Raw genomic sequence first — 46,000 nt, forward strand, 5'->3', positions numbered from 1 at the left:
AGAAGTTTTATCCCTCTGTGGTTGGGACTATATCCTTGAAGCTATATTAAGTGCAACTTCATAGTAAATTGGTATAAGTTAGATAAAAACAGAATTTCCATCCTAGTTCAAAAATCCAAATACAGGCTGACAGAATTTCCATCCTAGTTCAAAAATCCAAATACAGGCTGACTGTATACGATAGCAAAAAGCCAGTAAAATCTTATCCTGTAGTATTTGGGGGCAATCCCGCAGGTGATAAATTAAAAGCAGGGGATTTGCGGACGCCGGAAGGTGTTTTTAGTATTAAAGATATGTACCCTCATGAAAGTTGGTCAAAGTTTCTGTGGCTGGATTATCCAACCAAACAATCTTGGCGCAAACATATAAAAGCTAAGCAAGATGGTACAATTGGGTGGCGCGACAGTGTAGGCAGCGAAGTCGGGATTCACGGCGTTCCTCCTAATTGGGATAATATTATAAAATATCGATCGAACTGGACTTTGGGCTGCGTTTCGCTGGAAAATAAGGATGTTGAGGAGTTGTATCGGTTTGTGCAGAAGGGAACGGCAGTAGAAATTATGAAATAATTTAAAGAGATTTTGTCGTTGGGTGGGGGCGGGTTTAAAAAACCTCGAAGCACTTCTTAAGGCTATTGGCGAACGAGCCCCTACGGGTTTATTGCAAATTCTGCAACAGGTGAGAATAAATCGCTAAAAATGAACAGTGATGGGTTTTTACCGGAAGTTTCGGTAGTAGTGCCAATTTACAATGGCGAGGCAGATTTGCCGGAGTTGATCGAGTGCCTGCGATCGCAAACTTATCCGATCGACAGTGTAGAATATCTCTTAGTAGACAACAACAGTCGCGATCGCACTTCAACCATTATCCAAACAGCAGCCTCTAACCCCCCCTCAGTCCCCCCCTTGGTAAGGGGGGGAAGCAATTTCAATCGAATAACCATTTGCCACCTCACCGAAAATCAGATTCAAAGTTCCTACGCCGCCCGCAATCAAGGAATTCGCGCATCCACAGGCGAAATCATTGCATTTACCGATGCAGACTGTCGCCCGGAATCTGACTGGCTGGAAAATTTAGTTAAGCCATTCGTTGACTTAGAAGTAGGAATTAGTGCTGGGGAAATACTCGCATTGGCCGGTAAAACTATTTTAGAAAAACACAGCGCCCGCGAAAATACTTTATCTCAAAAACATACTCTCGCTCACCCTTTTTGTCCCTACGGTCAAACCGCGAATTTAGCTGTACGCAAGCAAGTTTTAGAAACAGTCGGTTTGTTTCGCCCCCATCTCACCAGCGGCGGGGATGCTGACTTATGCTGGCGGATTTTGCGAGAAACATCCTATAAATTGTATTTTGCTGAAAATGCGATCGTCCGACACCGCCACCGTTCTACAATAAAACAGTTGCAAAGTCAATGGTATCGGTACGGCGAATCTAATAAATATTTGCACGAACTTTACGGCGTCGATTTGATGCGAGAATTCACAACAGGGGAATATTTTTACCGGCTGGCTAGATGGCTTTTTAAGGAATTTCCAGTTGCTGCTGCCAAAAGTGCGATCGCCCGAGCCGATCTGGTAGATTTGTTTAATACGCCGATCGGTCTTTTGAATGTTAGGGCAAGGGCGATCGGACAGCGCCAAGCCAAACTCCCAGAATCAGCTTGGGACATTGAGCTTTTATAAAATTTCGTCCCTTCCGCTTAAATTTGTTGCAGTCGAGACTCGGATTATTTCCAGATATCTAGTACTGTTCTAATGAATTTAAGAGTTGTTTCCGCTTAGCTCTCTGGTCTAATGCTGTTTGATAAAGTTCTAGGTCTTCGCGATTGAGAGTTATTAGCTCATTCATAATATCGCTGTCTTTCAGGATACTTTTTGCCACATAATTATAGCCCTCATACTTGTTTTTATTCTCATAAGTTATTTTTATTTCTGGCCAATTTAACATCTGGGCAAGGTCTGTTAAATCATCATTAAAAAATTCTTGGATGCCAACAAAGTAAAAATTATTTAGATTTCGTCCCCCAATGTAGATAGACATTTCATTGCGGATCTCCGGAATCTTGGCAAATTCCACAATATCTAATTTTTTTTCTTGAATATAATTATGCCAACTACCATCTTCAGTACGAGGGATAGTTTTCCAAAAAAAATACAATGAAATTAAACGCAGCATTGGATGTCTCAACCAGATTATTTCTTTTACATTAACCGGGAGGAAATACTTTCTCGAAGGAACATGACCGTGTATTACTTTTATTCTTGGCGGTTCAACACCATCACTTAATACTACCGATTCCTCTAAATAACTAGCGATTTTATCTAAACCGTAAACCTGTGTTAAAGCTATGAAAAAAGTTGTGCCTGCCGTTTTTGGTATATGGTATGACATGATTTCCAAAGCCGGCAATCCTAAAATAGTTTTTTCCCATTTAACTACCCAATTAAATTCCGGTGAGTGCAAAAATGAGGTGAGGAGTTCGAGCCGTGTCAGCTCGCCGTTTTGCAGTTTATGAAGATAGAAGCTTTTACCATTAGCGTCGGCATCGCGTTTCAAATAAGTGCGGTAAATATATTCCAAAAAAGATTGATTATCAAGTTGCTGAGTTGCTTGCAAAAAAGCTGTTTCGTTCATAGCTAGGTTGTTACAAGTCATCAAATGCCAAAAATAACAATCAATCAATCATAACATAAATTGCGATTGCTTGTATCAAAGCGCGATTAATAATTCACGTTTTTATACCTATTTTTATTGATTAAAGTATCTTATAGAGTATATAAAATACTTAATAAGTATTAATGCACTACTTAATCTAAAATTAAGCATAGGATCTTGATGTGTTTGCTTTGACCAGGACAACTCAGGCTTATCCTCAGATTTTTAAATTTTTGTAACCTTTACAGGTAATGCCAATGGCTCAAATCTTACTCCAGACAGTTTGGTTTATACCTTGCTATCCACTCATCGGCGGAGTTCTGTCAATGCTGTGGTTTCCGGCTGTTACCCGCCGCACGGGTCCAAGACCATCCGGTTACGTGAACGCTATATTAACCTTGTTCGCTTTTTTACACGGCGTCATCGCCCTGACAGCTATTTGGAACCAACCGGCGCAACACCAGTTGATTCCCTGGCTGAACGTAGCAGGTTTAGACTTAACCATTCCCGTAGAAATCTCTGCTGTCACCGTCGGGGCGACTGTTTTGATTACCGGACTGAACTTGCTGGCGCAGATTTATGCTTTCGGTTACATGGAAATGGACTGGGGCTGGGCTAGGTTCTTTTCCCTGATGGGGCTGTTTGAAGCGGGGATGTGCGGCTTGGTGTTGTGCAATTCCCTGTTCTTCAGCTACATGATTTTGGAAGTTCTGACTTTGGGTACTTACCTGCTAGTCGGGCTGTGGTTCAATCAGTCTTTGGTGGTGACAGGAGCCCGCGACGCTTTCTTAACCAAGCGGGTGGGTGACTTATTCCTGCTGATGGGAGTAGTTGCCATTCTGCCGCTGGCTGGAACTTGGAATTTTGACGAGTTGGCTGTTTGGGCCCAGACTGCAAAGCTTGACCCCACTGTAGCGACGTTGCTGACTTTAGCTTTAATTGCCGGCCCGATGGGTAAATGTGCTCAGTTTCCCTTGCACCTGTGGCTGGATGAGGCGATGGAAGGCCCGCTACCGGCGACGATTTTGCGGAACACCGTAGTTGTGGAAACTGGTGCTTGGATATTGATTAAGTTGCAACCGGTGATTGCTTTGTCGCCGATCGGACTGAAGACAACTATTATTGTAGGCGCTGCGACGGCGGTGGGTGCTTCATTAATTGCGATCGCCCAAATTGATATCAAACGCACGCTTTCCTATATAGTCAGCGCCTACATGGGCTTAGTATTTATCGCCGTCGGCACCGGACAAGCCCAGACAGCCCTGACATTGATATTTGCCTACACCTTGGCAATGGGTTTGCTGGTGATGAGCATCGGTTCGGTAGTTTGGAACACCGTCACTCAGGATATCCGAGCTCTCGGCGGTTTGTGGGGAAAGCGGCCAATATCGGCCATATCGTTTATTGTCGGTAGCGCTGGATTGGTGGGACTGCCGCCCTTCGGCTGTTTCTGGGCTTTAGAAGACTTCACATCCGGGCTTTGGGAAACTCACCCTTTCTTGTTAGGAATCGTGCTGTTTGTAAACGGCGTCACTGCTTTTGGCTTGGTGCGCGTCTTCGGTTTAGTTTTTGGCGGCAAACCAAAGCAAATGACCGAACGTTCGCCAGAAGTTCACTGGCCTTTTATCTTGCCCATGACTGTTTTAATGGGCTTTACTTTGCACGTTCCGCACTTGCTGGCCGCGTGGCAGTTATTGCCCGGGGCGAGTTTGAATTATACCGCCAGTGGACTGCTAGTTGTGTCAACGGCGATCGGCATCGGTGCCGGAGCAGTTGTTTACCTGAATGAGAAATGGGAAAAACCGGTACGAATCGGTTCTCAAGCCCTGCAAGACTTTTTTGCCTACGACTTTTACACCGCCCAACTTTACCGGGTGACAGTGATATTTGCCGTCGGTTTAGTTGCTCGAGTCATCTCCTGGGTCGATCGCAATATTGTGGACGGATTCGCAAACTTAATCGGTTTTGCAACGGTTTTTGGCGGGCAAAGCCTCAAATACAACGTTAACGGTCAAACTCAGTTTTACGCCTTGACAATTCTGTTCGGAGTGGCAGTTTTGGGACTGCTCATAAGCTGGCCATTGCTAGTTCGCCTGTCGCTGATTGTGGCCGGGTAAAGAAATATAAGGTTGAAGATTTTAGGTGACCGTTTTAATCTAAAATCTTCAAAACATGAAGTCTTGAACAAAGATTTCCCACTCGTTCAAATAAGGCAGCATAAATGACCTCAAACAACAGACAATTCAATCTTTCCCGGCGCAATTCCTTCAAATTTGTCGCAGGTGCTATTGGTACAGGGATACTCGCAGCAGGAGCAGGCGCTGATTTGGCTGCACCCGAACCGGCAATTGCTCAAAATGACTCGACTCCCGATGCAGCTCTGAAACAGTTAATGGACGGAAACAAAAGGTTTGTTGACAGCAAACGCCAAAATCCCCACCAAGACTTTGGGCGCCTCACCGAAGTTGCCAAAACTCAAAAACCCTTTGCTGCTATTCTGGGCTGTGCAGATTCCCGCTTTCCTTCGGAAATTATCTTCGATCAAGGATTGGGAGATTTATTTGTCTGTCGCGTGGCCGGAAATGTTGTTACCTCAGAAGAAATGGGCAGCCTGGAATTTGGCACGCTGGTACTGGGAGCAAAAGTGCTTGTGGTAGTCGGGCATAAAAGGTGCGGTGCGGTAGAGGCAACCATCAAAGGAGCGCAAGTTCCCGGTCAAATTGGCAGTTTGCTCGACGCTATTAAGCCGGCTGTAGAAAGCTCGAAAGACCAAGCGGGCGATCGTCTAGAAAATGCCGTTAAAGCGAATGTTATTCTGCAAGCTAAGAGGTTGAAAGCCTCTCCAATTATCTCTAAGTTAATTGCGGAGAATAAACTGAAAGTTGTTGGTGGGTATTACGATTTAGACACGGGGAGAGTCACTATTCTTTCTGAGTCGTGATGAAATTATGGATTGATAATTGGGGAAAAGTTTAACATCTAAACTCTCAAATTATCAAAGACAAGAGGCTGCAAAATTGATTGTTCACTCTTCACTTCACACATTATGCTTAGTGCCTTGCTCTGGTTGCCCGCGTTGGGCGCTGCGGTAGTCGGGTTTTTGCCCGGAAACATCAATGGAATGCGTCTGCGTTCAATAGCCTCGGCTTTTGCTGCTGCTGTTTTCCTTTTGAATATTTGGCTGTTGACTCAATTCGATACAGCCAATTCCGGACTGCAATTTCAAGAATATTTGCCTTGGATTCCACAATTAGGTTTGAGCTACAACTTGGGAATTGACGGCTTGTCCTTACCCCTGCTGGTTTTAAGTGCTTTGCTGACGCTATTAGTCATTTACGGTACTGGCGAAGGCATGGCTCGTCCCCAGCTTTACTATGCTTTGATTTTGCTGATCAATGCTGGTATTGCCGGAGCTTTGATGTCTCAAAATTTGCTGCTGTTTGTACTGTTTTACGAAGTAGAATTAATTCCTTTTTACCTGTTGATCGCGATTTGGGGCGGAAAGCAGCGAGAATACGCTGCCATGAAGTTTTTGATTTACACGGCTGTTTCGGGATTTTTAGTTTTAGCGGGATTTTTGGGTGTTGCTTGGCTGAGCGGCTCTTTAAATTTCGATTACACTGCGATTACCACTCAAGAATTGCCCTTGAGAACGCAATTGATCCTGCTAACAATTGTGATAATTGGGTTGGGAATTAAAATTCCTTTAGTGCCGCTGCATACTTGGCTGCCTGATGCTTACGTCGAAGCTTCGCCAGCAACAGCAATTCTGTTGGGAGGGATTTTGGCGAAGTTGGGAACTTACGGTTTAGTGCGGTTCTGCTTGCAGTTGTTTCCCGAAGCTTGGTCAATTGTAGCTCCCGGTTTAGCGATTATCGGGACAGTGAGCGTGATGTACGGTGCTTTGAGCGCGATCGCCCAAAAAGACATCAAGCGCATGGTAGCCTATAGTTCGATCGGACATATGGGCTACATCCTCGTTGCCTGCGCCGCGGGTACGAAACTCGCCTTAATCGGCGCTGTCGGGCAAATGGTAAGCCACGGCTTAATTTTAGCTTTGCTGTTTTATTTGGTAGGCATCATCGAAACCAAAGTAGGCACCCGGGATTTGGACGTGCTCAACGGTTTGATGAACCCGATGCGGGGTTTACCCACTGCCAGTTCCCTGTTAGTTTTGGGCGGCATGGCAAGCGCCGGAATTCCGGGTTTGGTGGGTTTTATTGCCGAATTCTTAGTGTTTCAAGGCAGTTTTTCGATCTTTCCAATTCCAACTTTACTCTGCATTTTAGCTTCTGGCTTAACAGCAGTTTACTTTGTTATTCTGCTCAACCGCACCTGTTTTGGGAAGTTGGACAACGCCACGGCTTACTACCCTCCTGTTACGTTTGGTGAAAATATGCCGGCGCTGGTTTTGGCGGGCATAATATTTGTTTTGGGAATTCAACCTGCTTGGCTGCTCAAGTGGAGCGAATCTACTACAAATGCGATCGTTGCTACTCTGCCTGCGGACAGAAATGCCCAAGTTGCTATTAGCTATCCCCTTGAACATTCGGCGATAAAAATCACGTCTACAGAAACGATATCCGCCGACGCTGACTAAGAGAATCTACTCGTTACCAGGCTCTGCCTGGTAACGCAAATCCGGAGGCTCTGCCTCCAATTTTCCGGTTCTGGCCTGGATATCGGTTCTCATGCACAGCCGGTGAACCAGTTAAACAATTGCAACTTTTTGCAAGAATTCAAAAGATTTAGGTTCAATCAAAGGAAAAAACAATGGTACAAACCCCTAATAAACCAGCAACTAAACTACCTCCTTCCAAGCACGAATTTTCTGAAGTAATTCACAGGCTAGAAGCTGGCGGCGCGATGATTCCAGATACGCCGGAAAATCTGATGCAAATTATCGCTATCTGGAAAGCTTACGCAGTGCCGATGGATTTCTACTGGCGGGATTTGCTTTACATCGCCGAACGTGTATTTTTACACCCGCTTCCTTTCTTTAAATACTTTTTACCTCAAGAGTATTTAGACTTGCAAAATCACTATGCAGGCGACGGTGCAGATTTGCGGATCTGGCGCGGGACTGGAAGTGCTCACCCGGAACTTTTGGAGTTCATGGAAAAGGGAGAAACTGGTAAACTCCCTCGATTTCTGCACCATTTGTGGCACGATCGCATTAACATGGAATTTGCCGAAGAGTGCATGAGGTCAATGCTTTGGCACCGGGGCTTGTACGTGCCGACCAATCAATTCGATCCTTATTTGGACAGTGACGAATATAAGGCTAATGCCGATCGGGCAATTAAAGCTTACTTCAAAAAAGACCCGTTCATGCTGGGACTGCACAAAGCATTTCCAGAAATGTTTTTAGAACAGTGCCGCCAAATGTCTTATTACAGCAATCTCGGTTTATTCTGGGAAGTCATGGCGCCGGTGTTTTTTGAGGTTTCCGACTTGTACGACGAAGGGAAAGTTACGACTGTCCCGCAGGCGATGGATTTCCTAGTAAATGGCATATTTGCGATCGCCGGACGCCCGATTTACCACCACGTTTACATCGACGGCGAGAAGTACGAAATCATCCCCAAATCTAAGGGTTTCACTTGGCTTTACGAAGCTGCGTTACCTTACGTTGAAGCTGTATTTTATCGCACTTCGCCATTCCGAGGCACCAAATCTTACAACGCTCAAGCTAGGGAAGTTCCTGACGATCAAAAAGACTTCCACTACGGAGTTTTGTATGCAGACAAATTCCCGGTAGGTACGGCGGGCATTCCGCCGACTTTGCTAGCACAAGATATGCTGCATTTCCTGCCACCTTATTTGATGGATTTCTACAAACAGCGCTGTCGCGGCGAAGATGATATCCTCAATCAAATTGGGGTGACATTTCAGCGATCGATGTACTGCGTTACTTCGGCGGTGATTCAAGCTTTACGGACTGCTCTTTTGTATCCTTTAGATGACCAAAATCCCAAGCATTTGAAGGCAAATCGGGCTTTCTTTGAGGCTCAGCTCGATCGCTTCTGCCGCCCGGAATACGGCATGAAATATGCAGCGAAGCTCAAGAATATTCAGACTTCGGATTACAGGTAAAGGATGTTTGTGGGAGGCATCTTAGCTGAAAAGTTCGCCAGTCCGTTAGCCAGGGGTTTAAACCCCTGGCTCAAAGCTCAATTCGGTTGAAACCGGGGAAAAATCAGAGTTTTTTTAAGCGGTTGAAAAAGTCCTATAATATTAAGTCAGTTGGCATCGTAATTATTCATCTGTCTCACAGATTTTCCTTTAAGTTCTCTGCGTTCTCTGCGGTTTAATCAATCAGATAACACCGAAAATGATATAACCAATAACAAATAACCAATAACTATGGACAGCAAAGATCTAGCCAAATATATCGAAGCAAAGGACGGCATTTCCAAACCTTGGCTGTTGGTGCAACTGCGGCTGAAAAAATTGCAAGAAAGGCGATCGGAGATTTCTGCTGAAGAGTATATGACAGAACTTACTGACCTTCACAAAGATTTAATGAATCTGGGAGAGTGGTGGCTCGGTATCGAGGATGAAGTGTTTTAAAATTTAATTGAAAGTTCAAGTAGGATTAAGTCGATCGCACTTTAAAATTTTTCCATCAAATGTTTTTCTTGGGCATAGACCTCTCGTAGCTGTTGCAGCGCAGCCCCAGAAATGACCGATTTAACAGTAGCTACCAGTTGGCCCCACTCCAGCAATCTGTCAACTGAAACAGCTTTTTTGAACTTGTACGTGTAGAATTTAGTCCAAAATGCTGGTGCTTGCTTGCTTTTCCAGCGTTTGTACCATCTGCCAAAATCTTGAGGTGCGATCGGCTTTACTGCTAAAGTCGGGGGAAAATCGGCGTAGCTGACAAACCGACTGATGCCTTTGGCGTGAACGTACACCATGTAACGACAGCATTCGATGCGGTAAATCTCGTCTACTGCGATATTGAACAGGAGTGCGACTGTTTCTTCGGTAACGAATCTCGCCAGCGGATGCAGGATTGGCGATTTGTGAATTATTCTCGATTCTGCGATCGTCCGCGATTTTGCCGGAGTTTCTGATATCATGGCTAGTACACCTCTGGATATGGTTAGTAGACTTCTGGATATGGCAAATGCACTTTTTGATAGAAAGAAATAATCTATCCAGATTAGGTTTTACAGACGATCGCCCTTTAGTTTTCCAGGCCGGGGGGCGATCGGCTTTTTAGATGAATTTATTGTAAGGTGTTATAGCACCCATTGTCAAGCATGGGTTTAGTAAGAATTAAAGTCAGAGAACTAGCCGCAGAGAAAGGTTGGACATTCAAGGAAGTTTCAGAACGTTCTGGGGTGGTGTACAACACTGTCAAGCATTATGCCCGCTGTCCCGGGCTGACAACGGTTGACTTTACTTTGCTGCTGAAATTAGCTCGGACTTTTGATGTGATGATTGAGGATTTGGTTGAAGTTTTGGAGGAATAGTCGATCGACATTTCCATGTTTTTACTATAAACTTTTTTGTTTCGTCTTGTCAAGACGCGCTTAAGCATTTTGCAGCGCAGCTAAAAGCTCAGCTTAAAGGTGCTAAGATTTAATCCAAGTTATTAATCTCCCGTTACCTTTGTGACAATCAAGCAATTTGGTTCGGGGCCTCGGATTCATCTGTGGGATCAATCTAAAATCTAAAATCTAAAATCTAAAATTGGATGACTAGAGCCAGTACCGCCATCGGGGTGAGCCCCATCATCAAGGAAATTGTGCAGAAAAAGGCGCTAGCAACCCGACTAACGCTGAAGGAAATTATCTATGTCGGGATGCTGGCGATTGACGATTTGGACGAAAAGCGCTTGCAAGAGTTGGCTGACAAGGTGCATCAGATGCAGGTGAATGGTGAAATTTGAGGGGATGAGGGCGATCTCACTTCGGGTGAAGTAAGGCAAGGGCGCTCCTATGGAATTCGTCTACTGAAACAAATTCTCATTTTTCTACCAATAAATTGGGGTTTTCTTCTCCTCAACAGGAGCGTTCTCCGATCTAGTATTTGTACCCGTTTCGGTGCTCTTAGCCCCGCACAGTCTGCTCAAATCAACTATCGTGCTATCGGAGCGCTGATAAAAACAAAAAGGTCGATCGTTGGATTGAGCATAAGGTGGAGCAAAAATAGCAGGCATGGAAAAGCGCTCAGAAGACTGCCTCGGCATTGGGGATACTGGAACTTTCATCTCGGTGGTTGGCTCTGACGGTTTTGCACTGGCTGCGTCGGCCGTTACCATTCCTGACAGTAGCAGAAATGCCACCGAAAGCAGGAGGAGATTGGAGCGTTTCATATTACTTTTCGACAATCTTGCTTCTGAGACTATTAACAAATGCCAGGACTTCGGATTTCTCTGGTGGATTGACCCCATTTTTATCGAGAGCTTGGGACACATCATTAGCAAAAGCGTTAAATTCATTGTTCGTGAGACCTCCATCCATTCCACTATGGGAAAGCTTCATAGTCCGCCCTGTATAAACACAAGGCCCCCCTGCCGCTTGGCAGAATTGATCCACTAACAACTGACGCAGCCTCTGTTGTGAGTTTGTGCCCAAGCCAATAAAGTATTTACCAATTAGTGCGTCAGCGAATATGAAAGTTGTTGAATCATCAATGACTTTTGCGATCGCGTTGTAGCCTCCCAGCCTAGTGTAGAGAGAATTTCCTCCGGGAACTTGTGCAATCAGATCTGTAGTTACTTTTTCTGCTGATTCTTGTGCTGGCATCACCGGCGTAGAACGAGCGAAACTAGGGCTTAATCTGAAAGTAGTCACAACGATGACTGTCATACAAATTAATGTCAACAACATTGCCAAAGATTTACTGAGTTTCATTGAAAAATCTCCAATTGTGAGGGTAATATGGTTAATTGAATCTTCAGCACTAAGTGATTTACAGATACATAGGCTTAAGAAGCCGACAGCCGAAGTATGAGCCAAACTAAACTTAGTCTTTCGCTCTGTGCGATCGTAAAGAGGCGAGGGTAAAGAGCGATCGCTCTCCACATCAATTGATAACTTTACCATCAAATTATCTTACGGTAGATTTTGTAATATTTCTTAGATAAGTCAGCATTTGCGGATTGATTGACTTCACATTGTGTTGCAACTTGTCAAAACGCGGTTAAACAAGTTGCATCGCAGCTAAAAACTCAGGTTAAAAGTCCTAAGATTTAATCGAAGTGGTTAATCTCCGGTTAGTTGGTGACGAGATCCCCTACCGCCATTGGAGTCAGCCCCATAATTAAGGAACTTGTGCAGAAAAAGGCGCTAGCAACCCGACTAACGCTTAAGGAAATTATCTATGTAGGGATGCTGGCGATTGAGGAGTTAGACGAAAAGCGCCTGCAACAATTGGCCGATCGGGTGCATCAGATGCAGGTGAATGGGGATATTTTAGGGGATAAGGGCGATCGCGCTTTTGGTGAAGTGAGGTGCGGGGCGAGCGCACTTCTCAAAACTTCAAGAAATGGTGAGCTTAGCTTCTTGATTGCTTGTATGCTCTTAGCCAATTTAAGCCGCGCTTAGCACCTAGTTTTTTCTGCATATCTTCCAGAGAGCTGTAAACACGCTTATCGCGGATCAGCTTTGCGTATCCATCTTTAACTCCTGGGATTGAGGTAAGGTCTGATTTGGGATTGTTAATAAAATCCAAGAAATCTGTAATATCTTGAGGCTCAACAACTCTTTCGTTCAGCTTTGACTGCAAAACAGCTTGTTCAATGGCTTTTTCTGCGTCTGCTTGTTTAGCTGCAATTAGAAATACCCAAATTCGCTCAAGCTCTGCTTCAACTGCTGCTTCATAGATTGGTAGCCCAGTTAGCAAGTGGTATTTGTCTTCCTCGTCAGTAATACAAACGATTGGCAGGGCAAAGTTAAATTCCCACCCCTTCAAGCTTTCGGAAACTTTTTTCAAATCAGACTTTGAAGTTCCTGATTTTTCGTGAGAAACCTCTATCTGATTTAAAACGACAAGGCTAGGCTGACTCTGAATCCCTTTATAAAATTTTACCATTTCTACATTCCTACTGAACTTTCAATCTGATTGATTCTTATCACGATCTCTTGGGTTAAGGCTGAGAATTGCTTTGCAACTTCGGCTGCTCCTTTATTTTGTTCAGCAAACAAAGAAATAGGCTGACGTACTTGAGATGCTTGCCCAACAGCAGTAGCTCTCTTTATTTCCGGCAGAATAGTGATTCCCGGAAATCTTTGCTCTACGGACTGCTTAATTGTAGTATGAATTTTCACATTTTTTTCTGTCATCATTGGTACAATTCCCAGAATAGCCCCCCGCTTTCCCATTTCCTCTTGAACTTCTCTAGCTCGTCCGATTGGGGTTCTGATGCCATAGACTGACAGATATTCCATCTGCGATGGGATAACCACATATTGAGCTGCATAGAGTCCATTACTAGCAATTGTAGTAGCGCTTGGCGGTGTATCGATAACTACATAATCGTAGTCATTAGCTATACCGGATTGTCGCAACGCCTTATCTAGTCGCTTTTCACGAATACCGCCCAAGTTGGCTAGAGCAACATCTGTAGTTTTGTAGCTACTGGGTAAAACATCTATTTTCCCAGAACTGCTTGTTTTACGGAAAATTTTATTAATTGGGGAAATTTGTATATATTCTTTGTAGTTAAAACTTTTGGTGTCATAGTCTTTCAAAAACTCTATAACTTCTTTTCTATCCTGAAAAGAATCCAAAACCTTATCAAATTCTTCTAAGGTAGAAGCTTTGTCAAATTCGTCAGCTTTGTTGACTCCCAAGGAGAGACTGGCATGAGCTTGATCGTCTAAGTCAATAACTAAAACTCTGTTACCTATTTTTGCCAGCTCATAGGCAATGTTGACAACTAAAGTAGTTTTACCAACCCCGCCCTTGGATGTATGAATTGCAATTGTACGCATTTTAACTGTATCCAAAAAATTTCTAACGAAATTTGCTACTGGTTGAACTTGTTCGGGGTTTTCTATATTCTGCTTACACTTTAGAGTCGCGAACCCTTGTGTATATTCGTAAATCTCCACTGAAAACGGATCGATCAGTATCCCAAATCTTGTATGAGAGTATTTTAGATACGTTTCTAACTGAATGCGAGCTGCCGCATCAAGTCTAATTTTAGTCGTCTTAATTTCAACCAGAAAGTTAATATACCTACTCAAATCTTCTACTAAGAAATCAACTTCTTTTTGAGTCCAAACTAACTGACTATTAGCAGTCAGTTTAGGTACTTTAACCTTAAACTCTGGAATCCAGTGAGAATAATTACTCTTGCGAGGCAAACCCGCCATCTCCAGCATTGTCTGAACCAGATGCAGAGACACGTAAGCCTCATTATTCCAGTCAGAAGACAGTTGAACCATGTTGAAGACTCAGGATTTTCTCTATTATTACCCAAAATGAGGTTGAGAGGATCGATCGCACTTTTATTCCTACTTAACAGACTCAGCCAACCGCTTCGCATTCTCCCGCCAATGAACATTAATCGGACTGTTGCGAATATCAGCTTCTAGCATCGCGATCAGTTCATCTACTGTTCGAGTCCAAGCTTCAAGCATTCGGTTGGTTTCCCCAAGCATGGCGACAGTTTTCTTAACTTTCTGTGGAGCGGGAATTTGTCTTGGCTCAGTCATACTATGTTCCAATCCATTTTAGCCTCTTGAACACTTGCTGCTGACGCATCAAGCGCAGCTTGTCCTTGCTCAATGCTCCCATACACTAAATCCAGCACAGCAGAGGAGACGATCGCCCGAGTGGTAGAGTGAAAAAGCCGATCGACCCTCAAGTCACTTATGCGATCGAGTTGCCCTCTAAAATGGGTTTACGTGCAACGAATCCTGCATGAGCTTTTGGCAAGTTGTACTCACCGTAACTACCGATGATTTGAACTTGAAAACCTACGCGATCGAGTGCTTCAGCAATATCTTTTGCCTTGTACAACCGCAAACAGTGTATTTCCTCATCTCGCCTGTAGGTTTCCCCTACTTTACGAAGAGTAATGATGCGGCGAATTAAGGTTTGATTCTCTTGATTTTCTTCCTTCTCAACCAGAACAATCCAATCTTTTCCTTCCGTGAATCCTTTGGTTGTGTTTCCTGCTGCAATCTGTCCGGGTTCTGCAATGTCAAAGATGAAAACACCGCCCTCGGTTAAGGCGTGATAAATGCGACGGAAAAATTGCACCAGGTTTTGGCGATCGTTGTCGGCATCAAACAGATAATTCAAACATTCGCCGATCGAGGTGACAGCATTACAGGGTGGGATATCAGTTTTAAACAGCGACTCAACTCGAAACTCGCCATCTGGCACTCTGTTTCGGGCAATTGCAATCAAAGACTCAGAAATATCAACTCCCAGAACACGATAACCAGCCTTTGTGAATTCTAGTGCATAATCCGCTGCCACAACCCAAGTCCACGACTAAACCTTCTTGTAGGTTGTTTTGGGCCAAGATATTCAATATACCAGGGGCAGATTTGAGAGCATAATCGCTATGCCCAACATCATGAATATATGCGAGGTCTTCCTTATACCAGTGTCTCATGACTTCGTTCCAACAGACAACCTCACAAATTTAGTGGCGATCGCACTTTTATTCCTGCTTGACAGACTCAGCCAATCGCTTCGCATTGTCCCGCCGATGAACATTAATCGAACTGCATTTTGCTTCGACCCATCGATCTTATTCCATCCATCCGTTACATCCGTTACACAATCCGTTGCCGAACTTCCTTCTGCTATACAAAAAAATCCCCCGCCAGAAGGCAGGGGATTTCATTTAATTACCTAGAAACCAGAGTTCAGAGTTACCCGAATTTCCCGGCCGTCGAGGCAATTACAAAGGCCGCGTAAGTGAGGACGTTGCCCACAGTAAAGTGAACTAAGCCAACCAAACGACCTTGGACGATCGACAAAGCAACAGGCTTGTCTTTCCAGCGAACCAAGTTAGCCAAAGGAGTGCGCTCGTGAGCCCAAACCAAAGTCTCGATCAATTCTTGCCAGTAACCTCTCCAAGAGATCAGGAACATGAAACCAGTTGCCCAAACGAGGTGTCCGAATAAGAACATCCAGGCCCAGACAGACAAGTTGTTAGTACCGTACGGGTTGTAACCGTTGATCAACTGAGAAGAATACAGCCAGAGGTAATCGCGGAACCAGCCCATCAGGTAGGTAGAAGACTCATTGAACTGAGCCACGTTACCTTGCCAGATGCCCAGGTGCTTCCAGTGCCAGTAGAACGTTACCCAAGCTAGGGTGTTCAGCATCCAGAAGACAGACATGTACATCGCGTCCCAAGCAGAGATGTCGCAAGTACCGCCACGGCCGGGGCCGTCGCAAGGGAAAGAATAACCGAAGTCTTTTTTGTCCGGCATCAGCTTAGAACCGCGTGCATCCAGAGCGCCTTTGACCAAGATCAAGGTGGTGGTGTGCAAGCCTAGTGCGATCGCGTGGTGAACCAAGAAATCGCCAGGTCCGATCGCCAAGAACAGAGAATTAGTACCGCTGTTGATCGCGTCCAACCAGCCTGGGAGCCATACGTTGCCGTAGTTCGGCCAAGCGGTAGAAGCAATGCTGTCAGGGTTAGACAACAGCACGTCCATGCCGTAGAGAGCTTTTCCGTGAGCAGCTTGGATGAACTGTGCGAACACTGGTTCAATCAAGATTTGCTTTTCAGGAGTACCGAAAGCAACTACAACGTCATTGTGAACGTACAGTCCCAAAGTGTGGAAGCCCAAGAACAGCGACACCCAGCTCAAGTGAGAGATAATCGCTTCTTTGTGCTGCAACACTCGATCGAGCACGTTACCTTTGTTTGATTCAGGATCGTAGTCCCGCACCAAGAAGATAGCTCCGTGGGCGAAAGCGCCGACCATGATGAATCCAGCAATGTACTGGTGGTGCGTGTAAAGCGCAGCCTGAGTCGTGAAGTCCTTACCTATGAAAGCATAGGGAGGCATCGCGTACATATGCTGTGCTACCAGGGAGGTAATGACGCCCAAAGCGGCGAGGTGCCAGCCCAATTGGAAGTGCAGCGAGTTGTTGTAGGTTTCGTAAATGCCTTGGTGAGGCATATTGAAGGGGCCTTCAACTTTCTTACCAAAGAAGTCTTTGGCGTCGCACATTTCTTTGATGCTGTGACCGATACCGAAGTTAGTCCGGTACATATGACCGGCAACGATAAACAGAACTGCGATCGCCAAGTGGTGGTGAGCGATGTCTGTCAGCCACAGGGATTCTGTTTGAGGGTGGAAGCCACCCAAGAAAGTCAGAATTGCGGTTCCCGCGCCTTCGGCAGTACCGAAGACATGGCTCGCTGAATCAGGGTTCTCGGCGTATACGCCCCAGTTACCACTGAAGAACGGAGCCAAACCGGCCGGATGAGGCGGGGTAGACAGGAAGTTGTCCCAACCTACGTGCTGTCCGCGAGATTCGGGGATAGCAACGTGAACCATGTGACCAGTCCAAGCCAAAGAGCTGACACCGAACAAACCAGCCAAGTGGTGGTTGAGGCGAGATTCAGCATTTTTGAACCAAGACAAGCTGGGGCGGTACTTGGGCTGGAGGTGCAACCAACCTGCGAACAGGAAGACAGCCGCCAGGAGTAGCAAGAAGATAGCTCCTTGATACAGGTCGGCGTTGGTCCGAATCCCTTGAGTGAACCACCAATGGTAGACACCGGAGTAAGAGATGTCTACTGGGTTAGAAGCGCCCCCTTGAGTGAAAGCTTCTACTGCAGGAGCGCCGAATTGCGGGTCCCAAATCGCGTGAGCGATCGGGCGGACGTTTAGAGGGTCTTTAATCCACTGTTCAAAGTTACCTTGCCATGCTACGTGGAACAGGCTGCCCGAAGTCCACAAGAAAATGATTGCTAGGTGGCCGAAGTGAGAAGCAAAAATCTTTTGGTAAAGATTTTCTTCGGTCATGCCATCGTGGCTTTCAAAGTCGTGTGCTGTGGCAATCCCGTACCAGATCCGCCGTGTGGTCGGGTCTTGGGCAAGGTCTTGGCTAAATTTTGGAAATTTCGTTGCCATAAGCCTTGATTAATCCTGAATCCTGAACAAAATTGAAGGGATTCGGTTCGGAGTTTGGATTCTGGGTTTGAGATTCCTCCCAAATCCCGAATCCAAAACCTAGGGGTAGTTTACCCTACCGAAATGATTCGCGCTAGGAAAAATGCCCACGTAGTGACAATTCCGCCTAACAGGTAGTGAGCTACACCCACAGCCCGACCCTGAATAATGCTCAGAGCGCGAGGCTGAATCGAGGGAGCTACCTTGAGCTTATTGTGAGCCCAAACAATGGATTCAATCAGTTCTTGCCAGTAGCCGCGGCCGCTGAACAGGAACATCAAGCTGAAGGCGAACACAAAGTGTCCAGCTAGGAACATCAGACCGTAGGCCGACAGTGCCGAACCGTAGGACTGAATCACCTGAGAAGCTTGCGCCCATAGGAAGTCCCGCAGCCAGCCGTTAATCGTGAGCGCACTTTGTGCGAAATTACCGCCGGTGATGTGAGAAATTGTGCCGTCTGGCGATACTGTTCCCCACACGTCCGACTGCATTTTCCAGCTAAAGTGGAAAATCACGATCGAGATGCAGTTGTACATCCAGAACAAGCCTAGGAACACGTGATCCCAACCCGAAACTTGGCAGGTGCCGCCACGGCCGGGGCCGTCGCAAGGGAACCGGAAGCCCAAGTTACCTTTGTCAGGAACCAAACGAGAACTGCGTGCGAACAACACGCCCTTCAAGAGGATCAGGACTGTAACGTGAATGGTGAAAGCGTGGATGTGGTGGATCAAGAAGTCCGCCGTACCCAACTCGATCGGCATCATCGCTACTTTGCCGGCGACTACTACTGCACCGCCGCCAAAAGCGTGGCTGACGATTTCCGTAGCATTAGGCGCTGTTGTGCCCGGAGCCAAGGCGTGGATGTTTTGCACCCACTGGGCAAATATCGGACGCAACTGAATCCCGGTATCGGAGAACAAATCTTGAGGACGACCGAAAGCCCGCATCGTGTCGTTGTGAACGTACAGACCGAAGCTGTGGAAGCCCAAGAATATGCAAACCCAGTTCAGGTGAGAGATGATGGCATCTCTGTGGCGGATTACGCGGTCGAGCAGGTTATTAACGTGCTGGGCCGGATCGTAATCCCGAACCATGAATATTGCTGCGTGAGCGGCTGCTCCAACAATCAGGAATCCGCCAATCCACATGTGGTGGGTGAACAGGGATAGCTGAGTCGGGTAGTCCGTAGCAATGTACGGATACGGAGGCATCGCGTACATGTGGTGAGCCACGATGATGCTCAAAGAGCCCATCCATGCCAAGTTCCACGACAGTTGGCAGTGCCAAGACTGCGTGAAGATTTCGTACATCCCCTTGTGGCCTTCGCCTGTGAAGGGGCCTTTGTGAGCTTCCAGAACTTCTTTGAAGCTGTGGCCGATGCCCCAGTTCGTGCGGTAGAAGTGTCCGGCGACGATGAACAGCACTGCCAAAGCTAAGTGGTGGTGCGTTGTATCGGTCAGCCACAGACCGCCTGTGGTGGGGTTCAGACCGCCTTTGAAGGTCAGGAAGTCTGAGTATGCGCCCCAGTTGAGGGTGAAGAAGGGGGTTAAACCTTTAGCGAAACTCGGGTAGATGTCAGCCATCAAGCCCGGTGTCAAAATCCACTCGTGTGGCAGAGGGATGTCAGCAACTGTTTTGATCAGCTTGCCGCCGACTGTCAGCGGTGCGCCCGCATCGATCGCGTCCATGCAAGCGTTAATCGGCAGCGAAACGTGGATTTGCTGTCCCGCGTAGCCCAAACAACCGCAGCCTAGCAAACCTGCCAAGTGGTGGTTCATCATCGATTCCACGTTCTGGAACCATTCCAGTTTCGGAGCGCGGACGTGATAGTGGAACCAACCGGCAAATAGCATCAGGGCTGCCATTACCAAGGCGCCGATCGCAGTGCAATATAGCTGGTATGAGTTAGTGATGCCGTTGGCGTGCCACCACTGGAACAGACCAGAGGTGATCTGAATCCCGTGAAAACCGCCGCCTACATCTGCATTTAAAATTTCTTGACCAAAAATCGGCCAGACCACTTGAGCGCTGGGCTTGATGGCTGTAGGATTTGTCAGCCAAGCTTCGTAATTGGAAAATTTAGCGCCGTGGAAATATGCGCCGCTCAACCATACGAAGATTACTGCCAAGTGGCCGAAGTGAGCGCTAAAGATTTTGCGCGAAACGTCTTCTAAGTCACTTGTATGACTGTCAAAGTCGTGAGCGTTAGCGTGGAGGTTCCAAATCCAAGTGGTGGTTTTTGGCCCTTTAGCTAGAGTGCGATCGAAATGACCTGGTTTTGACCACTTCTCGAAGGAAGTGGGAACCGGATTCTCATCGACTACTACCCTAACTTTTACCTCTCGCTCTGGAGGACTAATGGTCATGAAGACTCTCCTCTCGGTAAGACAAGGAACGAGAACTGATAATGTATCTGACATTCCCCGGGCTTTTGGTACGGGGATTCTCGGTTCTCCGACACATATTGCACTTCACTCTTTGCAGAGTTAGACGCAGGTGCATCGTCTCCCCAAGCATTTTGCTTCTTTGAAGAAGCCAGGTTCCCAGTGTCGCTAACAATGTCGCTGGGTACTGCCAACTCTTCTCACCAGATGAGCCGCCGATCGTGTCCCTGAGTTAGGTTTGATGCGGCTGCTCCTTTTGAGGGAGTTTTATGAATTATAAGCTTGCTAGAGGAGTATTAATCCCTTGTTAACAATACTTAAAAAAGCCTCTATTCTTGATGCAATAACGCCTTTAATTTCCATAGTCCCTCGAAAAAGTCAAGGGGTAATGCCATTAACTTTACAAAACTAAAAGATAAGGTAATTGAGGAATACTGATTTGTAGAGAAATGTTTCGGACAACGGCTGCGAGAGTTAATAGTCTGAGAGGATGGGTTCCCGCTGCAACATCAATCCGGGTTCCTACGAGCCTCCCGAATTCCCGATCGGCAATTCCCAAATACTAAATTCGGTTTTGGGCTATAGTTCCCTATGAGAAGGCTTCTAGGAGTATGGTTGCGTGATTGGCATCAATTGGCACAGAACGGTTGCGGGCAGGCTGCTGGCATTGTTCGCAGCAGCAGTATTAATTTTGGGTTTAGCAAGCTGTGGCGCGGGCCATCCCGAATTGCCCAAATCAGGGAACAAGAGCGGCTCAGATACCGCCCAGATGAACAGAATCTCAGAGGTTTCTCCCCCAGAAGCCCTTCAACAACTGCGTCAGGCTCTAGAAATCTACCAGCCTCAAATTAGTATTTTGAATCCAAAGCCTGACGAAGTGCTTCAGGATATAAACGTGCCTGTTCAGTTCCAACTTAAGGGCTTGCCCATTTTCAAAGATCCAAACTTGGGTTTGGGCCCCCATCTGCAAGTTTTATTAGATAACCAACCTTATGCAGCAGTTTACGATATCAACCAACCTTTAACGCTCTCGGACTTAGAACCCGGAACCCATACCCTGCAGGTGTTAGCCGCTCGCCCTTGGGAAGAAAGCTTTAAAAACGAAGGTGCGGCGGCCCAAACCACCTTTCACGTTTTTACCAAAACTGACGACAATAATCCCGATCGAACATTGCCCCTATTAACGTACAACAGCCCCCAAGGCAGCTACGGGGCAGAACCCATCCTGCTCGACTTTTACTTGACAAATGCCCCCCTGCACGAAGTGGCGCAAGAAAATTCCCAAGATGAAATACTCGATTGGAAAATTCGAGCCACAGTCAACGGCGAAAGCTTTGCGATCGACCAGTGGCAACCTATATATCTTAAAGGATTCAAACCAGGGAAAAACTGGCTACAGCTAGAATTAATTGACGAACGGGGAAATATCGTCAAAAACGCCTTTAATAATACAGTCAGACTGATAAATTACGAACCGCTCGGTCAAGACACTCTTTCAAAATTACTGCGAGGCGAACTAACAGTAGCAGAAACTCGCGGTATAGTCGATCGTGCCTACCAAGCCCCCGAGCCCACACCAACGCCAACCCCCGAACCGAAACCGACACCTGCATTAGAAAAAACACCAGTTGTCCAACCCTCACCAGCGGTTCCAGAAACCCCAGTTACCCAACCCAGCTTAGAGCCAACAGTTGCTCCCGAAGTTGCTCCGGTTCAAATAATAGAACCGACGCCAACAGCAACCCCGCAACTCGAAGCGCCAAAACTTGTAGAACCAGTTCCAGTAATAGAACCGAAGCCGACAGCAACTCCAGAATTAGAATCATCGAAAGCTGTAGAACCAGTTCCAGTAATAGAACCGAAGCCGACAGCAACTCCACAGTTAGAAACCCCCACAGTTGTGGTTCCTGTTAAAATAATAGAACCCACAGCAACAGCATCTCCCGAAGCAAAAAAACAGGAATATAAAGGATACTACAATCGGTTTCGCAACTTTTTGCGTCAAGTTGTCGAACCTGCTACTCCTTCAGATTCCCCAACTCTGCCAGAAATAACAAAAAAAGCTCCAGTACCAAAAGTAGTCGTTCCTACGATACCAGAACAGTCTCCCAATCTTGTACCGCCAGCGCCACCAGTTGCCACTGAAACTCCTAGCCAGCCAACCCCCGACTTAGCTGCTCCCGAAAAAACAGTTTTAGAACCCGAAAATCAGCCAAAATCCGAACAAAAAGTCGAATTTGCCACGTAACAAAATCTTTCTGAGCTTCTTCGTGGCATGGGCGTCCCGCCCGTGCTGCATCTGCGGTCAAAAATTAAAGGAAACCCAAAAATGACCTACCTAGAAACAGCAGCCCAATTCTACAGCGATGTTGCCGAAACACCCCAAATCGGACTTTGCTGCGTCCAAAGCAGTCCCTTGCAATTGCCAGGATTAAAAATTCCCGAACAAATGCAAGAAATGAATTACGGCTGCGGTACAACAGTCCACGCCGCCGAACTTGTCGGCAATCCAGTCGTGCTTTATGTAGGCGTCGGCGGCGGTTTAGAAGCACTGCAATTTGCTTATTTTTCTAGACAAAAGGGAGCAGTAATTGCCGTCGATCCGGTTCCAGCAATGCGAGAAGCGGCTGCACGAAACTTGCAAGTTGCCGCCCAAGAAAATGATTGGTTTGATGCGAGTTTTGTGGAAATTCGCGAAGGCGATGCTTTTGCATTGCCGGTGCCGGATGCCTCTGTAGATGTTGTCGCCCAAAACTGCTTGTTTAACATCTTTGAACCTGCGGATTTAGCTAAAGCATTAAAAGAAACTTATCGGGTCTTAAAACCCGGTGGCAGGTTGTTGATGAGCGATCCGATCGCAACTCGCCCCATTCCGCAACATTTGAAGGAAGACCAACGCTTGCGGGCCTTGTGTTTGTCGGGCGCTTTGACATACGCAGAATACGTTCAACACCTTGTAGACGTTGGTTTTGGGCAAGTAGAAGTTCGGGCGCGCCGTCCTTACCGGCTGCTGGACAAATACAATTATCAGTTAGATGCGGATTTGCTGTTAGAAAGCCTGGATTCGGTGTCTTTCAAAGTGCCAGTACCGGATGACGGAGCTTGCATTTTCACTGGCAAGACGGCGATTTATACGGGGAAGGAAGAGCTGTTTGATGACGGGGCGGGTCACGTTTTGCAGCGGGGAGTTCCGGCGGCGGTATGCGATAAAACTGCTGGGAAGTTGGGGGGATTAATGCCCGACAAGGTGTTAATTACTGATTCGACTTGGCATTATAACGGCGGCGGTTGCTGTTAGATTGATTTCCAAATCTGGAGGTAGCGTTCACCGCAGAGATAGCTGCCTCTTTCAACTATTTCTACTGATAGTTATCTCTGGACTATACCTCATAAAAATTATCAGAGGAGTTATTGTATGAGTATTTTAGATGTGTTAAAGAAAGAGAGCTTCTCGGTAAGTATGAAAAATATTTGTTGCGAAGGACATCAAGAGCGTGAAATTCTAAAACTCATCCTGTCCTACCTAGATAATATGATTGACCAGCGAGTATTTGATGCAGTCATTTATGAAAGGTTGGAGAAGATTACTCTAGAAATAGGGGAATTGTTGAAGGCAGATAGAACCACAATTTTTCTATTCGATAAAGAGCCAAATGAACTGTGGGCCGTAGCCAGAGATGAAAATGGCAAAAGCCGAGAGATCCGTATCCGTGCAACTGTAGGAATCGCAGGGGAAGCTGCCACCTTCAAAAAAGTGGTAAATATTCCCTATGACTTTTATGATGATCCACGTTCTGTAAATGCCAGAAAGGTTGAGCAAAAAATAGGATATCGCACCTACACAATGCTGGTTATGCCTTTGTTAAATGAGGAAACAGGCGAGTTAATCGCGGTAGTCCAACTGATTAATAAACTCAGACCCCACAACCAAGATTATCATACTTTAGGCGAACAGATTGACAAGGTTGGGTTTACTCAAGCAGACGAAGAAAATTTTAGAGAATTGGCCTCGTCCATTCGCTTAGTTGTAGAGTCGTCCAAATCTTTCTACGCCGCAAGTCAAAGACAACGGGCCGCGACAGCGCTGATGAACGCCGTTAACGCTCTTTCTCAGAGCGGTTTAGACTTAGATGATACCTTGAAGCGGGTGATGGATCAGGCCCAAGAACTGATGCAAGCCGATCGCAGTATCTTGTGGCTACTTGACGCAGATAAAGATCAACTGTGGACGAAAATCCCGATCGCCGGCGATCTTAAAGAACTTCGCATACCCAGAACCGCCGGTTTTGCAGGTATTGTGGCTCAATCCGGCGAACCGCTGTTGATTCCCTTTGACGTGTACGACGATCCCCGCGCTGCAACTTCCAAAGAAGTGGATCAAAAGTCGGGGTATCGCACTTGCAGTATGCTGTCTATGCCGGTGTTTAACTCCAACCACAAATTGATTGGCGTCACCCAATTAGTTAATAAAAAACGACCAGGAGAATTCCCCCCCTACAACCCGGAAGATTGGCCGCAAGCCCCCGAACAGTGGAAAGCGAGTTTCAATCAAACCGACATGGAATTTATGAAGGCGTTTAACATCCAAGCAGGAGTCGCCCTGCAAAACGCTATCCTGTTTTCCGAGGTCAAACAACAAGAAAACAGACACAAAGATATAGTGCGATCGCTCCCTAATGGTGTCATCTCGACTGATGAAAAAGGTAACATTATTACCGCTAATGAGCGAGCTAAACAATTGCTAGGTGCTAGCGAGGGAGAAGTCGTAGAGGGTGTATCTTTGGGTGATTTAATTAAAATCGAGAATGATAGTTTTAGTCAATGGTTAAATGCTGCTTTGTCACCCGAAGGCGATCGAGATAGAGAGCAATATTACCCCAATCTGGTTCTATTGCCATTGCAAGGAGAACCGCAGAATATCAATCTGTGGGTTAACTCAATGACAGACGCGCTCGACGAGAATAAAATTAACGGTGTATTGGTTATTTTGGAAAATAACAGCAGGGAAAACCAAGGATAAAATTTGAGAGAAGCAAGAAGACTATATTGTTGGTGAACCCGCCCTGGAAGCCATATATTAATTAGCTTGGTATTTTCGGACATCACCTAACTATTCCTACTTACCAAGCTATAAGCTGAACTTGAGGCGCGACTGATTCCCTGCAATATTGCGTGATTAGCGCTTGGGCATTTTCCCTGTTTTGTCCTGTGAATAAATTGAAAACTACTTCTTCATCTTGAGAGGAGAGATATAACAAACCACAGTTTTTTACCCGTGAATAAATTAAGGGAACTTTGGCAAACTCAAGTAAAGTAGCTTTTTTGCGATCGCGCTCTCTCGCTTCTGGGCTATCGTGGTATTGAGACTGAAACTCTACTACTAGGCAAGGATTGTAGTTCAAGTCTGTGATTAGAGCATCGACAGCACTGGGGCTAAATAAAAACTTTTTGAGTTCCCAGTCAAGGTTGCTGACTTGTTCGCAAATTTGGGATAAGCTAACCTGTGTATGGATTTTATAGTTGTTGTCTACACAGGTATGAAGAAACTCAAGCATTCTTTCTTCGTAAGGGTTGACCAGTCTTTTGGCTTTGACAGACATTATTGTGCCTCCATGAGAATTTTTGCAAAGTGACCCAAGAACTCTTCTAGAACTTCACTTGAACTGATAGAAACCTGCCATGCGTAGGGAAAAAGTTTATCTTCGCTGAATATGACGTAGCTGTCCCTATTACTTAATGTTTCAATGGGAAATTTTTCATTTTTATTAAGGATAATTTTTGGGAGAAATCTGCGTCTATAGTGAGCCCTTACATAAACGTTGGGTTCTCCTCGTCGTACATGAGAGTTTATTAGCTGTTCTTTTGTGATTTCATTTATATAAAAACTGCCCCTTGTTTTCCCTTCTATTAGGGTAGTAAATCGCGGATCAATTGAATTGAAAAAAAGCTCTTTTTTACTTGGTAAAACCCAGAGTGATCCTGCTGTAAGAAGTTCAGGTGTTACTCCTTCCCCTGTCCAATACTTGAAGCTGAGTATATGTTCGTCTAAGATATCTTGAGGAATAGAAATAAATAAACTATCCTTTCGCTCTTGAAAAACAACTTGATAACGTTTATCCGCTTTCCATAGCTTCTTAACTCTGTATCCTATATATTGAGAGGTTCGCTTCTCTTCAAACTTGTCATAGAAACCAAGTTGCTTGAGTAAACTCGTAGCTAAAGACATCAAATCTTCGCCACCTTCAATCACTTGAATATTGGTTGAAATCAGCCGGGGTACGCCGTTTTCCACCTCAAAACGCTGGATGACATCGTAGATAATTTTAGACATTTGCTGGTTCCTAAAAACCTTTGCTAAGGTTTCTAGATATAGCTTAAACTTGCCATCCAGGAATGTCAAGGATCTTGGCTAAGATTTTTAGATCCTAGGGAGAGAGGGATTTTTTGAGTATTTATACGCAACAAGGACAGTGATGCCCGATCGCACCTCTCGCCCCCCTGTTGTGGTACAGGCACTCGGACCTGTACCACAAGCCCTCGTTTAACCTTCCCTTTTCCCCATGCAGCGAAACTTCCCGCTAAATTAAAGAAGTAAAAAAATCATTCACGCCCTACCAAGGAGATGCCATGCCTCGCGTCAGAGCACCAGAATTCCCCGGAAACTACCCCTGGCTAAACACCGAGAAACCTTTATCCATTGAATCCTTAAAAGGGCGCGTCGTCCTCCTCGACTTCTGGACTTACTGCTGCATCAATTGCTTGCACGTCCTCCCAGACTTAAAATACCTCGAACAAAAATATAAAGATTCCCTCACGGTTATCGGCGTTCACTCCGCAAAATTTGAAAACGAAAAAGAAGTAGAAAACATCCGCCAAGCTATCCTCCGCTACGATATCGAACATCCGGTAATCGTAGACAGCGGGATGAAAGTTTGGCAAAGCTACGCGGTTCGCGCTTGGCCGACTTTAATGGTGATCGATCCAGAAAGTTATGTCGTTGGCTTTGTTTCCGGCGAAGGCAATAGAGAAGCACTTGACGAGTTAGTTGGTAAGTTAATTGCTGAATACAAAGATAAAAATGCACTTAACTTTAAACAACTCAGTTTTCGCTTAGAAAAACAGCGCAAACCTCTATCAACACCGCTGGCTTTTCCCGGTAAAGTGCTGGCATTTGCCATCACTGCAACGGAGGCAAAACACCTTCACCAACATGAAGCTCTTTTGGGCGAAATGACTGAGGATAATGAATTTGTAGATGAAACTGTATTGCCCGGGCCTGCTAACTCGGTTCAACAAAACTTGGTCGGTTCTTGCTTGTTTATTGCGGATTCGGGACATAACCGAATTGTTGTGAGCACTACCGAAGGCGATGTGCTGCACGTCATCGGTACCGGCAAACCGGGTTTAACCGATGGGGGCTTTGAAGAGGCGGAGTTTTTTGCACCTCAAGGTATGGCTTTTGATGCAGAAAGTCAAATTCTTTATGTTGCTGATACGGAAAATCATGCTCTCAGAAAAATTGATTTTACGACTCAACGAGTGGAAACTGTTGCTGGTACAGGCGAACAAAGTCACGAAATTGCACCGGGCAGCGGCAAGGGTTTAGAAACCAAATTGAACTCGCCTTGGGATTTAGAAAGAGTTGGAAATAGACTTTTTATTGCTATGGCGGGTTCGCACCAAATTTGGGAAATGCAATTAGACACTGGTACGATCGGCACTTATGCGGGTATTGGTCGAGAATCCTGTGTTGACGGGAGTCTTGCAGAATCTGCTTTTTCTCAGCCCAGCGGCCTGGCTACGGATCGATCGGAGTTGTTTGTTGCTGATAGCGAAATTAGTTCGATTCGCGCTGTGGGTATTGATGAAGACCCGAAGGTGCGTACTGTTTGCGGTAGCGGTGAATTGTTTGGTTTTGGGGATAAAGATGGTCGCGCCGATGAGGTCAGGTTGCAGCACTGTTTGGGTGTTGAATACGCTCAAAATTACCTCTGGGTTGCTGATACTTACAATCATAAAATTAAGCGGATCGACCACCGGGGCGGTACGTGCAGAACAATGATTGGAGATGGTACAGCAGGTTTGGTTGATGCTAAAGGTCTCAAGGCTCGATTTTTTGAACCTTCAGGGTTGAGCGCGATCGGGTCTCACTTGTTTGTTGCTGATACGAACAATCATGTGATTCGGAGAGTTGAGTTGGATACGCTGGAAGTCACAACTTTGGATTTCACGGGTTTGTGTCCTCCTGATGTTTGTCTTCCTGATTGAGCCGATCGACCTTTTTCACATCAGACACCGTTCTCAATTATCCTGATTGCCAGATTGATTTTGATAACGTAGGGTGCTCTTCGGTGCACCTTACCACAATTTTCAACCAAAGTAAGTTAGCCTAATTATTCGCGGCGAGTGCAGTGTCTCAGCAGCAATTCAGTCTGGATGCAGAACCTGTATATTTATGGTGCAGGGCAGAAGAACACCTGGCCGATATAAGTAGAGCGTCAAACCACTTTTTGCGTCCACCACTGAATTGCTAGATGTTGTTAATGCCAGGGCTACTCAACGCGCGATCGCCAGTATTAAATAATCGCAAAAATCTTCGCCCAAATCTAAAATTCCGAATATCTCAGCAGCCGCATTATTTTTTCATCATCGTTCAATTCGCCGACAATTCGCCGCACGGGTTTCGGCCAGATTTTAATCAAAGTAGGAGTTGCTGAAATCTGATCTGCCTCAGCTTGTTCTGGATGTTTTAAAACATCAATTACTTTCAAAGTGTAGGGACGATCGAGGCATTGCTCTAAGAACTGGTGTAAAGTTTCGAGGGTGCGTTCGGTGCTGGGATTGCTGCCGGAAACAAAGAGGCGCAAAACGTACCCTTGAGTTTGTGGCGGTGGGGTGAGTGCTGTTTGTTTGGGAAGCGGAGTCTGCTGCGATTGCGGGGAGGACGAGGGAGATACGATCGAACCGATCGAGTCCGATCGAGTTTCGGGGCTGGCATACTGTACAACTAAGTCGTGATTTTCCCAAAGTTCGGGGAATTCTTGGTGATAAGTAGCGATCGCCATCGGTTCGCACATTTCTTCGCTGCGGGGATGCCAAACCAAGTCGCCAGTCCCAAAAATGGCATTCAGCAGGGTTTGATGTCGCAGCACCGGGGGGTAAGCCTCGGCAGCAACCCGCACCTGCCGATCGCCTGGATCGAGCCAGCAGTCAACGGTTGCGGTATAGCAAGGTATCAGAAAATGTGGCGGTTCCGACAAACCGAGGATCTCCTGTAGAGCTACGCACAACTGCAAGTGCCACCGAGTTTGCTTGCGGGAGTCTATGCAATAGATTAAGTCTCCCCCTGGTGTAAACAGCGCAATACCTTTGAAAAATTCTGGCAAAATCGGGCGATCGACTTTCAATGAAGTACACCAATTAAAGTTAACAGTTAACAGTTAACTGTTAACTGTTAACACTCCACCTTTAGACTCGACCTCGGAGCATCTGAGCCATTTCGTTCGGGAACGGCGAGTTCTCTACACAAAGTTCTTCAGTAATCCGACCTTCTTGATAAAGACCGTAGAGCGACTTATTCATCGTCGTCATGCCTTCATAAGTATCTTTGATCATGATTTGATTGATTTCCTCATTCTGGCCCTTGAGAATGTATTCCTTAACCACGTCGGTATTGATCATAACGTCGTGGAAAGCAGCCCGCTTCCCGTCTGTGGTTTTGCACAGCAGTTGAGCAATAATCGCCACTAGGGATTCGGAAATTGAAACCCGTATGGCATCCTGTTCTTCCGCCCCGAACATATCAAGAATCCGGTTCAGGGTCTTAACCGCACTGTTGGTGTGCAGGGTTCCTGCAACTAAGTGACCGGTTTGAGAGGCTTTGAGGGCGATTTCCACCGTCTCTCTGTCCCGAATTTCTCCTACTAGCAGCATATCCGGGTCTTGTCGCAGAGCGCCTTTGAGAGCGCTCATAAACTTGAGGGTGTGCCTGCCGACTTCCCGGTGCTTGATCAAGGATTTTTTGCTTTCGTGTACGAATTCTACGGGGTCTTCGATCGTGATGATGTTGTAGGCTTTATTCTTATTGATGTAGTCGATCATCGCGGCCAAGGTGGTAGACTTACCCGAACCTGTCGGGCCTGTCACCAAAATCAGCCCTTTGTGGTAGCCGCATATTTTCCTAAATACCTCCGGCAGTTTCAATTCCTCCATTGTCAATATTTTGGCAGGAATTAGCCGCAGCACCATCGCCGGGCCGGCCAAGGAGTCCATGCAACTGATCCGGATGCGGACGAAGCCGAAGTCGAAAGCGCCGTCAAAGTCTAGGGTTTTTTGGAAAATTTCTACTTCTTCATCGCTCATGCACTCGCGCAGCCAACCAAAAAACGTATCTAAATCCGTCGGTGGATAGCCGATGTCGGCAATCTCGCCCCGGGTGCGGAAGCGGGGAACTTCGTTTACTCCGAGGTGAAGGTCGGATACTCCTTCTTCTTTGGCTCGGATTACTAGCTCTTTCAAACTCGGAGATCCGCCGCTGCTAGAGTTCGGGTTTTTAGGTGTGGCGAAGGATTGCGGCGGCGGTGCTGGTGCTGGTGCTGGTGCTGGTGCGGGCGGCGGTGCTGGTGCTGGCGGCGGTGCTGGCGGCATTCCTGCTGCTCTGGGGGGCATCCCTGGAGCTGGAGGGCGGGGTATTCCGGGCAGTGGGGGAGCTCCGGGTACGGGCGGGCGAGGAGCTGGCGGATGCTGTTGTGTCATATGCGCTACCTTAAGTTGGTGAGAAGGCTGACTCGAACAGATGATTTGTGGGAGTTGGACAATGCCGATCGCCATTGTGCGGGTCTTGCACAAAAGCTTGACTGTTCTACTCAGTCTATCCTAAGAGGGAGTCATAATGCTGCACTATTAAGGAAATATTATGCCAATTGGAGGATGCGAGCGCTCTCGCTCTACGGCGGAATATGGATTTTCTACATTTTTGGAGAATTTTTTTAATGAAAAGAGTTTTCCGCAACCAGTAAGTATAAATTGATACTTTAGCCCCCTATTAAGGACTTAAACCGATGAATTCTGTCGATCGGGCTTTTACTCCAGCTCTGGAGTTGGCGGAGTCGATCCGCACCCTGGAAGTGTCGCCTTTAGAAATTGTCAATCTCTACTTGGAACGGATCGATCGATTAAACCCCGAGCTGGGCAGTTATTTTACAGTAACCGCCGAGCGGGCGATCGCCCTGGCTAAATCTCAAACCGAAAAACTAGCTGGGTTAAACAAGCCACAGGAATTGCCACCTTTTTTCGGAGTGCCGATCGCCATTAAAGACTTGACACCAGTTACCGGCGTTCCCTGTACCTACGGCACTCAGGCTTTGCTGGGTAACATCTCTGCCTACGACGAGTCAGTAGTCTGGCGGATCAAAGCAGCGGGATTTAACATTCTGGGGAAAACAGCAACCTCTCAAATTGGCTCATTACCTTACACCGAACCAGAAGGTTTCCCACCGGCGCGCAATCCCTGGAATTTAGACTATACGCCCGGAGGTTCCAGCGGAGGCTCAGCGGCGGCTGTAGCAGCGGGTTTGTGCGCGATCGCCCAAGGTTCAGACGGCGGCGGTTCGATTCGAGGCCCAGCTTCCTGCTGCGGTTTAGTGGGCATTAAACCGTCGCGGGGGCGAGTTTCCTGGGCACCTGTCGGAGATTACCTCAGCGGCATTTCTGCCAACGGCCCACTGGCGCGCACTGTAGCTGACGCCGCCGCACTTTTGGACGTGATGTCAGGCTACACAACAGGCGATCCGTACTGGCTACCCGATTCAAATCCGACGTTTTTAGAGGCTTCCCGTCAAAAGCAGGGCAAGCTGCGAATCGCTTTTTCTACGACTATTTCCCCTGTGGGCGAGGTTTCGGCTACCTGTCAGCAAGCGGTACTCGAAACAGTAAAATTATTGACAGATTTGGGCCACGATGTCGAACCTGGATGCCCGGATTTTACGGGTTTAATCGAACCGTTTATCGCAATTTGGCAGTCGGGGGCTGCTGCAAGCGGCATTCCAGGCCCTGCTTTGGAACCGATGAATCGCTGGCTGTTAGAAAGAACTATTTCGGCTGGGGAATATTTGCGGGCGGTGAATCAAATGCAGGTGATTTCACGGCGGATTGTGGGATTCTTTGAAAAATTTGATGTGTTAGTTTTGCCGACTTATATGCACTCGCCAATCCGGGTTGGGGAGTGGGCGGATTTGAGTTTTGAAGAAACTTTGCAGCGGATTATTAATTGGATTGCTCCTTGTCCGCCGTTTAATGCTAGCGGTTTGCCTGCGATCGCACTTCCTGCTATTTTAGATGACAACGGTTTGCCCGTGGGAATTCAAATTATCGGGCGGCCGGCAGCGGAAGCAACTTTAATTGCTTTAGCGGCGCAGATGGAAGCGGCGAAACCTTTCCCGGTTTTAGATTTTAAATAGGGAAGAGCAAGGGATAAAAGCACGTTTCACTTTTTTATTGGTGTGCCAAATCAGGATTTGTCCGCGGGGAACTAGAAATCCGGTTTTTGGCAGAAATTTCTATTGACTGTTGACTGTTTGACATTTGAACAATACAGATGCAACGGCAAACGAAAGGATTGAGAAAGGGGACAAATTTCAGGTTGAATTCTTGTAAAATATAAGGTACTTCTTAAACTACTTGACTTTTTTGGGAAGTAGGGTAGAAGTTTTCAACTTAATTGCCGCTGGCGGGTGTATCTAAAAAAATAGCTTATGTTTAAGACAGCAGGACTGTTTGAAGAAAACCCTATTCAGGGAAATATTGCGGGTGTTTCAGCGGAAATACTAGACTTATTCAGTAATTTCGATCGCTTAAATCGGATCGGCAAAAGTGCCATCGGCGATACCAATGGTTTATTTGATACCAGCTACGATTTGACTCAAAAACCCGATTGGCCGGCTGCTGCGACTGGTAGTGCGATCGACCTTTTTGAGCCATTCACCGACTTCGGTCTCCAATCGTCAGGAAGCGACAATCTTAAAGTTGATAGTAGTCTAAAATCCCAGACCGCTGTCTCCACTCAAGTTCAGACAGACGAACTGACAGGGATGGATTTTGCTGTTGGCGATAGTGGTGGCGGGCCAGAACTCACCCTATCCCAAACTTCTTCGCTATTTCCTGATGAAAACTGGGCTTTCAATTTTACAGATTACACCATCGAGCACCAAGGTTTAAACACCCTAAACCTCAAAGTTGGTTACGGATTAAAACCGGGAATTACCCAGAACGAATATCCCGATTTTGTACCAATTTACCAAAGTATTGATAACTTCCTAGTTAACTACCCGAACGAAACAGATTTTTGGGAAATTGTTAACAAAAATTTAACGAAAAAGGTGCTTAATGAAAATCCGGTATTGACAGATGTTACGATTCAACTTGAAGTTTTGCCAACTGACAGATTGCCCTACGATCGCGCCAGTACAGTTTTCCGCAGTCAATCGGGCCAAATCAAAGAAGATTGGAATTTTTCAGTCAAAGACTACGCAATCAATCACCAAGGATTGAACAAGCTCAATCTCGATATAGATTACCAGTATAAGCCGGAAATCTCTCCCAATGAATATCCCGATTTTGTGCCAATCTACAAAAGCATTGATAACTTTTTAACCACATATCCGAACGAAACTGATTTTTGGGAAGTTGTAAATAAAAACTTGACTCAAAATATCCTCAAGGAAAATCCTGCCTTGGTGGCAATTAAGATAGATTTCAACGTTCTGCCAAGCCCAAACTTGCCCTACAACCGCACCAGCAAAGTTACTCGCACTCAACCCAGCAATCCTCAAGGAACTTTCCTAGTTGGCAATAGCAGGGGAAATAATGTACTTCGGTTTGACGGCAATACCGGCAATTTTCTAGGCGAATTTATTTCACCGGGAAGCGGCGGTTTGTCCAATCCAGATACAATCGTTTTTGGGCCAGATGGCAATGGCGATGATAAGTCGGACATTTACGTTAGTAGCGGCGAAAAGCCCGGAAATTCGGGAGAACCGACAGCATCTGCGGTATTGCGGTATGACGGAATTACTGGCGCCTTTATTGACAAGTTTGTCGGCGATAATCCGAACACGGCGGTCGATGAAACTGGCGGATTATTTCGCCCTTACGGTTTAGCTTTTGGCCCTGACCGTAATTTTTATGTCAGCAGTTTTTTGAGCGACCAAATTCTCCGATATAACGGCAAAACAGGACAGTTTATTGATGTATTTGCTTCGGGAAATCAGCAAGCGGGAGGATTGAATGGCCCGAACGGTTTACTGTTTGCTCCTGACGGCAATTTGTATGTGACAACGCAGGGGAGTGTTGCTCGCAATGGTAAAGCAGATTATAGCGCAAGTTTCCCCAGTCAGGTGCTGCGTTACAACCCTCAAACCCGGCAGTCAAGTATCTTTGCTTCGCCCGATCCTTCGCCTCGGAGTCAGGGATTTGCAAGTCTTTTGGGAATGGCAATCGGGCCCGCTGACGGCGACCTTTATGTCAGCGATTTTGCTAACGATATCAGGCGCTACAATTTAAAAAGTGGGGAATTGGTCAAGGTTTTATCTACCAATTATACTGATACTTCGCCCAGTAGCAATTATCTAGGTAGTTTGGCCTTTTCGCCGATCGGCAATTTGTTTGCAGTTGGCTTTGACAACCGCGCTAATGCTAACGGTGCCGGCGCGGTTTTGCGGTATAACGGCCAGACTGACGAACCGCTGCCAATATCGGGAAATCCTGGGTCGAGTAACAGTTCTATTTTTGTCCCTCCCGACAGCAAGCTAGAGCGTCCAATAGGAATTGCTTTCTTTCCGTCCGATGCTCAACTGACGCAGAAATGGAATTTTACATTGGCAAATTACCCAATTAATCATCAAGGGTTAAACAACCTGAATATTGATGTAAATTATAAGTACCAAGACGGGATTCAAAATTATCAGTATCCTGATTTTGTGCCTATTTACAAGAGCATTGACAATCTTTTAGTTAACTACCCGAACGAAACAGATTTTTGGGAAATTGTCAACAAAAATTTGACCGAAAAAGTGCTTTCTGACAATCCGGCAATTTCGTCTGTGACGGTTAATTTGGACGTTTTACCGACCAACCAATTGCCTTACGAGCGCAGCAGTACCGTTACTCGCACTCAAGATGGTCAATTAGGCGAAGCATGGGATTTCAAGCTTCCTAATTACTCGATCGATCACCAGGGTTTGAATAACCTCAATATTGATGTCAAATATCAGTACAAACCAGGAATTACGCAGGATGAGTATCCAGACTTTGTGCCGATTTACAAAAGCATCGACAATTTCTTGACTAATTATCCCAATGAAACGGATTTCTGGGAAATTCTTAATAAGAGTTTGACGCAAAAGCTGCTAGCTGAAAATCCGGCTTTGGATTCGCTGCAAATTAATCTGGAGGTTTTGCCGACAAACAGATTGCCTTACGATCGAGCTAGTATTGTGTCGGTCGCTTAGCCTATCATTGAAAATTAGATGGACAAATCTTGACAACAAATACATACTTAGCTACCGTAAGGTTAAGGTTAAGTACGTTGCGTAGAAACATGGTTTTTTCGCGTCCGAGACTAACCCATTTAAATTGTCTGTTGTGGTGAAAAACCCGGTTTTTTTAAGAAACCGGATTTCTGAATTAGGAGCGAGTTTGCCAAGCTGCATCTGGGGATATATGCCTGTGTTCCCTTGCATTTGATACCTAAATAGTGGTGGACGCAAATATGATCAAAAACCAGGTTTCGGCGTTAAAGTCGATCGCTCACAACCTGTTATTTTGACTCTTAACCGGCTTTTTGTGCCTCCAGACAAAAATATAGTTTTTTTAATCGGAGTTCGCGATCCACCCAATTTCTAGTCATCAAAGCCATATTTTACCAATAAACCGAGTTGCTCGCGCCCAGTCCTACTTATTACCAATTACGCTGTAATTAATTGAGAATACCTCTTTAGATTGATAGACATTTTGATTATTTCCTTTTAAATATGGTAGCAGTTCGCTGCCAATATTTAGGGTGAAATTTATGTTAACTTCCGGGCCAATTACCGCCCCCGTTCCCGTTTTTCTAGTTCTTTTAGCAATCATGCTACTCGCGCCGCTGTTATTTGAGCGCTTGCGATTGCCGGGAATAGTCGGTTTAATTATTGCTGGCGTAATTGTCGGGCCCAACGGTCTAAATTTGCTGCAGCGAGACGCTACTATTGTTTTGTTAGGTACTGTAGGATTGCTGTTTTTGATGTTCCTAGCGGGACTGGAAACTAGCCTCGACGACCTCAAACTCAATGCGGACAAAGCTGTCATATTTGGGCTGGCTACTTTTTCGCTACCGATGATATTGGGGACGGGAGCAATGCTGCTGTTGGGATATAGCTGGCTGGCTTCAATTTTAGTCGCTTCTTGTTTCGCTACGCACACACTTTTAGCGCTGCCAATTCTCAGCAAATTGGGATTGATGCGAACTCAGACTATTACTACAACTTTGGGCGGGACTTTAATTACGAATGTCTTGGGGCTGTTGGTGCTGGCAATTGTTGTCAAAGCTTTCAAAGGAAATCTCACTCTCGATTTTTGGCTGGTTCTCATTCCATCTCTTGCTATCTACACTTTTGGTACTTTGTGGGGAGTCCCCAAAATCGGTCGCTGGTTTTTTAAGAAATTCGGACATGACGAAAATGCCGAATTTATATTTGTATTAGCTACCCTGTTTGTAGTTTCTTACGCAGCAGAACTAATTGAGATTGAAGCAATTATTGGTGCGTTTCTATCGGGAATTGCCATTACTCAAATTATTCCCAAAATGAGTCCCCTGATGAATCGGATTGAGTTTATTGGCAATACGCTGTTTGTGCCGTTTTTTCTGATTTCTGTGGGGATGTTAATTGACCCGCTAATTTTGGTGAAGCAGCCGCAGTCTTTGTTGGTGGCGGCGGTGATGATTTTAGCAGAGGTGGTGAGCAAGTTTTTGGCAGCATGGCTACCGGGGAAATTATTTCGTTTTGAGTTTCCCAGCATTATGGTAATGTTCGGTCTTTCTGTTGCTCAAGCTGCTTCTACTTTGGCTGCGATTACGGTTGCTTTTGACATTAAATTGGTCGATCGCGTAACGGTGAACGGCATCATTGCCATGATTTTAGTAACTTGTGTCGCTTCTCCTTGGATTGTATCTCGGTGGGGTCAACAAATGCAGCAGCCGGGGTCTAGTTTGCCGACTGCTACTTCGCGAAAGAATTCATGGGGAGATCGAGTTTTAGTGCCTGTTGCTAATCCGAATACGGAAGATAATTTGCTGCGTTTGGCTTTGATTTTAGCAAAAAGCTCTCAGGGAACTTTGCTGCCGCTGCATATTTTGTCCGATCGCGGGGAAGCAATTTCGCCCGCAGATAAAATGCAGCAAACTCAACTTTTGACGGCTGCGGAAACTGTCGCCCATGCTGCTGCTTGTGCGGTTGAACCGATCGCGAGGATAGATGATGCGATCGATCGCGGAATCCTGCGGAGTGCAACCGAACGCGAGGCTAGTTTAATAGTTTGCGGTTGGAAGGGATTTTCCACGACTCGCGACAATTTTTTTGGCAGCATCATTGACAATGTGGTAAGGCGATCGCCCGTACCCGTACTGATTGCTCGATTTCCCGATCCTATCCAGAATACAGCCAGAGTTATTTTGGCGGTCGCTGACAGCGAGTTGACTCAGTTTGGATTTCCGGAAACGGTGGATATTGCGAAGAGTTTAGCCGACGAACTCAAGGCGACTTTGCAAGTGTTGTTGGTGACGACAAAACGGGAACAAAGCAACAAAAGTGCGCCGGAGGTAGAAATTCTTTCTGAGATACCGGTAAATCGGGTGCGGGGAAATTTTATCAAGCTAGTTTCGCAGAATTTGTTAGAACACGATTTGCTGATTTTAACAGCAATTTCTCACCAACAGAAATTGTGGGAACAACCGGGAGCTCTTAAAGAACCGGAAGCGATCGCTCGGGCTCACCCAGATATTTCCATGCTTGTTGTTTATTTTCCTGTATCTTGAGAAAAATATAAACCGCAGATTACGTTATGAATCTGCGGTTTATATTTTAGGGCTAAAGCCAACTGGCAAATTAAACAAAGGTATGTAGTTGCGCTTTAGCGCTCTTTCTTAGCTTAGGAAAGAGCGCTAAAGCGCAACTACATACCTAAAATTTAAGCCCTATTTGTGACAATTGTGTAAGTCTTATATTTAATCCTAATCCAACGGAATTGCTACCAAAATTTCCGCACCTTGGCGCGGTTCGGAAATACACTAGATCCCTCTTTTCACTCGCGAAGTTTGTATTTTTTGGGCTGCCGATTAAAAAATCCTTCAACTCATCATCATTAGCACCCGCACAAGAAGTGTACTTAGGTACGGAATGTGCGATCGGCAAGTAAATATGCCCAGAGGCCTTGACGATCGCGCCTCAAGCCAGACAATTTTTCGGCATTGGGGAGAATTTTGAGAATATGGTGATATATCTCCTCTAGTTCAATAAGGTAAAAATGAGCATCAGACCAGCTTTCAGATGGTTTTCTTCGGTGGCGAGTGTTTTGGGTTCGATCGCGATGGATACTTTCAGTGCTGTGACATCTACTGTAAAACCGGCAGAAACGGTTGTTGTTGTCCGCAAAGGAATTTTAAAATTGTCAATATCGGTTGCAGATTTGCGCGAACTCGCAGAAACAGGAAAAGTCCCCGAAAAACTGCAAGCTTACGCCAATCTCCTGTCCTCTGAACAGCGCAGTCAAATCTTTCGAGCACTGCAAGCAAAAATTCCCCTAAATGTAGTCGGCCTGAGCAACTTGCTAAATACCGGCATCGGCACTGCAATCCTGACGGATTTGACTACAGTCATACCCAGGCGCGACGGTGCCGGTGCGGAAGCGCTGCGAACCGCTCTGGTGCTGGGAGCGAAAGCCCCGGAAGGCTTATCGGTATTGAGTTTCATTGAATCTTATCCCAGCTCGCGCTTAGTGGTGGATCTCGATCGAGCTTTCGCAGTTTTGGGAAATTTGAACGTAAGTTTTTGGCAAACTCAGCGTTTTATGACGGCGATCGCACCTCAGTTAGCAGCGGTTAAACCTGCCCTGAACCTGCCTTTCGACCCGAGCCAGCGCGGCCCTAATGGCGTGCGGGTACGGGCGCTAGATTTGAACGATAGCGCCCGCAATCGACCTATTCCGGTTGATGTCTACTGGTCGAGAGCTGCGACAGCCGACAAACCGACGATCGTCTTTTCTCACGGTTTGGGTTCTGTGCGCACGGATTTGCGCTACTTAGCCGAGCATTTGGCGTCTTACGGCTATGTGGTAGCAGCTTTAGAACATCCGGGAAGCAATGAAACGAATACTAATGCTGCGATCGCGGGTAAGTCTCCCTTGCTAGCTCCTCAAGAGTTTTTAGACCGTCCCAAAGACATCAGTTTTGTACTCGACGAACTGACAAAATTGAACCAAACTGATGATAATTTGCAGGGGAAAATCGCGATCGACCGATCGGTAATTATTGGCTATTCCTTCGGCGGCGCTACAGCCTTGTGCTTGGCCGGCGCCGAACTGCAATTGAGCGGACTCAAACAAAGGTGTGAGGGGGATTTGATTGGGTTCAGCTTGGGCGAAGGCATTCAGTGCGCCGCGGCCGCATTGCCCGAAGAACGGTATCAATTGCGGGATGCGAGGATTAAAAGGGCGATCGTCATGAATCCGATCGCATCATTATTATTTGGAGAAACTGGTTTAAGTGCAATTCAAATTCCTACCTTAATAGTAGCATCTTCTGCCGACAAAACAACTCCCGCCTTAGCCGAACAAATTGCCGGCTTTCCGAAAATTCCATCTCCTAAATGGCTAGTCGGTTTTGTAGGAGGAACCCACTTAAGCGTCAAAGATCCGAGTACAACTTTAGACCAAGTTCGCAGACCGAGTACAGGAATTACTGGCGATGAACTTGTCGGCGACCAAGCTGTTAGCATACGCAATTATATTAAAGCTGTAAGTTTGGCCACGGCCGCTCAACTAACGGCAGAAGCTGACAAATATGCAGTTTTTCTAACATCAGAATACGCGCAATTTGCTTCCACACCGGCAATTCCAGTGCGGCTGGTAACAGAAATTTCCCCGGAAATTAATGCAGTCGTGCAAACTTTTATTCAAGGGAATAAGTAGTCATTAGTCATTAGCTAATAACTAAGGGTTAAGACTTGTACTAAGACGGATAAACCGGGTTTTTTAACAGGAATTACACTTGCATATGTATATTTAGGGTGGGCAATGCCCACCTTATACCAATCCGCACTAACAACCCCTTTATAAGACTCGGCGATTGAAATCCCACTCTGCGCTTGCCTGTCGTCCCTCTCTGCGGACTAATAAATAAAGGAAATATTTAAGCCGGATGTCGTATTGCGACCTAGCAGCCTTTCCTTTTGTGTGCGCCGCCGCTTAGACCCAGGGTGTATGTTTCTTCTTAAGCTGTTTCTGATATATTTTGTCCGTGCAAGGGCAAAATATAACAAAGCGCTTTCACAAACTCTACTCCCAAACTGCCATGCCTAAAAAAAATTTTATCCCGCTGTTGCTTCTGTTTATAGCGCTGTTTACCCTTTACGGTGACAGTTTAACTTTTCTCCCCAAACCTGTAAGAGATACTAGCGTGGCAAGTCGAAAGTTCTTCGTCGGGTTGTGGCCATCATGGGTGAAGCCGCAAGATTCAAACAAGCAAAGGGATAAGGAGATTGAGAACTTGGACAAAAGCCCTAGTCCCAGTAGATAGTTTTGATCTACTCACGAGAAACCTGGTTTCTCTAACAATACCTAGCCATTTTCTTGTAGGTTGAGTTAAGCAAAGCGAACCCTACGCTTCGCTTCGCCCAACAGTACGATTTTAGATTTTAGATGAAAGATTTTTTATCCACTCTCTAATCTGTAATCGATTAAACTTAAGATTTGAGATTTTCCTCCAATCGGTAAGGTGCGCACTGCGCACCCTACATAATTAGGTTCTGCGTTCAGGACTGTTTTAGATTGGTTCTCCCATCTAAAATCTAAAATCTAAAATCTAAAATTGATTAAGCGTGCTTTTTCAACCAGCTAAACATAGCTCGCAAATCTTTACCAACTTCTTCAATAGGATGTTCTGCTTCCTGACGGCGCATGGAGGTAAAGCCCGGTTTGCCGGCTTGGTTTTCCAGAACGAATTCGCGGGCAAATTGGCCGGATTGAATTTCGCTGAGAATTTTGCGCATTTCGGCGCGGGTTTGATCCGTGACGATGCGGGGGCCGCGAGTTAAATCGCCGTATTCTGCGGTATTGGAGATGCTGTCGCGCATTTTGGCGAGGCCTCCTTCTACTACTAAGTCAACGATAAGTTTAACTTCGTGCAAACATTCAAAATAAGCTAATTCCGGTTGGTATCCGGCGTCAACTAAAGTTTCAAATCCAGCTTTAATTAATGCGCTCAAACCGCCGCACAAAACTACTTGTTCGCCAAAAAGATCCGTTTCTGTTTCTTCGCGGAAAGTCGTTTCCAGGATGCCGGCTCTGGTGCCGCCGATACCTTTAGCATAGGCCATTGCCCGATCGCGCGCTTGACCGGAAGCATCTTGATATACTGCAAACAAACTAGGAACGCCTTCCCCTTGTTCGTAAGTCCGCCGCACCAAGTGTCCGGGGCCTTTGGGGGCAACCATTACTACGTCTACATTGGCAGGAGGAACAACTTGGCCGAAGTGAATGTTAAAACCGTGAGCAAATGCTAAAACATTTCCTTCTGAAAGGTTCGGTTCGATTTGTTCTTTGTAAATAGTTTTTTGAACTTCATCGGGCAATAAAATCATGATGAAGTCAGCGGCGGCGGCTGCTTTGTCTACCGGGTGAACTGTTAAACCCGCGTCGGTTGCTTTGGCGGCAGATTTGCTACCGGGATACAAACCGACAACGACATTCATGCCGCTGTCTTTGAGGTTGAGGGCGTGGGCGTGTCCTTGGGAACCGTAGCCGATGATAGCAATCGTTTTGTTGGCTAAGAGGTCTAGGTTCGCGTCGGTGTCGTAATACATACGGGCCATAGTGCTTGTCTCCTGAGATGCAAATTGGGTGATTGACTGCAAAACTCTCATTTTATCAAAGTAGGGTACTTTTTTTTGCAAAATTTTTCAGGTTAAGATTTCGGCGGGGGAAAATAAAGGGCGATCGTCCTGAATTTAGCAGGCTTTCTCGCCGAGTCTGCGATCGTCCAATATAATTGTTAATAGCGTGCTGTGCATTTGGAAAAACCTCACATCTTGCACCATTCTCAAGAACAAGCAAGATGCCTGTTTCACAAAGAGTGAATTTTCTCGCTTCACAGGCCGGAAAGCCTGTTCATAAAAAGCTGATTGAGAATGGTGCAACATCTCAGACAAACGCAACTAACTAACTTTTTTAATATGAAAATAAAAGCAATACATCATGTCGCGATTATTTGCTCGGATTACGAAGCGTCGAAGAAATTTTATGTAGAAGTCTTAGGATGTTCCATTATCAAAGAAACTTTCCGAACCGAGAGGAATTCTTACAAACTAGATTTGCGAGTCGGCAAGGGCGACACCATCGAGCTTTTTTCATTTCCCCATCCTCCTGAAAGAATTAACAATCCTGAAGCTTGCGGTTTGAGACATTTAGCTTTTGCAGTTGAGGACATAGAAGCATCCGTTGCTTACTTAAGATCCCAACAAGTAGAAGTAGAAGAAATTCGCTTTGACGAGATTACAGAAAAACGGTTTACATTTTTTAGAGATCCAGACAACTTACCGTTAGAAATTTATGAACTTTAGAGCAACAGCCAAGGTAAAAAAGCTTAGCAAAAAGGGTAAATAATGGACAGTATTATCAGAAACACAATCACGATCGGATTGCCTACTTTAATGCTATTTATAGCTATAGCAGCTACAGGTAAAACAGGTGAGGCAGCCGTTTGGTCGGGTTTAGTCAAAGTAGGCGGTTCCTTTGGTATGCTGATCGGTTTAGGTGTGTTGGTATTTGTAGGATTTGTTGCCAATTCGTTTAGTTATTTTGTGGTAGATAGCTTGCTGGTGAGATTTTATCAAAAGCGGCGAGAGTTGGAACAGCCAGAACAACTGGTAATAGAAATTGATAAATTGCCGATTACCAACGACCTCAAAATTAAGCTGAAATGGGCGGTACTGCACAGAAACAACCAAATTATTAGCTTGAAGCACGTAATTTTAAAATGGTTTATCCTAGCAGCAATTTTAGATGCACTATTGTCAATTGCAGGTTACTTGGGAGCATTTAACCTATTTTTTGAGTTAAGTTCTCATTTTAAACTACAATATTTGTTGGCTGGCTTATCAATTTTTATATTCTTCGCTCTCGTGCGATCGAAAAAAATATGGTTGCTGGTGAGCGCATTTTGCATTATCATTAATTTGGCGGAAATTGTTCCTTGGTATTTTCCAGCGCCCGCCTTTGCAGGCTCAACTCCCGGACAAAACTTGCGGATTTTGCATTCAAATGTTTTAACGAGTAATCGGCGATATTCTGATGTGATATCGCTAGTTAAAGCAGAAAAACCCGATATCGCGGTTTTTGTAGAAGTTAGCACGTCTTGGGTTCGTGAGTTAGCGGTTTTAAGCGAAATGTTTCCTTACTATTCCAGCTACCAAGAATCGGATAGATTTGGCAGTGCCATCTACAGCAAGCTGCCTTTAAACAATACCTCTGTTAAAGCCTTTTCAAAGCAAAGAAAGAGCTTGTTGGCGGATGTGACCGTTCAAGGTAAAATCATTTCTCTGATTCTTGTTCATCCGACTGTACCGATCAAACATCATAGTTTTATCGCTCGCAATAAACAGCTAACAGCCATCGGCGAGTATGCAGCCCAAGTCAAAAATCCGCTGATTGTGCTTGGTGATTTCAATATCACAATGTGGTCGCCCTTCTACAAAAATATGGTAAAAACCGGAAATTTGCGAAATGCCCGATCGGGCTTTGGCATTTTACCGACTTGGCCGACTTTTATGCCACTGGCTTATATTCCGATCGATCACTTTCTAGTCAGCAAAGAAATTGGTGTTTTCAAGATTCGTACTGGCCGCAATGTCGGTTCCGATCATTTGCCGTTAATTACAGATTTGGTAATTTGAAGGCAGGATTCGATATTTTCTAATACAGTGTTTCCCGCTGTTATGAGGTACAGTAGCAGCAATGAGTAAACCAATTTATTAAATGTTTAGGGTTCATTAACTTAAGGGCAACTCCAATAATTTTATCAATCATTGACGTGGTTTTTGGAGTGAATCTTCGTAAAAAATATTTGAGTTGCGACTACCATTGCCTCAATGGGATTAAAATTGGGAGAATATGGACATAAGCAAATAACACTTGCACCGCAAGCTTCAATCATTGGTACAATTGATGCTAATTTATAGGCGGGTAAGTTATCATAACTACTACGGCTCCTTTCCATAATTCAGGACATAAAATTTTTTCAATAAATACGGCAAATGCTCGTCCATCCATTGAATCATTCATTGTCATCACTGCTAGCACTTTGTTCATACTAATTGCGCCAATAGCTGTGAATGAGAACCTCTCGATAAAATGGTTTGATTTCGGCAACTCTTGTTCCAGACGGAGAACAAGAATGAGTCCTGGTCAAACCCAATAGAATACCTGTTTCATCCAAAAACACGCTCGTTTTCTGGCTTGATATCCTTGATTTTATCCCAATACTCCACTCTCAATTTTTGTACTCTTTCTGTCGCAGCTTGGCTACTGTACCATGTTTTTTTTTGCGATTTAGCTCTAATTTTTGTAAGTAACGGCACATGGCTGCCCGACTCACCCAATTTCTGGTTTTTTGTGCAAATAATTAACACAACTCTACCTGCATTGGCATCGGGATGCTCTGCCACTATTACTCTGACTTCTTCAGATTTAGAAGTCAGATGACGCTCATTGCGGTTTCCCCTTTTTTTAGATTGTAAATTTCCCTCAGTTTGCGATCGAACGAGAATTTGGTAAAGGAATAGTTTCAGCCCGATCGGACTCGCACATCGACCGAGGAACGTCGCCACGTCAACCTGCTGAACAAAAAGCTGGATAGCCTGGTATGTTGTATACAGTAAATCAGCGGGCAGAGAGGAGCGAAGTATAATATGTTCTTGTGGATGTACAACTTGCCTACTTGGTTGATGGCCATCTTGTTCATCGTTGGTTTCGTTGCCTTTGGCTGGGCAGGCGTATACCTCATTCGACCCGTCATGCGCCGGAGATTTGGTCAAAACGAAGGTCACAACGAGCAAGTGACCTTTATCGTGAATGTTGTAGGCCTGTTCTACGGCTTGCTGCTTGGACTCGTGGTGGTAGCGGTATACCAACACTATTCCGATGTTCAGGAAAAAGTTTCCAACGAAGCCACCATACTCGGTGTGCTCTACCGTGATATCGCTGGCTTTCCCGACCCGCTGCGTCGCGAGCTGCAAGCGCAGTTGAGCGACTACAACCTGTACCTCATTAACGAAGTCTGGCCGGTCCAACAACGGACAGGAGATGTCCCGTACCGAGAGGTCACGGCCAAGATTTCCGCCGTTCAGGATAAGCTTGTGACCTTCAAGCCCGAAGGAGCCGCCCAAACCAATAGCCTGTACTTTTCCATGCAAAATTTGGATGAGTACGTCAAGCTTCGCCGGGATCGACTGTACGAGGTAAATAGGGCTTGCTGAATATATCGATCGCACTTTACGTGGCCTGGGTTTCGAGCGCGCGATCGAGAGTAAAGTGCAAGAT

Annotated in this window: 39 protein-coding genes; 23 read left to right on the top strand and 16 right to left on the bottom strand. The window is 45.8% G+C overall.

Features of this window, described 5'->3' with window-relative positions; all coding sequences use genetic code 11:
- Nucleotides 1–167: 167 nt before the first annotated feature.
- Entirely contained in the window at nt 168–569 is a 402-nt protein-coding gene (locus tag QUA13_RS18905; RefSeq protein ID WP_445242728.1) for a L,D-transpeptidase family protein, read from the top strand.
- A gap of 129 nt (nt 570–698) precedes the next feature.
- Nucleotides 699–1,685 carry a glycosyltransferase gene (locus QUA13_RS18910; protein WP_333200912.1) on the top strand — a complete coding sequence of 329 codons (987 nt, stop codon included), beginning with the start codon at nt 699–701 and terminating at the stop codon, nt 1,683–1,685.
- A gap of 58 nt (nt 1,686–1,743) precedes the next feature.
- Here the strand turns inward: QUA13_RS18910 and QUA13_RS18915 are convergent, their stop codons facing one another.
- The gene (locus QUA13_RS18915) at nt 1,744–2,637 is read right to left on the bottom strand and encodes a DUF4214 domain-containing protein (protein WP_333200915.1); all 894 of its coding nucleotides are present in this window, start codon (nt 2,635–2,637) and stop codon (nt 1,744–1,746) included.
- 278 nt (nt 2,638–2,915) lie between these two features.
- On the opposite strand from QUA13_RS18915, the gene QUA13_RS18920 reads away from it, so the two are divergent.
- The 5 genes from QUA13_RS18920 to QUA13_RS18940 all read left to right on the top strand — a co-directional run bounded on the left by QUA13_RS18920 (nt 2,916) and on the right by QUA13_RS18940 (nt 9,231).
- The gene (locus QUA13_RS18920) at nt 2,916–4,775 is read left to right on the top strand and encodes an NAD(P)H-quinone oxidoreductase subunit F (RefSeq protein ID WP_333200917.1); all 1,860 of its coding nucleotides are present in this window, start codon (nt 2,916–2,918) and stop codon (nt 4,773–4,775) included.
- A 104-nt stretch (nt 4,776–4,879) separates the two neighbouring features.
- Nucleotides 4,880–5,599, top strand: a complete 720-nt coding sequence (locus tag QUA13_RS18925; protein WP_333200919.1) for a carbonic anhydrase — start codon at nt 4,880–4,882, stop codon at nt 5,597–5,599.
- A gap of 105 nt (nt 5,600–5,704) precedes the next feature.
- Nucleotides 5,705–7,258: an NADH-quinone oxidoreductase subunit M gene (locus tag QUA13_RS18930; RefSeq protein WP_333200921.1), complete on the top strand. Its 1,554-nt coding sequence runs from the start codon at nt 5,705–5,707 to the stop codon at nt 7,256–7,258.
- 173 nt (nt 7,259–7,431) lie between these two features.
- Nucleotides 7,432–8,754, top strand: coding sequence for a CO2 hydration protein (locus tag QUA13_RS18935; protein WP_333200923.1), 1,323 nt, complete (start codon nt 7,432–7,434; stop codon nt 8,752–8,754).
- Between the two features lie 270 nt (nt 8,755–9,024).
- A complete protein-coding gene (locus QUA13_RS18940) occupies nt 9,025–9,231 on the top strand; it encodes a hypothetical protein (protein ID WP_172190588.1) in 207 nt (68 codons plus the stop codon).
- A gap of 41 nt (nt 9,232–9,272) precedes the next feature.
- Here the strand turns inward: QUA13_RS18940 and QUA13_RS18945 are convergent, their stop codons facing one another.
- A complete protein-coding gene (locus QUA13_RS18945; RefSeq protein ID WP_333200925.1) occupies nt 9,273–9,743 on the bottom strand; it encodes a hypothetical protein in 471 nt (156 codons plus the stop codon).
- 183 nt (nt 9,744–9,926) lie between these two features.
- Here QUA13_RS18945 and QUA13_RS18950 point away from each other — a divergent pair, with 183 nt between their 5' ends.
- Nucleotides 9,927–10,139 carry a helix-turn-helix domain-containing protein gene (locus QUA13_RS18950; protein ID WP_006631306.1) on the top strand — a complete coding sequence of 71 codons (213 nt, stop codon included), beginning with the start codon at nt 9,927–9,929 and terminating at the stop codon, nt 10,137–10,139.
- A 224-nt stretch (nt 10,140–10,363) separates the two neighbouring features.
- Nucleotides 10,364–10,558, top strand: a complete 195-nt coding sequence (locus QUA13_RS18955) for a hypothetical protein (RefSeq protein ID WP_172190590.1) — start codon at nt 10,364–10,366, stop codon at nt 10,556–10,558.
- An 84-nt stretch (nt 10,559–10,642) separates the two neighbouring features.
- Here the strand turns inward: QUA13_RS18955 and QUA13_RS18960 are convergent, their stop codons facing one another.
- Together QUA13_RS18960 and QUA13_RS18965 are read right to left on the bottom strand one after the other, a co-directional pair.
- Nucleotides 10,643–10,984, bottom strand: coding sequence for a hypothetical protein (locus QUA13_RS18960; protein WP_172190591.1), 342 nt, complete (start codon nt 10,982–10,984; stop codon nt 10,643–10,645).
- Between the two features lies 1 nt (nt 10,985).
- Complete coding sequence (locus QUA13_RS18965; RefSeq protein WP_333200927.1) at nt 10,986–11,717, bottom strand: group 1 truncated hemoglobin; 732 nt, start codon at nt 11,715–11,717, stop codon at nt 10,986–10,988.
- Between the two features lie 177 nt (nt 11,718–11,894).
- Between QUA13_RS18965 and QUA13_RS18970 the strand changes: the two genes are divergently transcribed.
- Nucleotides 11,895–12,218: a hypothetical protein gene (locus tag QUA13_RS18970; protein WP_333200929.1), complete on the top strand. Its 324-nt coding sequence runs from the start codon at nt 11,895–11,897 to the stop codon at nt 12,216–12,218.
- Here the strand turns inward: QUA13_RS18970 and QUA13_RS18975 are convergent.
- The 4 genes from QUA13_RS18975 to QUA13_RS18990 form a co-directional block, all read right to left on the bottom strand.
- On the bottom strand, nt 12,169–12,705 hold the full coding sequence (locus QUA13_RS18975; RefSeq protein WP_333200931.1) for a hypothetical protein: 537 nt from the start codon (nt 12,703–12,705) through the stop codon (nt 12,169–12,171). The genes QUA13_RS18970 and QUA13_RS18975 overlap by 50 nt on opposite strands.
- Before the next feature lie 2 nt (nt 12,706–12,707).
- Nucleotides 12,708–14,063, bottom strand: a complete 1,356-nt coding sequence (locus tag QUA13_RS18980) for an AAA family ATPase (protein WP_333200933.1) — start codon at nt 14,061–14,063, stop codon at nt 12,708–12,710.
- Nucleotides 14,064–14,132: 69 nt separating this feature from the next.
- On the bottom strand, nt 14,133–14,333 hold the full coding sequence (locus QUA13_RS18985; RefSeq protein ID WP_333200935.1) for a hypothetical protein: 201 nt from the start codon (nt 14,331–14,333) through the stop codon (nt 14,133–14,135).
- 157 nt (nt 14,334–14,490) lie between these two features.
- Nucleotides 14,491–15,105 carry a class I SAM-dependent methyltransferase gene (locus tag QUA13_RS18990; protein ID WP_333200937.1) on the bottom strand — a complete coding sequence of 205 codons (615 nt, stop codon included), beginning with the start codon at nt 15,103–15,105 and terminating at the stop codon, nt 14,491–14,493.
- Nucleotides 15,106–15,235: 130 nt separating this feature from the next.
- Between QUA13_RS18990 and QUA13_RS18995 the strand changes: the two genes are divergently transcribed.
- The gene (locus tag QUA13_RS18995) at nt 15,236–15,490 is read left to right on the top strand and encodes a hypothetical protein (RefSeq protein WP_333200939.1); all 255 of its coding nucleotides are present in this window, start codon (nt 15,236–15,238) and stop codon (nt 15,488–15,490) included.
- A gap of 16 nt (nt 15,491–15,506) precedes the next feature.
- Here QUA13_RS18995 and psaB read toward each other — a convergent pair whose 3' ends face one another.
- Nucleotides 15,507–17,732: a photosystem I core protein PsaB gene (gene psaB, locus QUA13_RS19000; RefSeq protein WP_333200941.1), complete on the bottom strand. Its 2,226-nt coding sequence runs from the start codon at nt 17,730–17,732 to the stop codon at nt 15,507–15,509.
- A 110-nt stretch (nt 17,733–17,842) separates the two neighbouring features.
- On the bottom strand, nt 17,843–20,137 hold the full coding sequence (gene psaA, locus QUA13_RS19005) for a photosystem I core protein PsaA (RefSeq protein ID WP_333200943.1): 2,295 nt from the start codon (nt 20,135–20,137) through the stop codon (nt 17,843–17,845).
- Between psaA and QUA13_RS19010 the strand changes: the two genes are divergently transcribed.
- From QUA13_RS19010 to QUA13_RS19025, 4 genes are all read left to right on the top strand, one after another.
- The gene (locus QUA13_RS19010; RefSeq protein ID WP_333200944.1) at nt 20,136–20,261 is read left to right on the top strand and encodes a hypothetical protein; all 126 of its coding nucleotides are present in this window, start codon (nt 20,136–20,138) and stop codon (nt 20,259–20,261) included. The two genes, psaA and QUA13_RS19010, sit on opposite strands and share 2 nt — an antisense overlap.
- A gap of 513 nt (nt 20,262–20,774) precedes the next feature.
- The gene (locus tag QUA13_RS19015) at nt 20,775–22,403 is read left to right on the top strand and encodes a hypothetical protein (RefSeq protein ID WP_333200945.1); all 1,629 of its coding nucleotides are present in this window, start codon (nt 20,775–20,777) and stop codon (nt 22,401–22,403) included.
- 81 nt (nt 22,404–22,484) lie between these two features.
- Complete coding sequence (gene arsM / locus QUA13_RS19020) at nt 22,485–23,453, top strand: arsenosugar biosynthesis arsenite methyltransferase ArsM (RefSeq protein WP_172192074.1); 969 nt, start codon at nt 22,485–22,487, stop codon at nt 23,451–23,453.
- Between the two features lie 117 nt (nt 23,454–23,570).
- Complete coding sequence (locus QUA13_RS19025; RefSeq protein ID WP_445242726.1) at nt 23,571–25,175, top strand: GAF domain-containing protein; 1,605 nt, start codon at nt 23,571–23,573, stop codon at nt 25,173–25,175.
- Nucleotides 25,176–25,275: 100 nt separating this feature from the next.
- On the opposite strand, the gene QUA13_RS19030 is transcribed toward QUA13_RS19025, so the two are convergent.
- Together QUA13_RS19030 and QUA13_RS19035 are read right to left on the bottom strand one after the other, a co-directional pair.
- A complete protein-coding gene (locus QUA13_RS19030; RefSeq protein WP_333200948.1) occupies nt 25,276–25,755 on the bottom strand; it encodes a DUF2726 domain-containing protein in 480 nt (159 codons plus the stop codon).
- Nucleotides 25,755–26,486 carry a hypothetical protein gene (locus tag QUA13_RS19035; protein ID WP_333200950.1) on the bottom strand — a complete coding sequence of 244 codons (732 nt, stop codon included), beginning with the start codon at nt 26,484–26,486 and terminating at the stop codon, nt 25,755–25,757. Before QUA13_RS19035 ends, QUA13_RS19030 begins: the two co-directional genes overlap by 1 nt.
- A gap of 296 nt (nt 26,487–26,782) precedes the next feature.
- Here QUA13_RS19035 and QUA13_RS19040 point away from each other — a divergent pair, with 296 nt between their 5' ends.
- Nucleotides 26,783–28,423, top strand: a complete 1,641-nt coding sequence (locus QUA13_RS19040; protein ID WP_333200952.1) for a thioredoxin-like domain-containing protein — start codon at nt 26,783–26,785, stop codon at nt 28,421–28,423.
- A gap of 338 nt (nt 28,424–28,761) precedes the next feature.
- On the opposite strand, the gene QUA13_RS19045 is transcribed toward QUA13_RS19040, so the two are convergent.
- Together QUA13_RS19045 and QUA13_RS19050 are read right to left on the bottom strand one after the other, a co-directional pair.
- Entirely contained in the window at nt 28,762–29,562 is an 801-nt protein-coding gene (locus QUA13_RS19045) for a circadian clock KaiB family protein (protein ID WP_333200954.1), read from the bottom strand.
- Between the two features lie 61 nt (nt 29,563–29,623).
- Nucleotides 29,624–30,910 (bottom strand): type IV pilus twitching motility protein PilT, encoded by a 1,287-nt coding sequence (locus QUA13_RS19050; protein WP_333200970.1) that lies wholly within the window; start codon nt 30,908–30,910, stop codon nt 29,624–29,626.
- Nucleotides 30,911–31,215: 305 nt separating this feature from the next.
- Between QUA13_RS19050 and QUA13_RS19055 the strand changes: the two genes are divergently transcribed.
- From QUA13_RS19055 to QUA13_RS19070, 4 genes are all read left to right on the top strand, one after another.
- Nucleotides 31,216–32,613: an amidase gene (locus tag QUA13_RS19055; protein ID WP_333188410.1), complete on the top strand. Its 1,398-nt coding sequence runs from the start codon at nt 31,216–31,218 to the stop codon at nt 32,611–32,613.
- Nucleotides 32,614–32,907: 294 nt separating this feature from the next.
- Nucleotides 32,908–35,661 carry an NHL repeat-containing protein gene (locus QUA13_RS19060; RefSeq protein WP_333200956.1) on the top strand — a complete coding sequence of 918 codons (2,754 nt, stop codon included), beginning with the start codon at nt 32,908–32,910 and terminating at the stop codon, nt 35,659–35,661.
- Nucleotides 35,662–36,221: 560 nt separating this feature from the next.
- Nucleotides 36,222–38,225 carry a cation:proton antiporter domain-containing protein gene (locus QUA13_RS19065; protein WP_333200958.1) on the top strand — a complete coding sequence of 668 codons (2,004 nt, stop codon included), beginning with the start codon at nt 36,222–36,224 and terminating at the stop codon, nt 38,223–38,225.
- Between the two features lie 488 nt (nt 38,226–38,713).
- Nucleotides 38,714–40,375 carry an alpha/beta hydrolase gene (locus QUA13_RS19070; RefSeq protein ID WP_333200960.1) on the top strand — a complete coding sequence of 554 codons (1,662 nt, stop codon included), beginning with the start codon at nt 38,714–38,716 and terminating at the stop codon, nt 40,373–40,375.
- Nucleotides 40,376–41,277: 902 nt separating this feature from the next.
- Here QUA13_RS19070 and ilvC read toward each other — a convergent pair.
- Nucleotides 41,278–42,327, bottom strand: coding sequence for a ketol-acid reductoisomerase (ilvC, locus tag QUA13_RS19075; RefSeq protein WP_333040067.1), 1,050 nt, complete (start codon nt 42,325–42,327; stop codon nt 41,278–41,280).
- A gap of 309 nt (nt 42,328–42,636) precedes the next feature.
- Between ilvC and gloA2 the strand changes: the two genes are divergently transcribed.
- Entirely contained in the window at nt 42,637–43,023 is a 387-nt protein-coding gene (gloA2, locus tag QUA13_RS19080; protein ID WP_333200962.1) for an SMU1112c/YaeR family gloxylase I-like metalloprotein, read from the top strand.
- A 42-nt stretch (nt 43,024–43,065) separates the two neighbouring features.
- Nucleotides 43,066–44,355 carry an endonuclease/exonuclease/phosphatase family protein gene (locus QUA13_RS19085; protein ID WP_333200964.1) on the top strand — a complete coding sequence of 430 codons (1,290 nt, stop codon included), beginning with the start codon at nt 43,066–43,068 and terminating at the stop codon, nt 44,353–44,355.
- Nucleotides 44,356–44,889: 534 nt separating this feature from the next.
- On the opposite strand, the gene QUA13_RS32810 is transcribed toward QUA13_RS19085, so the two are convergent.
- Nucleotides 44,890–45,126, bottom strand: coding sequence for a hypothetical protein (locus QUA13_RS32810; protein WP_445242727.1), 237 nt, complete (start codon nt 45,124–45,126; stop codon nt 44,890–44,892).
- Between the two features lie 348 nt (nt 45,127–45,474).
- Here QUA13_RS32810 and QUA13_RS32815 point away from each other — a divergent pair, with 348 nt between their 5' ends.
- Nucleotides 45,475–45,936 (top strand): bestrophin-like domain, encoded by a 462-nt coding sequence (locus QUA13_RS32815; protein WP_445242729.1) that lies wholly within the window; start codon nt 45,475–45,477, stop codon nt 45,934–45,936.
- Nucleotides 45,937–46,000: the final 64 nt, after the last annotated feature.

It is taken from the genome of Microcoleus sp. S28C3 (assembly GCF_036700785.1).
Lineage (GTDB): Bacteria > Cyanobacteriota > Cyanobacteriia > Cyanobacteriales > Microcoleaceae > Microcoleus > Microcoleus asticus.

Bases quoted from the DNA above. Each gene is read 5' to 3' on its own strand.
- QUA13_RS18910 (WP_333200912.1), top strand. From the start codon at position 699: ATGAACAGTGATGGGTTTTTACCGGAAGTTTCGGTAGTAGTGCCAATT.
- QUA13_RS18915 (WP_333200915.1), bottom strand. From the start codon at position 2,637: ATGAACGAAACAGCTTTTTTGCAAGCAACTCAGCAACTTGATAATCAA.
- QUA13_RS18920 (WP_333200917.1), top strand. From the start codon at position 2,916: ATGGCTCAAATCTTACTCCAGACAGTTTGGTTTATACCTTGCTATCCA.
- QUA13_RS18925 (WP_333200919.1), top strand. From the start codon at position 4,880: ATGACCTCAAACAACAGACAATTCAATCTTTCCCGGCGCAATTCCTTC.
- QUA13_RS18930 (WP_333200921.1), top strand. From the start codon at position 5,705: ATGCTTAGTGCCTTGCTCTGGTTGCCCGCGTTGGGCGCTGCGGTAGTC.
- QUA13_RS18935 (WP_333200923.1), top strand. From the start codon at position 7,432: ATGGTACAAACCCCTAATAAACCAGCAACTAAACTACCTCCTTCCAAG.
- QUA13_RS18940 (WP_172190588.1), top strand. From the start codon at position 9,025: ATGGACAGCAAAGATCTAGCCAAATATATCGAAGCAAAGGACGGCATT.
- QUA13_RS18945 (WP_333200925.1), bottom strand. From the start codon at position 9,743: ATGATATCAGAAACTCCGGCAAAATCGCGGACGATCGCAGAATCGAGA.
- QUA13_RS18950 (WP_006631306.1), top strand. From the start codon at position 9,927: ATGGGTTTAGTAAGAATTAAAGTCAGAGAACTAGCCGCAGAGAAAGGT.
- QUA13_RS18955 (WP_172190590.1), top strand. From the start codon at position 10,364: ATGACTAGAGCCAGTACCGCCATCGGGGTGAGCCCCATCATCAAGGAA.
- QUA13_RS18960 (WP_172190591.1), bottom strand. From the start codon at position 10,984: ATGAAACGCTCCAATCTCCTCCTGCTTTCGGTGGCATTTCTGCTACTG.
- QUA13_RS18965 (WP_333200927.1), bottom strand. From the start codon at position 11,717: ATGGTAAAGTTATCAATTGATGTGGAGAGCGATCGCTCTTTACCCTCG.
- QUA13_RS18975 (WP_333200931.1), bottom strand. From the start codon at position 12,705: ATGGTAAAATTTTATAAAGGGATTCAGAGTCAGCCTAGCCTTGTCGTT.
- QUA13_RS18980 (WP_333200933.1), bottom strand. From the start codon at position 14,063: ATGGTTCAACTGTCTTCTGACTGGAATAATGAGGCTTACGTGTCTCTG.
- QUA13_RS18985 (WP_333200935.1), bottom strand. From the start codon at position 14,333: ATGACTGAGCCAAGACAAATTCCCGCTCCACAGAAAGTTAAGAAAACT.
- psaB (WP_333200941.1), bottom strand. From the start codon at position 17,732: ATGGCAACGAAATTTCCAAAATTTAGCCAAGACCTTGCCCAAGACCCG.
- QUA13_RS19010 (WP_333200944.1), top strand. From the start codon at position 20,136: ATGAAGACTCTCCTCTCGGTAAGACAAGGAACGAGAACTGATAATGTA.
- psaA (WP_333200943.1), bottom strand. From the start codon at position 20,137: ATGACCATTAGTCCTCCAGAGCGAGAGGTAAAAGTTAGGGTAGTAGTC.
- arsM (WP_172192074.1), top strand. From the start codon at position 22,485: ATGACCTACCTAGAAACAGCAGCCCAATTCTACAGCGATGTTGCCGAA.
- QUA13_RS19025 (WP_445242726.1), top strand. From the start codon at position 23,571: ATGAGTATTTTAGATGTGTTAAAGAAAGAGAGCTTCTCGGTAAGTATG.
- QUA13_RS19030 (WP_333200948.1), bottom strand. From the start codon at position 25,755: ATGTCTGTCAAAGCCAAAAGACTGGTCAACCCTTACGAAGAAAGAATG.
- QUA13_RS19035 (WP_333200950.1), bottom strand. From the start codon at position 26,486: ATGTCTAAAATTATCTACGATGTCATCCAGCGTTTTGAGGTGGAAAAC.
- QUA13_RS19040 (WP_333200952.1), top strand. From the start codon at position 26,783: ATGCCTCGCGTCAGAGCACCAGAATTCCCCGGAAACTACCCCTGGCTA.
- QUA13_RS19050 (WP_333200970.1), bottom strand. From the start codon at position 30,910: ATGACACAACAGCATCCGCCAGCTCCTCGCCCGCCCGTACCCGGAGCT.
- QUA13_RS19055 (WP_333188410.1), top strand. From the start codon at position 31,216: ATGAATTCTGTCGATCGGGCTTTTACTCCAGCTCTGGAGTTGGCGGAG.
- QUA13_RS19060 (WP_333200956.1), top strand. From the start codon at position 32,908: ATGTTTAAGACAGCAGGACTGTTTGAAGAAAACCCTATTCAGGGAAAT.
- QUA13_RS19065 (WP_333200958.1), top strand. From the start codon at position 36,222: ATGTTAACTTCCGGGCCAATTACCGCCCCCGTTCCCGTTTTTCTAGTT.
- QUA13_RS19070 (WP_333200960.1), top strand. From the start codon at position 38,714: ATGAGCATCAGACCAGCTTTCAGATGGTTTTCTTCGGTGGCGAGTGTT.
- ilvC (WP_333040067.1), bottom strand. From the start codon at position 42,327: ATGAGAGTTTTGCAGTCAATCACCCAATTTGCATCTCAGGAGACAAGC.
- gloA2 (WP_333200962.1), top strand. From the start codon at position 42,637: ATGAAAATAAAAGCAATACATCATGTCGCGATTATTTGCTCGGATTAC.
- QUA13_RS19085 (WP_333200964.1), top strand. From the start codon at position 43,066: ATGGACAGTATTATCAGAAACACAATCACGATCGGATTGCCTACTTTA.
- QUA13_RS32815 (WP_445242729.1), top strand. From the start codon at position 45,475: ATGCGCCGGAGATTTGGTCAAAACGAAGGTCACAACGAGCAAGTGACC.